General features: G+C 66.1%; 50 protein-coding genes and 2 pseudogenes. 25 read left to right on the top strand and 27 right to left on the bottom strand.

The window, feature by feature from the left end; genetic code table 11:
• Window positions 1–270, bottom strand: a 270-nt coding sequence (locus AC1DRP_RS10445; RefSeq protein ID WP_476768449.1) for a S26 family signal peptidase, incomplete at its 3' end; no start/stop codon positions are given.
• A 335-nt stretch (window positions 271–605) separates the two neighbouring features.
• On the opposite strand from AC1DRP_RS10445, the gene aqpZ reads away from it, so the two are divergent.
• The gene (aqpZ, locus tag AC1DRP_RS10450; RefSeq protein WP_441488723.1) at window positions 606–1,304 is read left to right on the top strand and encodes an aquaporin Z; all 699 of its coding nucleotides are present in this window, start codon (window positions 606–608) and stop codon (window positions 1,302–1,304) included.
• A 207-nt stretch (window positions 1,305–1,511) separates the two neighbouring features.
• Here the strand turns inward: aqpZ and AC1DRP_RS10455 are convergent, their stop codons facing one another.
• The 3 genes from AC1DRP_RS10455 to AC1DRP_RS10465 are packed head-to-tail and all read right to left on the bottom strand — an operon-like array spanning window position 1,512 to window position 3,757.
• Window positions 1,512–2,576, bottom strand: a complete 1,065-nt coding sequence (locus AC1DRP_RS10455) for a DUF2332 domain-containing protein (RefSeq protein ID WP_476768450.1) — start codon at window positions 2,574–2,576, stop codon at window positions 1,512–1,514.
• Window positions 2,577–2,590: 14 nt separating this feature from the next.
• Window positions 2,591–2,995, bottom strand: coding sequence for a holo-ACP synthase (gene acpS, locus AC1DRP_RS10460; RefSeq protein ID WP_113518170.1), 405 nt, complete (start codon window positions 2,993–2,995; stop codon window positions 2,591–2,593).
• 9 nt (window positions 2,996–3,004) lie between these two features.
• On the bottom strand, window positions 3,005–3,757 hold the full coding sequence (locus AC1DRP_RS10465; RefSeq protein WP_441504770.1) for a pyridoxine 5'-phosphate synthase: 753 nt from the start codon (window positions 3,755–3,757) through the stop codon (window positions 3,005–3,007).
• Between the two features lie 193 nt (window positions 3,758–3,950).
• Between AC1DRP_RS10465 and AC1DRP_RS10470 the strand changes: the two genes are divergently transcribed.
• The 6 genes from AC1DRP_RS10470 (at window position 3,951) to AC1DRP_RS10495 (ending at window position 11,003) form a co-directional block, all read left to right on the top strand.
• A complete protein-coding gene (locus AC1DRP_RS10470) occupies window positions 3,951–5,702 on the top strand; it encodes an ATP-binding protein (RefSeq protein ID WP_441504771.1) in 1,752 nt (583 codons plus the stop codon).
• 97 nt (window positions 5,703–5,799) lie between these two features.
• Window positions 5,800–6,192, top strand: coding sequence for a DNA-directed RNA polymerase subunit omega (gene rpoZ, locus AC1DRP_RS10475; RefSeq protein ID WP_069877018.1), 393 nt, complete (start codon window positions 5,800–5,802; stop codon window positions 6,190–6,192).
• Between the two features lie 148 nt (window positions 6,193–6,340).
• Complete coding sequence (locus AC1DRP_RS10480; protein WP_476768463.1) at window positions 6,341–8,548, top strand: RelA/SpoT family protein; 2,208 nt, start codon at window positions 6,341–6,343, stop codon at window positions 8,546–8,548.
• Between the two features lie 217 nt (window positions 8,549–8,765).
• Window positions 8,766–9,350 carry an orotate phosphoribosyltransferase gene (pyrE, locus tag AC1DRP_RS10485; RefSeq protein WP_441504772.1) on the top strand — a complete coding sequence of 195 codons (585 nt, stop codon included), beginning with the start codon at window positions 8,766–8,768 and terminating at the stop codon, window positions 9,348–9,350.
• A gap of 177 nt (window positions 9,351–9,527) precedes the next feature.
• Entirely contained in the window at window positions 9,528–10,148 is a 621-nt protein-coding gene (locus tag AC1DRP_RS10490; protein ID WP_441488727.1) for a LabA-like NYN domain-containing protein, read from the top strand.
• 120 nt (window positions 10,149–10,268) lie between these two features.
• Window positions 10,269–11,003, top strand: a complete 735-nt coding sequence (locus AC1DRP_RS10495; RefSeq protein WP_441488728.1) for a superoxide dismutase — start codon at window positions 10,269–10,271, stop codon at window positions 11,001–11,003.
• A 95-nt stretch (window positions 11,004–11,098) separates the two neighbouring features.
• On the opposite strand, the gene smpB is transcribed toward AC1DRP_RS10495, so the two are convergent.
• The 3 genes from smpB to dapA are packed head-to-tail and all read right to left on the bottom strand — an operon-like array spanning window position 11,099 to window position 12,832.
• A complete protein-coding gene (gene smpB, locus AC1DRP_RS10500) occupies window positions 11,099–11,572 on the bottom strand; it encodes an SsrA-binding protein SmpB (RefSeq protein WP_441488729.1) in 474 nt (157 codons plus the stop codon).
• On the bottom strand, window positions 11,569–11,886 hold the full coding sequence (locus tag AC1DRP_RS10505; protein WP_441504773.1) for an FMN-binding negative transcriptional regulator: 318 nt from the start codon (window positions 11,884–11,886) through the stop codon (window positions 11,569–11,571). Before AC1DRP_RS10505 ends, smpB begins: the two co-directional genes overlap by 4 nt.
• Before the next feature lie 52 nt (window positions 11,887–11,938).
• Window positions 11,939–12,832 carry a 4-hydroxy-tetrahydrodipicolinate synthase gene (gene dapA, locus AC1DRP_RS10510; protein WP_476768451.1) on the bottom strand — a complete coding sequence of 298 codons (894 nt, stop codon included), beginning with the start codon at window positions 12,830–12,832 and terminating at the stop codon, window positions 11,939–11,941.
• A gap of 172 nt (window positions 12,833–13,004) precedes the next feature.
• Here dapA and AC1DRP_RS10515 point away from each other — a divergent pair, with 172 nt between their 5' ends.
• Together AC1DRP_RS10515 and AC1DRP_RS10520 are read left to right on the top strand one after the other, a co-directional pair.
• A complete protein-coding gene (locus tag AC1DRP_RS10515) occupies window positions 13,005–15,086 on the top strand; it encodes a lytic transglycosylase domain-containing protein (RefSeq protein ID WP_441504774.1) in 2,082 nt (693 codons plus the stop codon).
• A gap of 133 nt (window positions 15,087–15,219) precedes the next feature.
• Window positions 15,220–16,113: an alpha/beta fold hydrolase gene (locus tag AC1DRP_RS10520; protein ID WP_441504775.1), complete on the top strand. Its 894-nt coding sequence runs from the start codon at window positions 15,220–15,222 to the stop codon at window positions 16,111–16,113.
• 57 nt (window positions 16,114–16,170) lie between these two features.
• Here AC1DRP_RS10520 and AC1DRP_RS10525 read toward each other — a convergent pair whose 3' ends face one another.
• The 6 genes from AC1DRP_RS10525 to AC1DRP_RS10550 all read right to left on the bottom strand — a co-directional run bounded on the left by AC1DRP_RS10525 (window position 16,171) and on the right by AC1DRP_RS10550 (window position 28,546).
• Entirely contained in the window at window positions 16,171–16,953 is a 783-nt protein-coding gene (locus AC1DRP_RS10525; RefSeq protein WP_441504776.1) for a hypothetical protein, read from the bottom strand.
• An 11-nt stretch (window positions 16,954–16,964) separates the two neighbouring features.
• The gene (locus AC1DRP_RS10530; protein ID WP_441504777.1) at window positions 16,965–19,310 is read right to left on the bottom strand and encodes an OmpA family protein; all 2,346 of its coding nucleotides are present in this window, start codon (window positions 19,308–19,310) and stop codon (window positions 16,965–16,967) included.
• A gap of 178 nt (window positions 19,311–19,488) precedes the next feature.
• A complete protein-coding gene (locus AC1DRP_RS10535) occupies window positions 19,489–20,862 on the bottom strand; it encodes a porin (protein ID WP_441504778.1) in 1,374 nt (457 codons plus the stop codon).
• A gap of 407 nt (window positions 20,863–21,269) precedes the next feature.
• Complete coding sequence (locus tag AC1DRP_RS10540) at window positions 21,270–25,589, bottom strand: translocation/assembly module TamB domain-containing protein (protein WP_441504779.1); 4,320 nt, start codon at window positions 25,587–25,589, stop codon at window positions 21,270–21,272.
• A complete protein-coding gene (locus AC1DRP_RS10545; protein ID WP_441504780.1) occupies window positions 25,589–27,538 on the bottom strand; it encodes an autotransporter assembly complex protein TamA in 1,950 nt (649 codons plus the stop codon). Before AC1DRP_RS10545 ends, AC1DRP_RS10540 begins: the two co-directional genes overlap by 1 nt.
• A 252-nt stretch (window positions 27,539–27,790) precedes the next feature.
• On the bottom strand, window positions 27,791–28,546 hold the full coding sequence (locus AC1DRP_RS10550) for a fumarylacetoacetate hydrolase family protein (RefSeq protein WP_476768452.1): 756 nt from the start codon (window positions 28,544–28,546) through the stop codon (window positions 27,791–27,793).
• Between the two features lie 197 nt (window positions 28,547–28,743).
• Here AC1DRP_RS10550 and AC1DRP_RS10555 point away from each other — a divergent pair, with 197 nt between their 5' ends.
• Both AC1DRP_RS10555 and AC1DRP_RS10560 read left to right on the top strand, forming a co-directional pair.
• Complete coding sequence (locus AC1DRP_RS10555; RefSeq protein ID WP_441504782.1) at window positions 28,744–29,097, top strand: VOC family protein; 354 nt, start codon at window positions 28,744–28,746, stop codon at window positions 29,095–29,097.
• A 75-nt stretch (window positions 29,098–29,172) separates the two neighbouring features.
• The gene (locus tag AC1DRP_RS10560) at window positions 29,173–29,307 is read left to right on the top strand and encodes a hypothetical protein (protein WP_441478378.1); all 135 of its coding nucleotides are present in this window, start codon (window positions 29,173–29,175) and stop codon (window positions 29,305–29,307) included.
• 47 nt (window positions 29,308–29,354) lie between these two features.
• On the opposite strand, the gene AC1DRP_RS10565 is transcribed toward AC1DRP_RS10560, so the two are convergent.
• The 5 genes from AC1DRP_RS10565 to AC1DRP_RS10585 all read right to left on the bottom strand — a co-directional run bounded on the left by AC1DRP_RS10565 (window position 29,355) and on the right by AC1DRP_RS10585 (window position 34,574).
• Window positions 29,355–30,272 carry a dihydrodipicolinate synthase family protein gene (locus AC1DRP_RS10565; RefSeq protein WP_441488741.1) on the bottom strand — a complete coding sequence of 306 codons (918 nt, stop codon included), beginning with the start codon at window positions 30,270–30,272 and terminating at the stop codon, window positions 29,355–29,357.
• A gap of 45 nt (window positions 30,273–30,317) precedes the next feature.
• Window positions 30,318–31,829: a tripartite tricarboxylate transporter permease gene (locus AC1DRP_RS10570; protein WP_441504783.1), complete on the bottom strand. Its 1,512-nt coding sequence runs from the start codon at window positions 31,827–31,829 to the stop codon at window positions 30,318–30,320.
• A 30-nt stretch (window positions 31,830–31,859) separates the two neighbouring features.
• Window positions 31,860–32,348, bottom strand: coding sequence for a tripartite tricarboxylate transporter TctB family protein (locus AC1DRP_RS10575; protein ID WP_441504784.1), 489 nt, complete (start codon window positions 32,346–32,348; stop codon window positions 31,860–31,862).
• A gap of 137 nt (window positions 32,349–32,485) precedes the next feature.
• Entirely contained in the window at window positions 32,486–33,481 is a 996-nt protein-coding gene (locus AC1DRP_RS10580; RefSeq protein WP_441488744.1) for a Bug family tripartite tricarboxylate transporter substrate binding protein, read from the bottom strand.
• 64 nt (window positions 33,482–33,545) lie between these two features.
• Window positions 33,546–34,574 carry a 4-hydroxythreonine-4-phosphate dehydrogenase PdxA gene (locus tag AC1DRP_RS10585; protein ID WP_441488745.1) on the bottom strand — a complete coding sequence of 343 codons (1,029 nt, stop codon included), beginning with the start codon at window positions 34,572–34,574 and terminating at the stop codon, window positions 33,546–33,548.
• Window positions 34,575–34,754: 180 nt separating this feature from the next.
• Between AC1DRP_RS10585 and AC1DRP_RS10590 the strand changes: the two genes are divergently transcribed.
• From AC1DRP_RS10590 to AC1DRP_RS10600, 3 genes are all read left to right on the top strand, one after another.
• The gene (locus AC1DRP_RS10590) at window positions 34,755–36,173 is read left to right on the top strand and encodes an NAD(P)H-dependent oxidoreductase (RefSeq protein WP_476768453.1); all 1,419 of its coding nucleotides are present in this window, start codon (window positions 34,755–34,757) and stop codon (window positions 36,171–36,173) included.
• Between the two features lie 45 nt (window positions 36,174–36,218).
• Window positions 36,219–36,905 carry a GntR family transcriptional regulator gene (locus AC1DRP_RS10595; RefSeq protein WP_441504786.1) on the top strand — a complete coding sequence of 229 codons (687 nt, stop codon included), beginning with the start codon at window positions 36,219–36,221 and terminating at the stop codon, window positions 36,903–36,905.
• Window positions 36,906–36,978: 73 nt separating this feature from the next.
• Entirely contained in the window at window positions 36,979–37,476 is a 498-nt protein-coding gene (locus AC1DRP_RS10600; protein ID WP_441504787.1) for a DUF4142 domain-containing protein, read from the top strand.
• Window positions 37,477–37,579: 103 nt separating this feature from the next.
• Here AC1DRP_RS10600 and AC1DRP_RS10605 read toward each other — a convergent pair whose 3' ends face one another.
• Together AC1DRP_RS10605 and AC1DRP_RS10610 are read right to left on the bottom strand one after the other, a co-directional pair.
• Complete coding sequence (locus AC1DRP_RS10605) at window positions 37,580–38,113, bottom strand: putative immunity protein (RefSeq protein WP_441504788.1); 534 nt, start codon at window positions 38,111–38,113, stop codon at window positions 37,580–37,582.
• A gap of 72 nt (window positions 38,114–38,185) precedes the next feature.
• Window positions 38,186–38,638, bottom strand: coding sequence for a GNAT family N-acetyltransferase (locus AC1DRP_RS10610; RefSeq protein ID WP_441504789.1), 453 nt, complete (start codon window positions 38,636–38,638; stop codon window positions 38,186–38,188).
• A 53-nt stretch (window positions 38,639–38,691) separates the two neighbouring features.
• Here AC1DRP_RS10610 and AC1DRP_RS10615 point away from each other — a divergent pair, with 53 nt between their 5' ends.
• From AC1DRP_RS10615 to AC1DRP_RS10655, 9 genes and pseudogenes are all read left to right on the top strand, one after another.
• On the top strand, window positions 38,692–39,633 hold the full coding sequence (locus tag AC1DRP_RS10615) for a LysR family transcriptional regulator (RefSeq protein ID WP_441504790.1): 942 nt from the start codon (window positions 38,692–38,694) through the stop codon (window positions 39,631–39,633).
• Window positions 39,634–39,734: 101 nt separating this feature from the next.
• Window positions 39,735–39,959: a hypothetical protein gene (locus AC1DRP_RS10620; protein ID WP_441504791.1), complete on the top strand. Its 225-nt coding sequence runs from the start codon at window positions 39,735–39,737 to the stop codon at window positions 39,957–39,959.
• A 57-nt stretch (window positions 39,960–40,016) separates the two neighbouring features.
• A pseudogene (locus AC1DRP_RS10625) lies at window positions 40,017–40,951 on the top strand (ABC transporter substrate-binding protein).
• A 185-nt stretch (window positions 40,952–41,136) separates the two neighbouring features.
• Complete coding sequence (locus tag AC1DRP_RS10630) at window positions 41,137–42,015, top strand: branched-chain amino acid ABC transporter permease (RefSeq protein WP_441488754.1); 879 nt, start codon at window positions 41,137–41,139, stop codon at window positions 42,013–42,015.
• Entirely contained in the window at window positions 42,012–43,070 is a 1,059-nt protein-coding gene (locus AC1DRP_RS10635; protein ID WP_441504792.1) for a branched-chain amino acid ABC transporter permease, read from the top strand. Before AC1DRP_RS10630 ends, AC1DRP_RS10635 begins: the two co-directional genes overlap by 4 nt.
• On the top strand, window positions 43,067–43,810 hold the full coding sequence (locus AC1DRP_RS10640; RefSeq protein WP_441488756.1) for an ABC transporter ATP-binding protein: 744 nt from the start codon (window positions 43,067–43,069) through the stop codon (window positions 43,808–43,810). The genes AC1DRP_RS10635 and AC1DRP_RS10640 overlap by 4 nt, the downstream gene beginning before the upstream one ends.
• A 12-nt stretch (window positions 43,811–43,822) precedes the next feature.
• A complete protein-coding gene (locus tag AC1DRP_RS10645) occupies window positions 43,823–44,560 on the top strand; it encodes an ABC transporter ATP-binding protein (RefSeq protein ID WP_476768454.1) in 738 nt (245 codons plus the stop codon).
• The gene (locus AC1DRP_RS10650; protein WP_441504794.1) at window positions 44,557–45,627 is read left to right on the top strand and encodes a Gfo/Idh/MocA family protein; all 1,071 of its coding nucleotides are present in this window, start codon (window positions 44,557–44,559) and stop codon (window positions 45,625–45,627) included. Before AC1DRP_RS10645 ends, AC1DRP_RS10650 begins: the two co-directional genes overlap by 4 nt.
• On the top strand, window positions 45,624–47,498 hold the full coding sequence (locus AC1DRP_RS10655) for a bifunctional sugar phosphate isomerase/epimerase/4-hydroxyphenylpyruvate dioxygenase family protein (RefSeq protein ID WP_476768455.1): 1,875 nt from the start codon (window positions 45,624–45,626) through the stop codon (window positions 47,496–47,498). Before AC1DRP_RS10650 ends, AC1DRP_RS10655 begins: the two co-directional genes overlap by 4 nt.
• Before the next feature lie 107 nt (window positions 47,499–47,605).
• Here the strand turns inward: AC1DRP_RS10655 and AC1DRP_RS10660 are convergent, their stop codons facing one another.
• Window positions 47,606–48,604, bottom strand: a complete 999-nt coding sequence (locus tag AC1DRP_RS10660) for an MBL fold metallo-hydrolase (protein WP_441504796.1) — start codon at window positions 48,602–48,604, stop codon at window positions 47,606–47,608.
• Between the two features lie 366 nt (window positions 48,605–48,970).
• Between AC1DRP_RS10660 and AC1DRP_RS10665 the strand changes: the two genes are divergently transcribed.
• Together AC1DRP_RS10665 and AC1DRP_RS10670 are read left to right on the top strand one after the other, a co-directional pair.
• The gene (locus AC1DRP_RS10665; RefSeq protein WP_476768456.1) at window positions 48,971–49,933 is read left to right on the top strand and encodes a LysR family transcriptional regulator; all 963 of its coding nucleotides are present in this window, start codon (window positions 48,971–48,973) and stop codon (window positions 49,931–49,933) included.
• Between the two features lie 82 nt (window positions 49,934–50,015).
• A pseudogene (locus AC1DRP_RS10670) lies at window positions 50,016–50,938 on the top strand (zinc-binding dehydrogenase).
• A 467-nt stretch (window positions 50,939–51,405) separates the two neighbouring features.
• On the opposite strand, the gene AC1DRP_RS10675 reads toward AC1DRP_RS10670, so the two are convergent.
• The 6 genes from AC1DRP_RS10675 to AC1DRP_RS10700 all read right to left on the bottom strand — a co-directional run bounded on the left by AC1DRP_RS10675 (window position 51,406) and on the right by AC1DRP_RS10700 (window position 57,641).
• Entirely contained in the window at window positions 51,406–52,839 is a 1,434-nt protein-coding gene (locus AC1DRP_RS10675) for an aldehyde dehydrogenase family protein (RefSeq protein ID WP_476768457.1), read from the bottom strand.
• Between the two features lie 17 nt (window positions 52,840–52,856).
• Entirely contained in the window at window positions 52,857–53,558 is a 702-nt protein-coding gene (locus tag AC1DRP_RS10680) for an ABC transporter ATP-binding protein (RefSeq protein WP_476768458.1), read from the bottom strand.
• A 2-nt stretch (window positions 53,559–53,560) separates the two neighbouring features.
• On the bottom strand, window positions 53,561–54,310 hold the full coding sequence (locus AC1DRP_RS10685) for an ABC transporter ATP-binding protein (RefSeq protein ID WP_441488765.1): 750 nt from the start codon (window positions 54,308–54,310) through the stop codon (window positions 53,561–53,563).
• Window positions 54,307–55,248: a branched-chain amino acid ABC transporter permease gene (locus tag AC1DRP_RS10690; protein ID WP_476768459.1), complete on the bottom strand. Its 942-nt coding sequence runs from the start codon at window positions 55,246–55,248 to the stop codon at window positions 54,307–54,309. Before AC1DRP_RS10690 ends, AC1DRP_RS10685 begins: the two co-directional genes overlap by 4 nt.
• Entirely contained in the window at window positions 55,248–56,153 is a 906-nt protein-coding gene (locus AC1DRP_RS10695; protein ID WP_441504802.1) for a branched-chain amino acid ABC transporter permease, read from the bottom strand. The genes AC1DRP_RS10690 and AC1DRP_RS10695 overlap by 1 nt, the downstream gene beginning before the upstream one ends.
• A gap of 186 nt (window positions 56,154–56,339) precedes the next feature.
• Window positions 56,340–57,641, bottom strand: a complete 1,302-nt coding sequence (locus tag AC1DRP_RS10700; RefSeq protein ID WP_476768460.1) for an ABC transporter substrate-binding protein — start codon at window positions 57,639–57,641, stop codon at window positions 56,340–56,342.
• Between the last annotated feature and the right edge of the window lie 30 nt (window positions 57,642–57,671).

The following is a 57,671-nucleotide window of genomic DNA, read 5'->3' on the forward strand; positions in this document are numbered from 1 at the left end:
CGGCTCGGCAGCCCAGACCCGGCCCTTGAACAGCGGCGGGCTGAACGGGATCGAGTGCTTGGAATAGCCGTAGGTGTATTTGGAGACGAAGAGATAGTCGCCGATCAGCAATGTCGGGATCAGCGAGCCCGACGGAATGTTGAAGGGCTGGAACAACAGCGTGCGGATGACAAGCGCGATGAGAAGCGCCTGGACGACGACCTTGATCGTCTCAAGGATGCCGCCCTCGTCCTTGGCCGTCTTGCTCTTGATTTCGGCGTCGTTGGCCACCCGGGGCGCTCCTTCATCAGTTCCGAGGCGCGGCATAGCGGAATGTACGGCCGGGGACAACGCGATATCCTCGCACAAGATGGCGCGAACAGGGCCGCCCGGCATCGCAACGCAACATTGGTTCTGTCATCGCGAATTTACCCGGCTGCCCGCAGGTCCGGACCTGCCGCAATTGAGGCGACGCAATCGCGCCGCCCCGACATTGCCCCAGGCCAAGCAGCAGCCGGCGAAGATCGACCCCTGCCGCAGGTGAAGGGCGGCCCCGCAGTAGCGTAATTGACGCATTCCGAGCCCAGGTTCACTGATAGCTGGTCACAACCTCTGGGGGAATCAGTATGAGCTCGAAGAAATATGCGGCTGAAGCCATCGGCACATTCTGGCTAACCTTCGCCGGCTGCGGCAGTGCGGTCATCGCCGCAGGCTTCCCGCAGGTCGGTATCGGGCTGCTCGGCGTCTCACTTGCGTTCGGCCTGACGGTCGTCACCATGGCCTATGCCATCGGCCATATTTCGGGTTGCCATCTCAATCCGGCGGTCACCGTCGGGCTCGCGGCCGGCGGGCGTTTCCCCACCGGACAGGTCCTCCCCTATATCGTCGCGCAGGTGATCGGTGCGATCGCCGGCGCCTTCATTCTCTACATGATCGCCAAGGGCGCGCCTGGCTTCGATCTCGCCAAGGGCTTTGCCTCGAACGGCTATGGCGAACATTCGCCGGGCCAGTACAGCCTGTTCTCAGGCTTCCTGATGGAAGTCGTCATGACGATGATGTTCATCTTCATCATCATGGGCGCGACCCATGGCAAGGCGCCGGCAGGCTTCGCACCGCTCGCCATCGGCCTCGGCCTCGCTCTCATCCACCTGGTCAGCATTCCCGTGACGAATACTTCGGTCAATCCGGCGCGCAGCACCGGCCCTGCCCTGTTCGTCGGCGGCTGGGCGCTGCAGCAGCTCTGGCTGTTCTGGGTCGCTCCGCTGATCGGCGGCGCTCTTGGTGGCGTGCTCTATCGCTGGCTGAAGTCCGACACGGCCGAATAGCCGTCAAGATGGCGCCGGCTCGGTCCGGCGCCTCGTTTCCTGTGGTTCGAACGGGTCGGGTGCGCGCAGCTCCGGCCCGTTTTGCGTTATCGGCCTAGATCATCGGACAGGAAACCGCGTCCGGTCCGATGATCTAACCCTTTGTGTTTGCATCGGCTTTGTCCCGAAAACCGCAATCCACTTTTCGGGCCGATGCCCTAACCCGCCTCAGTGCCACTCGACCCAGCGGCCGTGATAATCGGCGCGCCCGAGTTCACGCTCCACTGCCCCCGGCCATTGCGTCAKGGCGACCGCGGCATGGCCAGGCTTGCCGTCCGGCTCCATGCGCAGCCAGGCCAGCGGGCGCTCGGCGGTCGCGGCAGCGCCCGCCGCAGCCATGGCCGCAACGATGCGCTGCTTGGTCGGCTCGGGCAGATATTGCCACATGATCGTGTGCATCAGCATGCGGGCGCTGCCCGGCGCGGCCGCCTCGGCCAGCCGCGCCTCGACCCAGGCGGCAGCATCGGCTCGCTCAACGCGCCACGAGGCAGCAGACGCCGCATCGAAGGCTGCTTCGGTCGTGTGCAGGCGGTCGGCCTGATCCGGCCAGATATAGGAGAGGACGCGGGCGCGATCGGCCGGTTGCGATGGGTCGAGCGGATTGAGGTCGCAGGCACGCCGCGCCGCCACGCGAAGCGCGGCATCGAGCGGAGGCAGCCTGCCGCGCCATTCGCTGCGAATCGTGGCCGGCGCATCGTCGCGCCCCCAACTGGCGGCACCAAATGCGTAGCGATAACGCTCGAAACCGAGATTGAGCCCGGCGCTCGCGCCGATCTCGATCAGATCAAGCGGCAAGCCGGTATCGCGGGCAACGATCAAGGCGCCCCCGAGCAGCACGGCGCAGCGCTTCACCTCATTGGTCTGCGGGGCGCTGTCGAGATAGGCGGCAAGATCCGCATCATGGGCGTCGATGGCTGCGGCAAGGCCGCTCCACAATGCGTCCGCGCGGGCAACAGCCGGCGGGTAGAGCGCCTGCAGTGACGGCATCGTTCCGGAGCGCGCCAAGGCGTTGAAGGCACCGGCTGCCCGCAAGGGCAGCGCATCGGCAACGGGGTCGCCCGGCCAGCCAAGCGCGCGCCGGCCAAAACCACTGGTTTGATCGAGCCGCTCCGCCATCACCTCGCAGAACAGGGCCGTGAAGGGGGATCCAAGCCTGCGACAGGCCTCAACCTGCCCTCTGAAGCTCGCGCGGGCACGCTCCTCGCGTTCCGCGTCGCCGACACCACCAGACATGCCCGTACTCCCTGTCAGGGAAGAAGCGGTCGCGCCTCGATCACGACGAAAGCCTGCGCCATTGGCGGATCATCGGTCAGCGAGACATGGACGAAGGCTTCATGCCCTGGCGGCAGCATCGCTGCGAGGCGCTCGGCGGCGCCGCCGGTCAACCGCATCGTCGGCTGGCCGCCGGGCAGGTTCACCACCTCCATATCGCGCCAGAACACGCCGCGACTCAGACCGGTGCCAAGCGCCTTGGAGCAGGCCTCCTTGGCGGCGAAGCGGCGGGCATAGGAGGCCGCCCGGGTGGCGCGGCGGTCCGACTTGGCCCGCTCGCCCTCGGTAAAGATGCGATGGGTGAAGCGCTCGCCGAACCGCTCCAGCGATTGCTCGATGCGGCGGATATCGCAGAGGTCGGAGCCGATGCCGAGGATCATGCAGCCGGTCTACTTGGCCGCGCGCCCTTCGTCCATGGCTGCACGCATCTGCACGATCGCCTGCTCCAAGCCGATGAAGAGCGCCTCGCCGACCAGGAAGTGGCCAATATTGAACTCGACGAAATCGGGAACGACCGCCAATTCGCGCGCGGTGTCGTAATCGAGCCCATGGCCGGCATGAACTTCGAGTCCAAGCGAGGCCGCAAGCGCAGCCCCTTCGGCAAGACGGCGGAACTCGGCATCGGCCTTGTCCCGCTTGCCGTCGATGACGGCATGGCACCAGGTTCCGGTATGCAGCTCGACCACCGGAGCGCCGAGCTTGGCCGCCATCCTGATCGGAGCAGCATCCGGCTCGATGAAGAGCGACACCCTGGAGCCCGCCTCGTTGAGCTGCGCGATCGCTGGCGCCAAAGCACGCTCCTGCCCGACGACATCGAGCCCGCCTTCGGTCGTGCGCTCCTCGCGTTTCTCGGGCACGAGGCAGGCCGCATGCGGCTTCAGGCGCTCAGCCAGCGCGATCATCTCCGCCGTGGCTGCCATCTCGAAATTCAGGGGCACGGTGAGTTCGGCCATCAGCCGCTCGATGTCGGCATCGCGGATGTGGCGCCGGTCTTCGCGCAGATGCGCCGTGATGCCGTCGGCTCCGGCCTCGACAGCAAGATGCGCGGCGCGGATCGGATCGGGCAGGGCTCCGCCACGCGCATTGCGCACCGTAGCAACGTGATCGATGTTCACGCCCAGTCGCAACCGGCCATTTGTCATCACAAGTCCCCTCGCCCGTTGCCAGCGTGCATACCGCCTGGCCCGGTCCGGCTCAAGGCACGGAAATTGATCGGCAAGACCACGTTCGCTGATGGATATCGCGAGAGCTTTCCCGGGCTTCTTCGCGATTTGCTAACCGCGCCGCCAAGCTGCCGCGGCTTGGAAACCAATCTTAAGCGCGCACGCTCCTTTCATGCCTGACCCAGATCAGATCGAGAGACCCAGGGCCGTGCAGATTTCCGTCAATCAGGGCCAGTTCGAAAACGATATCATTCCGGACCGTCGCACCGCCGGCCAGGTGGCCGACCGGTCGATCGGCCGCGTTCTGTCATGCAATGGCGCGCGTGCGACGATCGGCACCATCATCCCACGCGCCGGCACGGCAACGCCCGAGGCCTGGACGATCGGGCGGATGATCTCGATCAATCTCGGCCGCAGCCGGATCGTCGGCATGGTCTATGAGATCAAGGCCGTCAGGGAATTCTGGGACGAACTGGCCGACAATCCCGTCCATATCGAAGTGGAACTGCTCGGCGAGGTGCTGGAAGCCGAGGGCGGACGCACTTATTTCCAGACCGGCATCACCACCTATCCGCCAGTCGGCGCGATCGCGCACCGTATCCGGGCCCATGATCTTGCTCTGGTGCATGACCTCGGCGCCAGGGCCGGCGTCGCCATCGGACACCTGACGCAGGATGCCGCCATTCCGGCGACGGTCTGCATCGACGATCTGCTGTCGCGCCATTTCGCGCTGGTCGGCACGACCGGCGTCGGCAAGTCCAGCGCCGTCTCGCTGCTGCTGCGCAAGGCGATTGCCGCCAAGCCGCATCTGCGGGTGCTGATCCTCGATCCGCACAACGAATACGCCCACGCCTTTCCCGACAAGGCCGTGGTCACCGATGCGCAGAGCCTCGACCTGCCCTTCTGGATGTTCCGCCTCGAAGAATTTGCCGATGTCGTCTTTCGCGGCCGTCCCGATCTCGACGAGATCGACATCCTGCGCGAGGTCATCGCCGCGGCCCGCACCCGCTATCGCAAGCCCGCAGCTCAGGACTTCGCCCGCGACCTCGGCGCCTCGCTGCTGAAGCGGCCGCTCGATCCGACGGCGCGGCGGTCGGCGGCCGGTGGCGCTGCCTCCAGCGGCGACGCCCCCCTGCCCTACAGGATGGTCGACGCGCTCGCCGTCCTGGACGAGTTGATGGGGCTCCATGAGATCCGTTATCCGCGTGCCGCGCTGCGATCGCTGAAGGTCCGTCTCGAAGCCCTCTATGGCGACCCGAGCTACCAGTTCATGTTCGCACGCGCGAACATGGTCGAAGGCATGGGCCAGGTGATCGGCCAGATCTTCCGGATTCCGCAGCATGGCCGGCCGATCTGCGTGTTCCAGCTCGCCGGGCTGCCGGCCGATGTCGTCAACGCCGTCGCATCCGTGCTGGCGCGCATCGCCTTCGACCTCGCCATGTTCAGCCATGGCGGCTACGAGGTGCTGCTGCTCTGCGAGGAAGCCCATCGCTATGTGCCGGCGGACCAGTCGCTCGGCTTCACGCCGACCCGGCAAGCCATCGCCCGCATCGCCAAGGAAGGCCGCAAATACGGCGCCTATCTCGGCGTCGTGACCCAGCGCCCGGGCGAGCTCGATCCCACGATCCTGTCGCAATGCTCGACCATCTTTGCGATGCGGCTCGCCAATGACCGCGACCAGCAGATCATCCGCTCGGCCATTGCCGACGCCTCGGCGAGCACGATCGGCTTCCTCTCGGCCATCGGCAATCGCGAGGCGATCGCCTTCGGCGAGGGCGTGGCGACGCCGATGCGCATGCGCTTTGCCGAGCTTGCGCCGCATGAGCTGCCGGCGATGGCGGGGGGATCGATCCTCGACGGCCTGGCCCATCGTGAGCCCAGGCTCGACGAGCTGGTCAGCCGGATGCAGGGCGAGAGCTGGTAAGCGCGCGCAGCAAAATCTTGCATCCGCCCGGCTTTGCCTGTATGGCCGGCTCACATCAATCTTTCCCTGCATCGCCAAGATCAGAAGGAGCCGTTCAATGGCTCGCGTTACCGTTGAGGACTGCATCGACAAGGTCGAGAACCGCTTCGAGCTGGTTCTGCTGGCCAGCCACCGCGCCCGCATGATCGCTTCGGGCACGCAGATTCTGGTTCCCCGCGACAACGACAAGAACCCCGTCGTGGCGCTACGCGAAATCGCCGAAGAGAAGCTCACTCCCGAAGATTTGAAGGAAGAGCTGATCCACTCGCTGCAGAAGCATGTCGAGGTCGACGAGCCTGAGGCCGAGACCGTGCCGCTCCTGACCAGCGGCCCGTCCAGCGCAGCGACGCCCGATTCGGAAGTCCAGTTCGATCGCATGAGCGAGGAAGATCTGCTGCGCGGCCTCGACGGCCTCGTGCCGCCGACCGAGAGCGCCGACGACGAAGACTGATCAAAGCGTTCACCAGTCTACGCTAAAGCCCGGCATTGCCGGGCTTTTTCATGCCTACCCTGCATAGAATCGCCTTGCCCCGCCGGAACGCCGTGCCGATATTGAACCTTTGCAATTCTTGGCAGGCGTTACAGGGGCCCGCATGGGCATGATGCGGCAATACGAGCTCGTTGACCGGGTCAGGAGCTATAATCCGAATACCGACGAAGACCTGCTCAACCGAGCGTATGTCTATGCCATGCGCGCGCATGGCACACAGAAGCGCGCCTCGGGCGACCCCTTCTTCGCGCATCCCCTCGAAGTCGCGGCGATCCTGACCGATCTCAAGCTGGACGATGCGACGATCGTCGCCGCCGTCCTGCACGACACCGTCGAGGATACGGCAGCCACTCTCGAAGAGATCGAGAGCATGTTCGGGCCGGATATCCGCCGGCTCGTCGACGGCTTGACCAAGATCAAGAAACTCGACCTCGTCTCGAAGAAGGCGGCCCAGGGCGAGAATTTCCGCAAGCTGCTGCTGGCCATCGCCGAAGATGTCCGGGTGCTCCTGGTCAAGCTCGCCGACCGGCTGCACAACATGCGCACCCTGCATTTCGTCCCGCCCGAGAAGCGGCTGCGCGTCGCCGAGGAGACGGCCGAGATCTATGCCCCGCTCGCCGGGCGGATGGGCATGCAGGAACTGCGCGAGGAGCTGGAAGAACTGGCCTTCCGCCATATCAAGCCGGAAGCCCACTCCACCATCACCAAGCGCCTGGAAGAGGTGACCGAGCGCGAAGGCTCCGTGATCAGCGCGATCGAGATCGATCTCAAGGAGAAGCTGGCCGCGCGCGGCATCCAGGCGGAGGTCGCCGGACGGCGCAAGCGCCCCTACTCGATCTGGCGCAAGATGGAGCGCAAGTCGGTCTCCTTCGAGCAGCTTTCGGATATTTTCGGCTTCCGGGTCATCGTCGACCAGTTGGAGGATTGCTACCGCGTGCTCGGGATCGTCCACACGACCTGGCCGATGGTTCCGGGGCGCTACAAGGACTACATCTCGACGCCGAAGCAGAACGACTATCGGTCGATCCACACCACGGTGGTCGGCCCGGGCCATAGCCGCGTCGAACTGCAGATTCGCACCGACAAGATGGACCGCATCGCCGAATACGGCATCGCGGCCCATGCCCATTACAAGGACGGACGGACCACCGAGCTCTCCGGTGCCGCCGATGAAAGCCGGGCCTATCAGTGGCTGCGGCGCACCGTCGACCTGCTCGCAGAGGGCGACAATCCGGAAGAGTTCCTGGAGCACACCAAGCTCGAGCTCTTCCACGACCAGGTCTTCTGCTTCACGCCCAAGGGCCGGCTGATCGCCCTGCCGCGCGGGGCGACCCCGATCGACTTCGCCTATGCGGTCCATACCGATGTCGGCAACACCGCGGTCGGTGCCAAGATCAATGGCCGCATCGCGCCGCTGCTCACCGAGCTGCAGAATGGCGACGAGGTCGAAATCACCCGCGCCGACGGGCAGGTGCCCCCCGCGGCCTGGGAATCGCTCGTCGTAACCGGCAAGGCGCGCGCCGCGATCCGAAGGGCGACGCGCGCGGCCGTGCGCAAGCAATATGCCGGCCTTGGCCGCCAGATCCTCGAACGCGCCTTCATGCGCGCCGAGCGTGTCTTCACCGACGAAAAGCTCAAGGCGGCGCTCAAGCGGCTGGCCCGCACCGSCGTTGACGACGTGTTCGCCGCTGTCGGGCGCGGCGAGATGTTCTCGGGCGACGTCGTCAAGGCGGTCTATCCCGATCTCGAGCCGGAGAAGCGGTCCACGCCCGAAGCCCGTGGCGAAAGCAACGGCAAGGGCTGGTTCGAGCTGCGCAAGGGCGACAATCTCAAGTTCAAGCTGCCCGGCGAGACGCCGGGCGCCAATGCCATCCCGATCCGTGGCCTCGGCGGCGATCTGCCGGTGCGCTTCGCGCCGAATGGCGGCGCCGTGCCGGGCGATCGCATCGTCGGAATCCTGACGCCTGGCGAAGGCGTGACGATCTATCCGATCCAGTCGCCTTCGCTGGCGGCCTTCGACAACGAGCCCGATCGCTGGCTCGACGTGCGCTGGGATCTCGACGACAAGACGCCCCAGCGCTTTCCGGCGCGCATCGCCCTCAACTCGATCAACGAACCCGGCTCGCTGGCGCAGATCACCACCACCATCGCCGAGCATGACGGCAATATCGATGCGGTGACGATGGTGCGGCCGACGCCGGACTTCACCGATGTCACCATCGATCTCACGGTCTGGGACCTGAAACATCTCAGCGCCATCATCAGCGAGCTGCGCGAGAAACGGGTGATCAGCCGGGTCGAGCGCGTGGTCGGCTAAAGCATCGGCCCGAAAAACGGATTGCGGCTTTCGGGCAAGCCCATGCAATCACAGGCGGTCAGATCATCGGACCGGATACGATATTCCGGCCGATGCGCTGCCAGCCTTCCACAGCTCCGCTCGGGCCCACGCTTGAAACGCAGGCCATTCCGGCGCAAAAGCACTCGCCTGTGCCCGTCGCAGGCAATGGGATCAACTCCATCTGCGAGGCGCACCGATGACCGACGACGAGGTCCTGGCCGAATTCCGCGATGCCGGCGCATTGCTTGAAGGTCATTTCATCCTGTCTTCCGGCCTGCGTAGCCCGGTCTTCCTGCAGAAGATGTTCATCTTCCAGGACCCGGTCCGCACCGAGCGGCTCTGCAAGGCGCTTGCCGCCAAGATCGAAGCCACATTCGGCAAGGTCGACTATGTCGTCTCGCCCGCGGTCGGCGGCATCGTGCCGGGCTACGAGACAGCACGGCACCTCAAGGCCAAGGCGGTGTTCGTCGAACGCGAGGACGGACAGTTCAAGCTGCGCCGCGGCTTCGCCATCCCCGCCGGTGCGCGCGTGGTGATGGTCGAAGACATCGTCACCACCGGCCTCTCCTCGCGCGAATGCCTGGCCTCGATCGCTGGTGAACCTGGCCAGATTCTCGGCGCCGCTTGCCTGGTCGACCGTTCCGCCAGCAAGGCCGATCTCGGCGTCAGACTGGTCAGCCTCGTCGCTCTCGATATCCCGGCTTATGCTCCTGACGCGCTGCCACCCGAGCTCGCCGCCATCCCGGCGGTCAAGCCCGGCAGCCGGGGGCTCGCCAGCTGAAGGGCCCTGCGGGGCTCAAGGAAACTGACCAGCCTGAGCAAGCGCACTTGCAAGACTCCAGCAAGTGGCCACATAATTAGTGCTTGGCTGATCAGAATTCGCCGATCTTTCGACATTGCCTGACCGCTATCCTTTCGATCTGACGTATTTGATTCGATTTTTACTGGAGTCGTTCCCATGGCGGAGCCGCGCATCGCGCTTTTTATCGATGGGGCAAACCTCTATGCCACATCGAAGCAGCTTGGCTTCGACATGGATTACCGTCGACTGTTGAAGGAATTCCAGGCACGAGGCAACCTCATCCGGGCCTTTTACTTCACTACGTTAGTCGAAAGCGAAGAGTACTCGTCGATCAGACCACTGGTCGACTGGCTCGACTATAACGGCTACCGGGTCATCACCAAGGCGGCCAAAGAATTCACCGATGCGACCGGTCGCCGCCGGGTCAAAGGCAATATGGACATCGAGCTCGCCATTGAAATGCTCGAACTAGCGCCGCATCTTGACCAGATCTACTTGTTCTCGGGCGATGGTGACTTTCGCCCACTGGTTGAAGCCGTGCAACGCAAGGGTGTAAAGGTCTCGGTGGTCTCGACCATCACGACCAATCCCCCCATGGTCTCAGACGAGTTGCGCCGCCAATGCGACGAGTTCCTCGACCTTTCGCATCTCATGGCGAAAATCGGGCGCGACCCCTCGGAGCGCGCGCCGCGCAGTGGCGCTGCGGGCACGCCCGGCCATCCCGGACTGGAACGCCGTTATGGCATCCGCCAGGGCGACGAACCGGTCGAAGGCTGATTTCGGCACGCCACTGACGTGTGGTCAGGGGCTGTGATACGACCGTTGGAGCGAGGCCCCAGGCCGCCATGTGATTCGGCCGGGCCGGCTATGGCAACAACGGGACTGGGAGGCCTCATCATGCATCGCCGTCATTTTCTCGCCGGGCTCGCGGGGAGCTCCGCGGGCGTTTTCGTCATCGCCAAGCCCGCTCTCGTCCTGGCGCAGGCTACGCCTGCTCCCGCCGCACCGGCGGCTGCACCCGCCTTCACGTTGCCGCCGCTCGGCTATGCCTATGAGGCGCTGGAGCCCAATATCGACGCCGCCACCATGCGTATCCATCACACCGCCCATCATCAGGCCTATGTGAACAACGCCAACGCGCTGGCCAATCAATGGGCGGACCTGAGGACGACGCCAATCGAGACCGTGCTGGCCGATCTCAGCGCGGTTCCCGAGAACGTTCGCACCGGCGTCCGCAACAATGTCGGCGGCCACTGGAACCACACGTTCTTCTGGGAACTGATGACGCCGGGCGGCGCGGAGCAGCCCTCACCCGAACTCAAGAGCGCGGTCGAGGCCTCGCTCGGTTCGGTGAGCGATATGGCGACCAAGCTCAACGCCGCCGCCCTGGGCCGCTTCGGCTCCGGCTGGGCCTGGCTGGTCGTCGGCAAGGACAAGAAGCTCGCGATCGTCAGCACCGCCAATCAGGACACCCCGCTCGAACTCGGCGCCAAGGCGGTCGTCGGTGTCGATGTCTGGGAACACGCCTATTATCTCAAGCACCAGAGCCGCCGCGCCGACTATCTGGCGGCGTGGTGGAAGACGGTGAACTGGGACAAGGCCAACGCCAATTTCAAGAAGGCGATGATCTAACCTTCTGTTTTTGGATGGACGCCCTGAGAAGGAAAAAGGGCCGCTCGCGCGGCCCTTTTTCCGTGACGATCGCCCTTTCGGAAAGCCCTGTCGGTTCAGCCGCCGGTTTTCATGATCCGCGCCTTGTCGCGGTTCCAGTCGCGGGTCTTTTCGGTCTCGCGCTTGTCATGCAGCTTCTTGCCGCGGCCAAGCCCGAGTTCGACCTTCGCGCGGCCCTTGTCGTTGAAATAGACCTTGAGCGGGATCACCGTGAAGCCGTCGCGCTGGATCGCGCCCATCAGCTTGTTGATCTGACGACGATGCAGCAGCAGCTTCCGCGGCCGGCGGACATCATGGTTGAAGCGGTTGGCTTCGAGATATTCCGGGATATGGGCGTTGAACAGATAGAGTTCGGTCCCCATCGGCCCGGCATAGCTCTCCCCGATCGTCGCCTTGCCACCGCGCAGGGACTTGATCTCCGTGCCCTGCAACGCGATGCCGGCCTCGAGCGTCTCGATGATCTCGTAATTGTAACGCGCCTTGCGGTTATCGGCCGCGAGGCGATAGCGCTCGGGATCAGGCTTGCTCATGCCGGGTGACCAAATCCATAGGTCTTCACGAGACCCGCCATGGCCTGCGACTCCGTTTCGGAGTCAGCACTCAGGCCGTTGAGAACTCCCAGCCTGTCGGCGTCCTGCCGGTTCTGGCTGAGTTTGAACTTGCCGATGATCGAGGCGATCTCGATTTCGATGCCGACAATGCCGCGGGCCTGCGCCGCAATGAACGGCTCGGGGTCGGCGAGAAGGCCGTCGGCGCCGGCCGCCACTATGGCGAGCGGATACGCGCGAATGACGCCGTGCAACGCGTCCCGGTCTTCAACCTTGAAATGGCTCGGTTCGTACATCAGCGGCTCCGGGGCGGTTCGCCGAGCACCCCGGGCGAACGCAACTCTCTATCTAGGCATTCAACAGCCCGGCGTGAACCATGGCCTCGCGGATAACCTTGCCGGTCGGGGGCGTCACCGGCATCAGCGGCAGGCGAACCTCCTCCTCGATCCGGCCGAGCAGCTTGAGCCCATGCTTGGCGCCGGCAAGGCCCGGCTCCTTGAACACCGCGTCGTGCAGCGGCACGAGCCGGTCCTGGACCTTCAGCGCACCAGCGAAATCGCCCTTGAGCGCGGCCACCATCAATTCGGAGCAGAGGCGCGGCGCAACATTGGCGACAACCGAGATGCAGCCATGGCCGCCGGCCGCCATATAGGCCAGCGCCGTCATGTCCTCGCCCGAGAGCTGGATGAACTCCGGCCCCATGGCGTGGCGCTGCTGCGAGACGCGGGCGAGATTGGCGGTCGCGTCCTTGACGCCCGCGATGTTCTTCAGCTCGTAGAGCCGCGCCATGGTCTCGACCGACATGTCGACCACCGAGCGCGGCGGGATGTTGTAGATGATGATCGRGATGCCGACCGCGTCGTTCACCGCCTTGAAGTGCTGGTACATGCCCTCCTGGGTCGGCTTGTTGTAATAGGGCGTGACCACCAGCAGCGCCGGCGCACCGGCCTTCTCGGCATGGATCGCGAGGTCGATCGCCTCGGCCGTGTTGTTCGAGCCGGCTCCGGCGATGACGGGAACGCGACCCTTTACCGCATCGAGGCAGATCTCGATGACTCGCTTGTGCTCGTCATGGCTGAGCGTCGGGCTCTCGCCGGTGGTGCCCACGGGCACGAAGCCATGGCTGCCGCTTTCAATCTGCCAGGCGATCAGCGCGCGCAGGCCATCCTCGTCGATCCTGCCGCCCTTGAACGGGGTCACCAAGGCTGTGAGCGAGCCGGTGATAGGCGCATGCTTGGTCATGATCGAGCCGTCCTAAGAACAAAATCCGTGTGTAGCGGGCGACAGACATACCGCCTCCCACCGCATGCGCAAAGGCGAAAGCCCGTCAAAAATCGCTTGCACGTTAGTTAACGGTCCATCAAGACCCTTCGCCGACCATCGAAGTCCAAGCGCCATCCCGGGGAAATCCACCATGGTACGGCTGCCTGCCTCTCGACGGCTCCTTTCATGGGCCGTGCCTGCACTCCTTGTGACTGCGAGTGCCCAAGCGACCAACGACGCCGACCACGTCCTGCAGAAGGACCGTGTTGCGGCCATTGCCGATCCTGCGACGACGGCGGCGCTCCTGCGCTCGCCCGACGAGCAGTTGCGCGCCGACGCGCCAGCCGATCAGGGCGCCCTCAAGACGGCGGTCGAGGCCTATCGCCGTGGTACGGTGACCGAGGGCGATGCCTTCGCCTCGGCCTTCGACGACCGCGCGACGCGCGCCATGCTCGAATGGGCCGCGATCCGCTTCGGCGGCAGCACGGTGGGCTTTGCCCGCATCAACGCCTTTCTCGAGACCTATCCGAACTATCCGGCAACGACATTGTTCCGCCGCCGCGCCGAGGCCGCGCTGATTGCCGAGAAGAAAAGCGTGGCCGTGATCCGGGCCTTCTTCCATGCGCAGCGCCCGATCAGCCCGGTCGGCCGCGTGGCGCTGGCCATGGCCCTGAAGGCTGACGGCAAGCCCGACGATGCGATGGTGCTGATCCGCGAAACCTGGCGGCGCGACCATCTCGGCGCGCCGCTGGAAGCGATCGTCCTGAACAGCTTCGGCGACCGGCTCACAGTGACCGACCATCGCCTGCGCACGGAACGCTATCTCTTTGAGGAGAACAATGCGGCGGCGCTGCGCAATGCCGCGCGTGTCTCCACCGATTATGTCCTGCTCGCCAAGGCGCGGCTCGCCAGCGCGCAGTCTAAGGGCACGATCGCGCCCGCACTGATAGCGGCCGTGCCGGCGTCGCTCCGCAACGATCTCTCCTTCACCTTTCTGCAGGTGCAGCAGGCCCGGCGCGCCAACAAGGCCGGCGAAGCCGCGCAGATTCTCGCCAAGGTGCCGCGCGACCCGGCCCTGCTCGGCGATGGCGACGAATGGTGGACGGAGCGGCGCCTGATCGCGCGCAAGCTTCTCGACGAGGGCGATGCCGCCAAGGCCTATGAGGTCGCAGCCGGTCATGGCGCCGAAGGCGCCGCCGAGCGCATCGACGCGGAATGGCACGCAGGCTGGATCGCGCTGCGGTTTCGGGATCAGCCCGGCCTGGCTCTCGCCCATTTCGACGAGGCAGCCAAATGGGCGGAAACGCCGGTCTCGGTCGCGCGCGTCGCCTATTGGCAAGGCCGCGCGGCCGAAGCGATCGGGCTGACCGAGCGCGCCCAGGAGGCCTATGAGCGCGCGGCGGCTCATTCCGTCGCCTATTACGGTCAGCTTGCCCGGGCCAAGCTCGGCCTACCGGACCTGCCGATCCGCACGACGGAATCGGCGGCGCTCGAACATTTGCCCGGTCATCAGGGTGTGCGCCTCCTCTACCAGATCGGCGCGCGCGATCTTGCAGCCACCATGCTGGTCGATCTGTCGCAGCGCCTGCATACGACGACCGCGCTGGAAGCCGTGGCCGCGATCGCCAGCCGTGAAGGCGATGTCAGGACCCTGCTGACGATCGGCAAGACCGCCCTGCAGCGCGGCTTCCCGCTCGACACCGCCGCGTTCCCCACCTCCGGCGTGCCGGACTTCCCCGTGCTGGGCGACCCGATGGAGCGGGCGATCGTCCACGCCATCGCCCGGCAGGAAAGCGCCTTCGATCCCAATGCGGTCTCGCATGCCGGCGCACGCGGGCTGATGCAGATGATGCCGGCGACGGCCCGGGAAACGGCCCGACGGGCCAATATGCCGTTCGACCTTCCGCGGCTCGGCAGCGATGCGCTTTATTCGGCGCAGATGGGCGCGGCCCATCTCAACGACCTGATCCGGGAATGGCGCGGCTCCTATATCCTGAGCTTCGCGGCCTATAATGCCGGCTCCGGSAATGTGAAGCGCTGGATCGACGCCTATGGCGACCCTCGCAAAAGCGATGTCGATGCCGTCGACTGGGTCGAGCGCATCTCGATCTACGAGACGCGCAACTACGTCCAGCGTGTGATGGAGAACCTGCAGGTCTACCGGCAGAGGCTGAACCAGCGTACCGCCTATCTGATCGATTACGACCTGAAGCGGACCTGGACGCGGGATTAGGCGGGATCTCCGGCCCTTCACGGCCGGAGCCCCCTCGCCTGCTCCGTTCCGGCGGATTTTCTTGACTGGGACCAGTGCCCATTTCGCCTGAAGATGCTTTAGTCCAGCCTCTTGCAGCGCCGCCGGAGGGCGAATGGATTCTGATAGCGGTTTCCGCTCCTTCTTTATCAGTGCCCGCGACGGCCTGAAGCTCCACGCCCGCGATTACGGTCCCCTCGCCTCGCACGCCCTGCCGGTGGTCTGCCTGCCGGGGCTGGCGCGAACGGCCGCCGACTTCCACGAACTGGCGATGGCGCTGGCAGGGGACGAGGCCAAACCACGGCGCGTCCTGGCGCTCGATTACCGCGGGCGCGGGCGCTCCGCCTATGACAGGAACTGGGCCAATTACGATATTCGGGTCGAGCTCGACGACATGATGCAGCTGCTCACGGCGGCCGGCATCGAGGCCGCCGTGTTCGTCGGAACCTCGCGCGGCGGCCTGCTGACGATGGCGCTGGCGGCGGCGCGCCCGGCCATGATCAAGGGCGTCGTCCTGAACGATGTCGGCCCGGTAATCGATGCGCGCGGATTGCTGCGGATCCGCGGCTATGTCGGCAAGCTGCCAAGCCCGCGCAGCTTTGTCGAAGGCGCCGAAATCCTCAAGCGCTTGTCTGACCAGCAATTCCCGGCTTTCGGCGAACGGGAATGGGAGATAATGGCGCGTCGGACCTGGACCGAGCGCGATGGACATCTCGTCACCGATTACGACCCTAATCTGATGAAGATCCTGGAGGAACTCGACCTCGAGGCGCCGCTGCCCGTGCTCTGGACCTATTTCGCCGGGCTGAACGCCGTGCCGATTCTGGCGATCCGTGGCGCCAATTCCGATCTTCTCTCGGAGGAGACGCTGCGCGAGATGGGGGAGCGCCATCCCGATTGCGAGATCTTCGTCGCACCGGGACAGGGCCATGCGCCCCTGCTCGGATCGAAGGACATGGTGCGGCGCATTGGCAAGCTGATCGGCAAGGCGGAGAAGCGCGCCGCCTGAGTCTTGGGCCGCCCCCCCCGGCGGTCGCAACACGCCGGGCTCACTGAAATCGAGGATTTACCGCCGCTTGCCGTCGGCTCCGTCTTCGGGGACGCCGGCGACATTGCCCTGCCCCTGCGTACCATCGTCACGCGAGGCCTCGACCTCACCGGCGCGGGCCCGTGTCGAAAACGCGGTCTCGATGCCGGCTGCGAGCGAATACGCCTGGGCGACCCAGTCCTCACGCTCGATCCGGCCGGGAAAGGCGAGATAATGGCCGACCCACTCGATGTTCTCGGGGGTCCAGGCGGCGATCTGCTCGAAATGCCAGATCCCGAGGCTGTGCAGCCTGCCTTCGTTCTGCTGGCCGATGCCCTTGATCAGTTTGAGATCGTCGGCCTTCCCGCTGCGCGCCGCGACAAGGCCGGATGGCCGCCTGCCGGAGATCAGGTCCTCGCCCTCGACCTTGTCCAGCAGCGGGGCCGATTGCACCAAGACCGGCTTCAACGCAGCGACAGCAGGCCCGGCCGGGGTCTCAGGGATCGAACCGGCATTGGCGCCGGCTATGGCGAGAACTGAATCGCGGTGAGCGAAGATCGTGCGGACAAAGCAGGCGAGACAACAGCCCGCCAGATAGGCCGCGACATAAAGGAGCGCGGTCTCCAGCCAGAGCGCGGCAACACCATTCACCACCTGCAGCCAGGTGAGCGCGGCGACCACGGCCCAGACGCCCACGAGCAGGGTGATCGGACTGGTCCAGAAACGGACCTTCCCTCCTGTGCAGGTGATCCAGCCCATGGCTAGGCCGATGCCGAAGGCCGCGAGCAGGAACCATGCGAACTGGGTGGCCAGGTAGAGCATGCCAGCGATCCCTACTTCTCGACCGTGAACTGGACGCGACGGTTCATGGCCTTCGCCTCCGGCTCGTCATGGGGAACGAGCGGTCGCTGCGCGCCAAAGCCCTTCGGCTCGAGCCGGGCAGCGCTGATGCCGCGTATGACCAACTCATCAAGCACGCGCCGAGCGCGCCGGTTCGAAAGATCGACATTGTCGAACCCGCGCCGCTCGCCATCGAGATTGGCATGCCCCTCGACCGTGACGCGCACATCCGGGCATTGCTTGAGGATCGCGGATGCTTCCGCCATGGCCCGTTCCGTGGTCGCATCGAGCACGACCACAGCTGTGCCCTGGCCGAACAGCACGGACTGGCGCTTGGTCAAGGCATCGAGGTCGTTCTGGCAGGTGTTGGGCGGTTCCGTGACGCAACCCGTCTGGCGCAAGCCGATCTCCGCCTGGCCTGAAAAGCCGGCAGGCAGCCCGCTCGCGGCGCTGGTCTCGACCTCGCCCTTGATCAGCTCGCGGCAGGTCAACCCCTGCAGCTCGACCTTGCCATCGACCAGGCGCGCGGTGCCGAGATCCAGCCTGAGCAGATCGGTCACGGCGACGCGAGCTGCGCCGCCGAAACCGGCAGGCGCTCCGGGCACGATGCGCGTCTCGTCCACGATCTTGCCCTGCAAGGGTGAGCCGTCCAGCAACGCCAGAAGCGCCGAGCGCGTCTGCTCATCAGGCAAATAGCCGGACAGGCCGACGCCCGAGCGATCCGCCGAAATCGTCAGACCGAAGGGGCGCAGGCCAAGGCCCGCCAGATCCGGCGCGCCCGTGAGGCCTCCCGGCAAAGGCTGCTGCCGGAGCGCGGCCTCGATTTCGCGCCAGGCCCCTTCGTCGGCAACGGCCCCCGAGAGCGAAGCCTGCGTGCCCTCGATGGAAACCACGCCGTTGCTCATCCTGCCGAGCAGATCCAGCAGGAAGCTGGTCGCCGTGCCGAAATCCGGAGCTTCACGCAGCTTCGGTTCACCCGTCATGCGATCAGCGATGCGACCCGCATCCGCCCCGCGGTCGGCCGATTGCAGCACGCCCTGTCTCGCCGCCTCGTCGGGAACGAGGCCGCTCAGCACGACGCCCTGCTCGGTCTTCTCCGCCCGCCATTGCAGCGGAACCGTGCGCTCGGGCACAGCGCGTACCGGGATGGGCGCCTTCGCCTCACCGGCACTGGCGTGGGAGCTGCCGGGCGATGGCACCTCACCGCGCTGAGGCGCAGGAGGTGTTGCAGGCTCCGAAGGCGCAGGAGGTTCGGCCGGAACAAAGAGCGGTGGAATCTCCGGCAGGGCTGGCATAGGAGGGGGCGCCGGCGGGCAGATGATGTTGGCCTGCACAACCGAATCCGGCCCGTCCGTCTGCGCGATCAGCAGTTGCAAGGCCTGGCAGGATTCGAAATCCTCGGGCCCGTCGCCGGACAGCCTGTAGCTGCCGGCATCGAGCTCGGCCTTGCCGCGGCGGAGCCGGGCAAGATCGCCAATGGCGCGCGTGACCTTKACCAGGAAAGCGCCCGGCTCGCCAAGGGCCGGCTTGCTTTGATCGTCGATCCGAGTGGGCTCGGGAAAGCTGCGCCGCAGGGCCGCGGAAATCTGCTGCCTCGCCTCATCCGACGGGTAGAAGCCGGTGACGCTCAGCCCGCCATCCGCGCTCTTCTCCACAGACCAGCGATAAGGCGCCATCGTCGGCGGCTCGAGGCTGCACTCGACTGCGGTGAACCCACCCTGCCCCAGGGATGCAGTGCGCTCGCGCAACGCAAGGAAGCGCTCCGGCGTCGTCGCCTTGCCCTCGATGCAGAAGCGCGTGTCGTCCAGCGCCACCTTGCCGCTCGAGAGTCCGGCCAGCTCACCGAGCATTTTCTGCGTTACGGCGGCAAAACCGGCAGGCGCGCCAAAAGCGAGCATCTGGCGATCGTCGACGCGCAATCCCGGGACGGCCGCACTCGCCGCGGCAATGTTGGCGGTTGCCGTCGCCTCATCGGGAACGAAGCCGCTCAGCGTCACCGCATCGCGCTCGCGCGTCGCCGACCAGCTATAGGGTTTCTGCGCGACGACCTGGGACAGGCCCCCGAGCGCCCGGCGTATGCCGAATTCGCCGCGCAACTGCACCATGGCCTTGGCAGCGCCATCGGCCGAGAGCGCCTCGCCCACGATCAGCACATCGCGTCCGGCAACGAGCGCCATGACCGGCCTTGCGCCGGGCGCCTCGCCGGCGACCTGCGTCGCCACCGCGATGGCACGGCGACTGACATCGTCCTGAATCGCATCATCCAGATAGAGGTTGCTGGCGCTCCAGAGCAGCGCCAGCGGCACGAGCCCCCATAACCAGTTTGCCGGCTGCGCCATTCCCGCTCCCCGCGTCGGCACAGACTTGTCAGGCCCTTACCGATCACCGTCCCCAGGGCGCCAAGTCAGGACGGTTCGCCCGCCCCTGTCAAGTGAGTGAACAGGCCTAACCCTCGATATCCAAACGAAAAAAGCCCCGGGTTTCCCCGGGGCTTTCCGACTAGGATCGGAGAACCGATCAGAAGTCGCGCTGGATGCGCAGACGGCCGGTGAGGGCGTCGTCCGACTTGATCAGCAGGTTGTTGTTGCGAACGCCGAAGTTGTTGACCTGACCGATGCGGTTCTTCAGCTCAACCTTGGAGTAGAGAACTTCCACGCCGATATCCAGGCCCGAAACTGGGGTCCAGACGAGGTTGGTGCCGATGATGAACTCCTTCGGGTCAAGCTTGACCGGACCGCTCTGGAGCGTGCCGAGGCCGTTCTGGACCGCAGCGCCCATGTCGAGCTCGGAGTACGAACCATAGACTTCCGAACGGATGGTCGGGGTCCAGTAGTGCTTCAGGCCAGCAGTGATGGCGAAGCCCTTGGTCAGCTTCGAGCGACCGGTGGTCTGGTCGATGACGATGTCCGCAGCGGCGAGCGAGCCGAGGCGGCCGTAGCCATAGGTGCCGCCGTAGCCGAGGTAGGAGCCCATGCCCTCAGCGTAAGCTGCCTGCAACCACAGGACGTCGCCAGCGGCGAGCATCGGCAGGTTGAACTTCAGACCGCCCTGGATGGCCCAAGCGGTCTCGTCGCCGCCACGGATGATCGTGGTGTTGCCGATAGCGCCAACCGGGAAGCTGGCAACGTTACGCTGACCGATGGCACCCGACAGCTGAGCGGAGCCCCAGCCCTGGGTCACGTTCAACGCACCGACGAGGTCCGGATACTGGCTGCCCTCGAGGACCGGAGCAGCGCCGTTGAAGAGGACGGCGTTGCGGACGACCGCGTTACGGCCGGCCAGGCGGTCTTCGAGCGAGATCGTGGCCGAGAAGCCCGAGCCGAAGGTCGCGGTGTAGGCCAACAGGTTCGGGCTGTTGTCCGAGCCGCGGAGCGAGCTGAAGCCGAGGTCGTTGGCGTAGAAGTCGAAGAACGACTGCGCGCGACCAGCGGTGATCGGTCCGAACTGAATGAAGCCCTTATCGAGGCTGATGCCAGTCGTGTTGCTGTTGGCGCCAGCAGCGCCGTTGGCGAAGATCGCGCCGCCGTTCAGCGCGCCGTAGCCGTACGGGCCGGTCGAAACCGTGACGTCATAACGGATGAAGGTGCGCAGGGTGCCGTAAGCGGTGGCGGTGCGCAGGTCGATGTTCAGACGACCACGAGCGCGGGTGCCGTACGAGTCCTGCAGGTCGCCCCAACGCTCGCCGAAGGTGTACTCAGCGCGGAGACGGCCGCCGATGCGCAGGCAGCTATCGGTGCCGGGGATGTAGAAGAAGCCGCTGCCATAGGCGGTGCAGACGCGAACGTATTCGACCGGAGCGGCCTTCCGCGAGGGAAGATCGGCGGCCTGAGCCCCGGCGACCGCGGCGAAGCCGGCGGCAGAACCGAGGAGGAGGCTCTTAACGAGCTTCATTGGTAACCTCCAAAAGAGTTTCGAGACCCTCGGGCTTCGGCGTGTTCTTGACGATCGGCCCCAGGAGACCAAACCGGCGAACCCGCCTATCCCGGTCTTTCGCCCACGTCCCTGAACCATTCAGAGGCGAAGACGAAAAACAGCGACCGGGAACGTCCCGACGCACCTTCACCATACGAATGCCGGGTGGCCGATCAACCGAGATCACGCCGCCGCGAGGTCCGAGGGGGTGCTTTGAAACCCGGTGTTGCAGGCGCGCCACGCTTTGAGGGTCGAAATTTACCCGCCGTTAACCGCGCGCGCCGGCTGGGCATGTCCTGCAGGCAAAAGGCGGCAGAATCACGGCCTGTTCGAATCGGGATGGGCGACTCAAGCCACAGCCATCCGGAACGGCGCGCTGGCGCCAGTCAGTATTCCCACTCGGCGCCGACGCCGACGGCAGCGCTGCCATCCGCGCCGGTTTCGGCCTGGATGCGAAGCCGCTTCGTTACATCGATGCCGATCGAGACGCCGCTATCCTCGGGCTTGGCGCCGGCCTTGATTCCGATCGAGACGTTGTCGCCGATATAGCGGGAGACACCGACGGTGGGTCCGCCGGCACCCATCTGGATGTCGAGATTGTCGACGCCGAGCGACTTGCGCAGCTTCTCGAAGGCATCGTCGCCACCGGTCCCCGCGAATTGCGCGGCCGTCTGCGCCAGCTGAAGGGCCTGGAAGGGCGAGAGCGAGCCGGAGGCACGGGCAAAGAGCAGACGCGACAGCACCTCGTCCTGCGGCAGCTCGGGCTGAGAGGTGAAGGCGAAGGCGGGCTGGTCCGCCGGCCCGGTGACGAGGATTCGCGCGGTCACGTCCGAGGCGCGGGTCTCGGCGACGAAATCGAGCTCCGGAATCACGCCACCCGTGAAGGTCAGGCGGCCGCGACTGAAATCGAGCCGCTGGCTCGCGACCGACAAGCGGCCGCGCCTGAGATCGAAGCCGCCATCGAGCACGGGGGCCGAAAGCGTGCCGCCGACGCGCAACTCGCCGCCAAGCTCAGCGTCGATCCCGCGTCCACGGATGAAGACGCGGTTCGGCGCAGAGATGGTGACGGCGAGTGCGGCATCGAAGGCAGGCGCCGCGCGTCCGCCTTTGCCGGCGCTGCGCGCCGCCTTGCGTTGCGCGGCAATCCGCACCGCCGCAGCGCCCTTCGCATTGACGTGACGAATTCCGTCGACGGGACGCAAGGAAGCCGGCAACCGATCCGGCACCGCGACGTCAAGCGAGATGATATCGACATGCCCATCGACGCGCGGGCGCTGCGCCAGGGGACCGCCGATCGCGAGATTGAGGTCGGCGACCGATGTCACGATGCCGTTCGAGACAAGCTGGGCACGGCGTCCCTCGATTTTGATCTCTCCCGGGAAACCGGCGGCGGGGTCGACGCGGACCTGGCCTGACGCCGACAACGTGCCGCCATTGGCCGCGCGGGCAACCGCGCGTTCAATCCGCAGATTGTCGCCATTGGCAGCAATGCGCGCCTCGATCCCGGTCACCCGCACGCCCTGGAGAGCGTCGGTGAAACTGCCATTGGCGAGGGTCGCAACGCCGTTCAGTTCGGGCGCTGCCGCCGTGCCACCGGCCCGCAGGTCGAGCGTCACTGTGCCGGTCAGCCGCTGCCCCTGCGCCGCGAGCAGCGCATTGGCGAGAGCAGCGTCGAGCTTGCCCTGAATGGTGAGAGCGAGCGCGCCGCTTGCGCTCAGGGGCGCCGTGCCGCGAACCGCGAGATTCGCGCCGCGGCCGGCCGTCAGCGTCGCTTCGACGCTGGTCTGCCGGCCGGAGAATTGACCGTTGCCGCTGATCTCGACCGGAGGCAGGCCGGCGCTCCGGGTTTCGGGAGTCACCAGCCGCGCGATCCGGATCTGCCAGGGACCGGCGAGATCATCCGGCTTGCCGGACATCTGCGCCTCGGCGTTCAAGGTGCCGGACAGATCGAGCTTCGGGGCCACCAGCTTGACCGCCGAAAGCGGGATGTCCTTCGCATTCACGCGCAGATCGAGCGTCTCGCCCGCCCGGCCATCAAGGCTGAGCCGGCCGGCGTCGATGGCGAGCACCAGCTTCGAGATCTCGACACCGCCAGTGGGGAAACTCAGCGAAGCGGGGTTGGCCAGCGTGATGCGTTTGCCCTCGCGCCGGGCATCGAAGGAGGCGATGTCGAGCCGCAGCGGATCGCCGGGAACAAGCTGGCCAGCGCCATTGAGCGTGAAGCCCCGGGCATTGGCGCTGAGGGTGAAGGCGCTCGCATCCGGCCCGCCCTTCGAATCGAAGCGGATCGCGTTGATCGCCTCGCCAGAGATCACCGCGCGATCGATGGCGATCGCAGCGTCGATCGCCGGGCGGCCATGGAGATCCGTGGCACCGACGCTGGCATCGAGCTTGTCGAGCGAAACCCCGGCGGCATTGATGCGCGTGCCCTTGGCTTTCAGGTCCAGGTTCTGCCGCCCCTCGACAAGAGCGAGCGTGAGGTCCGCATCGAGCTGTCCGCCGAGCCTGGTGAGGGCCAGAGCCGAGAGATCGTCGAGATTGCGCGCGGCGAGCGTCAGCCGACCGGCTGCGCGCCTGGCCTGGTCGAGCGTAACCGCGCCGGTCAGCTTCACCGAGCCGATGGCGAGATCGAGCTTCGACAGGTCCCAGGCATCATCGGGCAGGCGTGCAAATTGCAGCGTGCCGGTCGCGGGCTTGCCCTCGATCTCACCCGCGAGCGTCGCCCGCGTCTCGAGCGCGCCCTGCAGGTCGCGGATCACGGCATCGATCGACAGCCGCGGGATCGGACGACCGAGCGCGCTCGCATTCGTCACCGCGATCCGTGCCGAGGCATCGAGCTTGTCCTGCGGTCCGGTCAGTTGTGCCGTGACCTCGCCCTTGCCGGAGAGGCGTGGATCGGCCCGCTTCAGGTCAGGCAGGGTGATGGCAGCCCGCAGATCCGAGCGCTCGCGGCCGATGCCGCCATCGGCCGTGAGGGCGACATGCTGCCCGGCGAGACGAAGACCACTGACATTCACGCCGCCGTCAGCGAGTGTCCCGACGCGCCCGGCCAGCGTCAGATTGCCGGCGAGCAGCCGGTCGAGCGCCGCCTCCCCGGTCCCGATCTGATCGCCACGGCCATCGAGGCTCGCGGAATAGATGTTCTGGCGCGGCACCGCATCGAGATCGGCGCCGAGCTGTGCCTTGCCTGAAAGCTTGCGGCCGGCAAGCCCGCTGAGGCGCGAGAGATCGGGCAGGACTGCGCGAGCCTGCCCCAGGATGCGGGCCTTGCCGAGCTGCCCCTTGTAGTCGAGTTCCACGCCGGACATCGCGAGCCGCAACGTCTCGAAATCGGCACTCCCCTCGCCCCGCCCTGTCCCGCGCAGCGTGAAGACGATGCGGTCGCCGACGACGCGGGCGAACCTGGGATCGGCTAGCGCCACGCCCGTCGCCTCGCCGTCCGAGACTAGCGCGATGCGCGTGTCGGCATTGCCGATCGATCCGTTCGGCGTCGCGGTGAACCGCGCCACGAGCTTGCCAAGACGACCGGTCGGCAGGCGCAGATCCTGAGCGTCGAGCGAGGCGACGACGCGCGGCCCGTTCACCGGGCCATTGACGGTGGCATCCAGGGCGAGCTTGCCGATCTCGGTGCCGGCGGCAACAGTGCGGCCATTGGCATTGGGCACGGCTGCGGCCGTGACGCGAATATCGAGATTCTTGTCGGCCCCGTAGCGGCCGACGACATCGAGGCGCGCCAGCGCCGAAACGAGCGCGATGTTGCGCAGGTCGACGGCACCGTCATCGACGAAGCCGACCGTGCCGTCGAGACGGGTCGAGCCGGCAAAGACCGGTGCGGCCGGCGCCGGCATCAGCCCTTCGATACGGGCATCGAGGGCCAGGGCCAGGTCACGGCCAGTACCGACGCGCGAGAGATTGGCCGAGCCCTGCGCCCCAATGGTCGGGCCGGCCGTGAAGGTCAGGGTCGAGCGGAAGGCGTCGAGCGGGCCATCGCCATTGAGGTCGAGCTTGACCGGCGGCTGGTCCGGGAGATTGGCGACACGCGCGATCAGGCCGCCCTGCGGCTCGTCGACCTTGGCGGCGATCTGCAGGCGCGTAGTCTGCGGCACGAAACCGAGCCTGAGCGTGAACTCGCCCGGCGCGTCGAGCCGGCGCGCCTCGAGACGCAGCGAAAGCCCCTCGGATGGAGCGCCGAGCGATGCTGCGCCGGTCGCACCCAACCGGGCCGGCACGCCGACGATCGGGGCGCCCAGCGACAACTCGCCCAGCTGGAAGGCGGTGATGTTCACCTTGACCGGCAGCTCCGGAAGGAGCGGCTGGTCGCTGGTCGGCGCTGCGGCCGGATCGGCAATCGGCTTGCGCAAGATCTCGAGCGTGCCGATCTCGAGCCGGTCGACCTCGAGCCTGCCGAGCAGCAGGGCCGTGCGGGTCCAGATCAGCCGTACGCGGTCGACCCTCAGCCAGGCGCCGTCGCGATCGGAGAGAACCACATCACGGATCGTCGCGTCGGAGGACAGCGCGCCATCGACCGCCCCAATCGAGACCTGGCTGTTCGGTGTCGACAGGGCGCGCGAGATCAGGTCGGCCAGAACCCCGCGATCATTCTGCGCGTTCTGAGCGAAACCGCCGAAGCGGGCCGAGACGACCAGCCCCACCACCAGCAGCAGGGCCAGAAGCGCCAGGCGCGAAAGGGTGAGCCGGTTGCCCATCAGAAGGCCTGCCCGATGCTGATATAGACCGCGACCGGCTTGTCGCCCTTGCGCGGATTGAGCGGCGCAGCGACGTCGAAGCGGATCGGGCCGATCGGCGTATAATAGCGCAACCCGAGACCAGCCGACATCCGCAGCGTCTGATTGAAGGCCGGGAAACTCTCTTCGAAGGCCGTGCCGACATCGAAGAACGGCACGATGCCGATGGTGTTGGTGATCTTGATCCGCGCCTCGACCGAGGCTTCGAACAGGCTGCGTCCGCCGATCAGCTGGTTGTAGGGGCCAAGCGGTGACAGCGTGCGATAGGCGTAGCCGCGCACCGAACCGCCACCGCCGGCATAGAAGCGCCGCGTCGACGGGATCTCGTCGAGCGCTGCGCCGGCCACGGAGCCGAAGCCGATGCGCCCAGCCAGCACATAACGGGCCTCCTCATCGAGCGCGTAATAGCCGGAGATCGCGCCCTTGGTCTGGACGATGCCGACCGTCGATCCCATGAAGGTCGGATATGCCGCCACGGAGGCGGTGAGGCGGACACCGCGCGTCGGATCGAGCAGGCTGTCGGTCGTGTCGTATCGGACAGAAAGCGGGATTCCGACAAGGGTGTAGGTGATCTGACCCAGCACATCGCTGGTCTGGCCGCGCTCGACCTCCAGGCCGGCCTGGACCGAGAAGGTGTCGCTGAAACGCCGGCGAATGCTGCTGGTGACATTGGCGTAGCGGGCGGTATAGCCGCCATAGCGATTGGTGCCGACGCGCTCGCGCGTCGCGACGCCGTCGACCAGCAGGTCGTAACGGGTTCCGTTCAGCGCCGGCTTCATGAAGCTGAACGCAAAGCGCCCGCCAAGGTCGGACTGCTCGAAATCGCCAAATCTCTGGATCGTGGTGCCGTTGATCCGCGGTGCGAGAAAGAGATCGCCCTCGAGCCTGAGCCGCTCGGCACCGCCGAGCAGATTGCGGTGCTCCCAATAGGTCCTGACCGCCGGACCATCGATGGTGGAAAAGCGGCTGGAAAAGCCGATCAGCCGCTTCGGCCGCTCCGTGATGTCGACAAAGATCGGCAGGTTGCCATTGGCGTCGAGCCGGTCGGCCTCGCGGATACGGGCGGAGCCGATGGCCGGAATTGAGGTGATCGATTTGCGCGTGTCGGCCAGCGCCTTGGGCGAATAGGGGTCGCCCGGCTCCAGATAGATGAAGGAGCGAACGACATGCGGCGGGACATCGACCGTGCCCTCGATCCCGACATCGCCGAAACCGGCGACCGGCCCGGGCTCGACGACATAGGTCACATCCATGATCTTCGCCGCATGATCGACGACCGGGCGTAGCGCGACCACCCTGGCGAGCGGGCGCGACTGGTTGCGCAGGTGATCGACCAGAGATGACTGCGCCGAACGCAAGGCGGCCGAAGTCGCGGGGTCGCCCGATTTCAGGCGCGCGACCTTGTGGGGATCGGCAATGGCACCGCCCCCGCCCTTGCCCTGCTCGACGACCTCGACATTGCGCAGGCTGAAGAGCGGGCCGGTCACAACCCGCACGGTGACCGGCGCCGGGGCCCGGTTGCGATAGGCTTCAAGCGCGCGCACCAGCGCCGGGCCGGGCTCGTTGCCGAGGCGCAGACCGTTACCGTCGACCGCGATCGTCACATCCGCATTGAAATAGCCCTGCGACCAGAGGGCATCGATCAGCGGGTTGAGATCGGCGACCATGCGCCGGGCCAGGGTCTCGCCATCGGGCGGCGCATCCTGCCTGAGCCGGTAAAGCAGCGAGGCGTCGCGCAGCGTCAGCGTCAGGGCCTTGGCATCGGTGGCCCCGCTGACGTCGAACTCGAGCTGATAGGGCAGCGTCGTGCTGCTGACCGCAGGCGGCTTATCCGAGGAGCCGAACAAGCCGAATATGTCGAGCGAGGAGAGGTCGAAAGCCTCGGCGGGTACCGGCTGGATGGCAAGCATAGCGGCGAAAGCGTAACCGCCTCCGCCTGCAACCCCGCGCACCCTACGCCGCAAACCCCGCATCATTCCTCCAACGCAACACTATCAAGACCAATAGAATGAGATGATTTTGTGGTCATGCCTCGTCATGACCACAATTCTGCTCGTCAAAGCTGTCCGTGGCACGCCTGCAGCCCGCGATAATTGCCTCGGGCCGCGCGGCGAAAGCGGGCTCGATTGCAAGCTGCCTCGTCCTGCCCGGCGGTCCCGACGTCAGGCGAGCGCGAAAGAAATCGCGGCCAGCGGATCGAGCCTGACGATGACCGGGCCGAGATTGGGCGCCAGAACGCCGCCGCAAAGGCTGCCGGTGGTGATGATCTGGCCGGCCACGAGGCCGCCAAGCGCGCTCTCGGTCTCACGATTGGCCCAGGCCAGCACCGGGGTCAGCGGGTCGCCATTGGCGTGGTGAGCAGGCTTGTCATAGAGCACGTCGCCGTCGAGTTCGACCGTGCAGGTGAGATCGGCGATCTCGTCGAAGACCTCGAAGGGAACGTCCTGGCCGATCAGATAGCCGCCATGGCCCATCGCATCGGCCAACCAGAGCGGGAATGGAACATGGGTCCAGTCGGCGATACGGCTTTCGATGATCTCGATGCCGACGAAGGCGCTGTGGCAATGCTCCAGAAGTTCGGCCCGGCTATAGGGTTTGCCAGGACGGCGCGGCATGTCGCGCCCGAGTCGGATCGCGAGCTCGACCTCGAGCCGCAGCTCGGCTCCGGGCACCGAGCGATAGGTATCGCCAGGCTTCAGGAACGGCCCGGGCATCAGTCCGACGAGCCCGCGCCCATCCGTGATCGAGACCTTCCAGCCGAGATGCGCATAGCCCATGTCGCTGCTGACATCGGCCTGCACGGCCAGAGCCGCTTCGAGATCGGCCGGAACGGGAAGCGTCTCGATGTCGACGAGGCTGCGGCTGCGGCGCKCCCGGACGAAGGCTTCACGCAAGGAGGTTTCGGTCGTCGTCGGCATGCGTCTCGCCCCTATCAGTCTGAGCCTGTGGATGTGCATGGTGCACAGGAGGCCCGGTGATTGCCAAGCTGCTACAGCAGCACGGCGCCCTTGAACAAGATGCGCCTCAGCAGCGCCCCTGATCCTTCACCTCCTGCCGGATCATGACCGGAGGCTGCTCCATCAGATCAGACGAACATGAATCGAAGGAGAACGTCATGAGCCCATCGTCCAATGACCGGCGCATCGACTATGTCGAGTTCGTCGTTTCCGATCTCGGCCGGGCGCGCGCCTTCTACGAGAAGGCCTTCGGCTGGACGATGACCGATTACGGGCCGGAATATTGCGCCTTCACTGACGGCCGTCTCGAAGGCGGGTTCACCACCCAGGGCACGCCGCAACCGGGCGGCCCACTGATCATCCTCTATGCCGATGATCTTCCCGCGTCACAGGCGCAGGTCGAAGCCGCAGGCGGACGCATCGTCAAGCCGGCCTTCGATTTCCCCGGCGGGCGGCGTTTTCACTTCGCCGATCCCGACGGCTACGAGCTCGCGGTMTGGACGAAGGCATAGGCGCCTTCGTCCAAAATCCCGGGCAAGACGCCGCGTTTCATGCTAGGGTTGCTCCTGCATATGTGGAGGCAACCCATGCGTGCCATCGAGCAGTTGCTGTCGGCCTATATCACCTGGCTGTCCCGGGCGTTCCAGGTGACGCCGGAATTCATCACGAGAGACCGTCGCGGCAACCTGCCGCCGCCGTCCGGCGGCATCGGGTCCTATTGACCCGACGCTGATCCTCTCCCGGCGGGCGCCAGCCGCGGCGCGCCGCCTCATTTCCCCCAGCGCAGCGCCAGCGGGTCGAGTTCGCGCGCCAACTCGATCAGGCCCTCGCGGGTCTTCGGGTGCAGCGGGGTCAGCGGGTGGCGGACGGCTTCGCTCCTGATCACGCCGCCCTCCTTCATCACCGCCTTGGCCGAGCGCAGGCCGCATTGGCGGTTCTCGTAATTGATGATCGGCAGCACGTCGCGATAGAGCGCCGCCGCCGTCTTGCGATCGCCCGAGGCATGCGCGGTCAGGATCGGCTTGATCAGGTCGGGGATCATGGCACTGGTCATCGTGCCGGTCGCGCCGGCATCGAGATCGGCCATCAGCGTGATCGCCTCCTCGCCATCGAACGGGCCGACGACGGCCTCGCCGCCCGCCTCGATCAGGGCCCGCAGCTTGTTCGCCGTGCCGGGAACCTCGATCTTGAAATAGCGGACGAGCGGGACCTCCTTCGCCAGCCGCACCATGAAGGGAACCGTCATGGTGACGCCGGAGAGYGGCGCGTCCTGCAGGATGACCGGAAGGCCGCAGGCATCGGTGACATGCTTGAAATGCTCGATCATGCCCTGCTCGTCGGCCTTGAGCAGCGCGCCGTGATAGGGCGGCATCATCATCAGCATCTTCGCGCCGGCATCCGCCGCGGCCTTGGCGCGCTGAGCCGCGATCCGGGTCGAGAAATGCGAGGTCGTGACGATCACCGGCACGCGGCCGGCGACCTGCTCGATCGAGAGGCGCATGACCTGGTCGCGCTCCTCGTCGGTGAGCAGGAACTGCTCGGAGAAATTGGCCAGGATACAGATACCGTCGACGCCCTGATCGACCATCAGGTCCATGACACGCCTGTTGCCCTCGATGTCGAGGTCGCCGTTGTCGTGGAAGATCGTCGGAGCGATCGGCAGAATGCCCTTATAGGGTTCGGTCATGGTCGGACTCTGTTTTCGCGGAGATACGGAGGATCGAGGCAACGGTCAGGCCGGGCGCGTGGCGCGGCCGCCCTTGAGACGACGCAGGCCTGAGCCGAGCAGCGGCATGACCAGGAGCAGGACACCGATCGACATCAGGGTCGAGACCAGCGGGTTCGACCAGAAGATCGAGAGCGACCCTTGCGAGAAGATCATCGATTGCCGGAAGGCATCCTCGGCCTTGTCGCCGATGACCATGGCGAGCACCAGCGGCGCGATCGGATAATCGAGCTTCTTGAAGAGGTAGCCGACGATCCCGAAGATCAGCGCCAGCCAGATGTCGAATTCCTTGCTGGCAACGGTGAAGGCACCGATGAAGCAGATGATCACGATCAGCGGCCCGACGATCGAGAACGGGATGCGCAGGATCGAGGCGAAGAGCGGCACGGTCGCCAGCACGACGATGACCGCGACGACATTGCCGAGATACATCGAGGCGATCAGGCCCCAGACGAAATCCGGGCGCTCGACGAAGAGCATCGGGCCGGGATTGAGCCCCCAGATCATCAAGCCGCCCATCATCACGGCGGCCGTCGCCGAGCCGGGAATGCCAAGCGCGAGCATTGGCAGCATCGCGGCCGAACCGGCCGCGTGGTCGGCGGTCTCGGGCGCGATCACGCCCTCGGGCTCGCCCTTGCCGAACTTCTCGGGATTGCGCGAGGAGCGCTTGGCCATGGCATAGCTCATGAAGGAGGCCGCGGTCGGGCCTCCAGGCGTGATCCCCATCCAGATGCCGATKACGCTGGAGCGCAGCAGCGCCAGCCAGTAGCGCGGCAGCTTGGCTGCGGTCTTCAGAACGTCGGTCATCCTGACCTTGGCGTGGACACCGTCGAACTTCAGCCCCTCCTCCATGGTCAGCAGCAATTCGCCGATGCCGAACAGCCCGATGACCGCGATGAGGAAGCTGACGCCGGCGAGCAGCACGTCGAGATCATAGGTCAACCGGACGCTGCCGGAGACCGAGTCCATACCGACCGAGGCGAGCGCAAAGCCGACACCCATCGAGACGATGGCCTTCAAGGGGGTGGCGCCACCAAGGCCGATGAAGCTCGCAAAGGTCATGAAATAGACCGCGAAATACTCGGGCGAGGAGAATTTCAGCGCGAATTTGGCAACCCAGCCGGAGAGCAGCGTGATCAGGATGACGCCCGCCATCGCGCCGAAGCCGGCGGAGAGGAACGCGAAGGACAAGGCTTCGGTCGCCCTGCCCTGCTTGGCCATCGGGTGACCGTCGAATGTGGTTGCGACGGAGGACGGTTCGCCCGGGATGTTGAACAGGATCGAGGTGGTCGAGCCACCGAAAAGCGCGCCCCAGTAGAGCGAGGTCAGCAGGATGATCGCGGAGACCGGATCCATCGAGAAGGTCAGCGGCAGCATCAGCGACACGCCGTTAGGCGCGCCGAGGCCGGGCAGGACACCAACCAGTATGCCGAGCAGGACGCCCGCCATCATCAGCAGGATGTGGTGAGTGGTGAGCGCGACCGAGAAGCCGTGCATCAGGGAGGCGACATTATCCATGAGGCGGCACCGATCCGGAAAGGGAGATGATCACAGGCCGAGGAAAGACTCGAGCGGCCCCTTGAGCAGGCCGATCTGGAAGAACTTTTCGAGCGCGAGATAGAACAGCACGGCCGTCACGAAGGCGGTGCCGAGCGAGGCGAACCAGCTGTAGCGACCCTGGAAGCGCATGGTGAAGACGAGATAGAGAATGGTCGCGACATACATGCCGAGCGTGACGCTCAGCACGGCGAAGGCCAGCATCGGCAGGAAGAAGGCGGCAACGCGCTTGCCCTGCTCGCGATCGAGAAAGACGTCCTGCAGATTGCCGCTTCCGGTAAAGCGCTTGCTCAGCGTCAGCACCAAGGTGCCGAGGCTCGCGGCGGCAACAAGCAGACCGGTATAGAAGGGGAAGGCGCCCGGCTGTGGCCCGGACGAATCCCAGCCGACGCCGAAGTCCAGTGCACCATAGACGATGCCGAGCCCGAAGATCATCGTGACCACGGCCATGGCGGATTCAGCCCAGAAGCGGGTGATCATCGCAGCCTCCTCCAGCGAACGGCTTCAGGCCGTCTCTTCACATTCAACGCGCCTGTCCCGGTCCTGTCGAAGGCGCCGGGTCAGGAAACGACCTGCCGCCGGCCGGCCCGTGGGCCGGCCGGCGGCAGGGAACCGTCTTACTTGACGACCCAGCCTTCGGCTTCGAAGGTCTTCTTGTTCGCGGCTTCGTCCTTGGCGACGAAATCGGCGAATTCCTTGCCCTTCATGAAGCGGCCGGTCTGCGAGGTGCGGGTGATGAATTCCTGCCACTCCGGCGTCTTGCTGACCTTTTCCATGATGTCGGCGTAGTAAGCGACCGCATCGGCGGGAACTTCGGCCGGCAGCCAGACGGTGCGCGGCATCTGGAATGTCTCGAGCGGGAGGCCAGCCTCCTTGCAGGTCGGGATATCGCCCCAGCCCTTGCCCTCGAAGACCGCCTCGCCCTTGGCGAGACGCACCGGGCTGAACACGCAGAGCGGCTTCACCTGGCCGGCCTTCCACTGGCCGATATTCTCGTTGGGGTTGTTGACGTTGGAGTCGATGTGACCACCGGCGAGCTGCACGGCGGCTGCGCTGCCGCCCTGGAACGGCACGTAGATCCACTTCACGCCAGCGGCTTCCTGGATCATCGAGGTCAGCGTCTGGTCGGTGTCCTTCGACTGGCTGCCGCCCATCTTGAGCGAGCCGGGCTTGGCCTTGACCGCATCGATATAGCTCTTGGCATCGGCATAGGGAGCCTGGCCGTTGACCCAGAGGATGAACTCGTCCAGCGCCAGCGCCGAGACCGGCGTCAGATCCGAGAGCTTGTAGCCGAGCTTGGCGACGTAAGGCAGCAGATAGGCGTTATTGGTGCCGAAGATGACGCGATGGGGGTCGCCCTTGCCGGCGCGGCCATGGATGTAGCCTTCAGCGCCGCTGCCGCCACCCTTGTTCACCACCACGATCGGCTGGTCGAAGAGCTTGTGCTTGGTGATGATCGACTGGATGACGCGGGCAAAATTGTCGGTGCCGCCGCCGGCGCCCGAGGTGACCACGAATTCCACCGGCTTGGTGGGCTGCCAGGCCTGCGCGGCGGTTGCACCGGCCAGGCTGAACGCGACCGCAATACCAACCGCAATGCTCGTCTTTTTCATTCGTTTCTCCCTTCGTGATTAGATGCCGGGCGGCTCATGAAACGGCTGCCCGGCCGCGGTGAACTCAAGCCGCCTTGCGTGCGGCCCTTCCTTCATTCGCCATCTTGATGGCGAGGCTGAGCGCCGCACGGGTCGCGCCGAGATTGGCGATGCCCTTGCCTGCGATCTCATAGGCGGTGCCGTGCGCCGGCGTGCAGATCGGGAACGGGAAGCCGCCGATCAGCGTGACGCCACGGTCGAAGCCGATCAGCTTCATCGCGATCTGGCCCTGGTCGTGATACATCGTCAGCACGGCATCGAAATCACCGTTCCTGGCGCGCAGGAAGACGGTGTCGGAGGGGAAAGGCCCCTCGACGGTGAAGCCCCGGGCCTTGGCCTGCTTCACGGCAGGCTCGATCGTCTCGATCTCGTCACGGCCGAAATTGCCGCCATCGCCGGCATGCGGATTGATGCCGGCCACGGCAATGCGCGGCGGGTTGAAGCCGGCAGCGCGCAGATTGCCGTCGGCCAGCGTCAGCGCCTTGAGGATGCGCTCCTGGCTGATCGCAGCCGCGACCTCGGACAGCGGGATATGCGAGGTGACACGGGCGTTCCACAGCCCGTCGAGAATGTTGAACTCGCTGGCATCGCCCTCATAGCCGATGGCATCGCGCACGAAGCGGATCTCGTCGTCATAGCCCGGATAGGCGAAGCGCATCGCAGCCTTGTTGAAGGGCGTGAAGAACACGGCATCGGCCTTGCCTTCCCCAGCGAAGCGGAGCGCCCGACGGAAATTATCGGTCGCCGCCTGGCCGCCGGCGAGCGTCGCCTTGCCACGCTCGAGGGCGGCCGGATCGTGATTGGCGAGATCGATGAAGACCGGCTTCGCCGACTGTGCCGGAATCTCTTCGCCCTCGCGAATGACCAGCACGTCCGGATCGACCTTGGCGTCCGCAGCGCCGAGATCGAGCAGGCGCTTGTCGCCGAAGACGACATAGCGGGCAGACGAGCGCAGATCGGGCTCGAGCAGGATGCGCGCCAGCAATTCGGGGCTGATGCCGGACGGATCCCCCATCGCGACGGCTATCGTCGGCAGTGATCCGTTTGCGCGCATGTCCATCGCTCTCATTCTCCCACATGGCCGGATGTGATCAGGGCCAGACTTGGCCATCGACCTAGCATAGCCCTCTAAACGCTACAAGTATGCTGTATGCAGCATATCCATCTTGCTATAGGCTGAGCGCAAAGTGGCGGCCGGTTCAGAGTCGCGACGCGGCGCCCGGAGGATCTGCCCATGAACTTTCATTCGCTCTACAGCGGCATCAAGACCCCGATCGAGACCTGTCTGGTCGGCAGCGGCGGCTTCGGCCAGAGCTTCCTGGGCCAGGCAAGGCGGATCAGGCTGGTCAATGCGCGCATCGCGGTGGACATGACACCTGAGGGCGCAGCCCGTGCCATGGCGGCCGCCGGCATCCCCGCCTCCGAAATCGTCGCCTGCGAAACACCGGCGGAAGCCAAGGCGGCCTGGGAGGCCGGTCGCCATATTGCCGCCGGGCGTCTGGAGACCGTCATCGACCTGCCCTTCCACCTGCTGATCGAGGCGACCGGCAGCCCGGAAGCCGCAACCCGCCACAGCCTGGCGGCGATCGAGGCCGGGCGCCATGTCGCGCTCGTTTCCAAGGAAGCAGACAGCGTCGTCGGCCCCGGTCTCGCCCGCATGGCGCAGGACAAGGGCGTCGTCGTCACGCCGGTGGACGGCGACCAGCCGAGCCTGCTGATTGCCCTCGTCACCTGGGCCGAGGTGCTCGGGCTGGAGATCATCGCCGCCGGCAAGTCGAGCGAATATGATTTCGTTCTCGATGCCGCGACCGGTGCGGTGACCTGCAACGGGGTGACGCATTCGCTCCCTAAGTTGCGCGAGCATTGGCTGCCCGGTTCGCGTTCGACCGTCCGCAATGCCGCCGAGCGTGCCCGCATCCTGGGCAGCGCCTTCCCGCTCAGGGCCGTTCCTGATCTCTGCGAAATGACGCTTGTCGCCAATGCGACCGGGCTTGGCCCCGATACGCCCGGCTTCCATGCCCCGCCGGCCCGCATTCCCGAAATCGCCGACCTCTTCGCCGAACGCCGCCAGGGTGGCCTGAGCGCCGGCACACGCCGCGTCGATGTCTTCCATCATCTCCGTCTGGCGGAGGAAGCGAGCTTCGCCGGCGGCGTCTTCATCGTCGTGCGCTGCGAGGACGATGCCACCTGGGACATGCTTGCCGGCAAGGGCCATGTGGTCAGCCGCACTGCCAAGACCGCGATGCTTTACCTGCCGCGACACCTGCTCGGCATCGAGGCCGCGACCAGCATTCTCGATGCGGCCGGGCTCGGCCGGTCCGGCTATGGCGAGGATTATCGTCCGCGCTGGGACCTGGTTGCCGTTGCGGAGCGGGACCTGCCGGCCGGCACCGTGCTCACCATGGGCGGCCATCACCACAGCATCGACAGCGTCGGCGCCGAAATGCGTCCGGCCGCGGCGCTCGCCGATRACCGCCCTGCCCCGTTCTACCTGGTTGCCAACCGCAAGCTGGTTCGCCCCGTGGCGGCCGGAGCCGCGATCAAACTCGGCGATGTCGAGATCGATCAGGGCTCGGCCCTCCTCCAGACCCGGCGCAGGCAGGACGAGATCTTCGCCGAAAGCCCGGTGGAGCGCGCAGCTGCGGCGCGTTGACAGGCTGACGACCCCATGCCGTAACGATGAAAACGAGGGACGGCGATGACAAACGAAGCCGACATCACCCGGGCCGCGCCGGATATCTATCCGCGCATCACCCGGCGCACCTTGCATGACGAGGTCCTGGAGCGCCTGCGCGACATGATCATCGAAGGCCGGCTCGCGCCTGGCCAGCGGATCAACGAAGGGCAGGTCGGCGCCCAGCTCGGCGTCTCGCGCACTCCACTGCGCGAGGCGATCAAGACGCTGGCAAGCGAAGGTCTGGTCGAGATCCTGCCCGCCAAGGGCGCGATCGTGCGCCGCTTCACCGACAAGGATCTCGCCCAGATCCTGCAGGTGCTGAAGACGCTCGAGCAACTCGGAGGCCGGATGGCCTGTCAGCTGGCCAGCGACGAGACGATCGAGGCGATCCACGCACTGCACAGGCAGATGCTGGAGCTATATGAGACCAAGAACCGGCTCGAATATTTCAAGCTCAACCAGGCGATCCACAGCGCCATCGTGGCCGCTTCCGGCAATGCCGTGCTGATGGAGATGCACGAGACCCTGCAGGCGCGGATCAAACGGCTGCGCTTCATCGGCAATGAGGGCCCGGTGAAATGGGCCGGGGCCGTGGCGGAGCATGAGGAGATGATCGTCGCGCTGAAGAAGCGCGACGCGGACGCACTGGCGGACGTCATCGGCCGGCACATGGACTCGACACGGCTGCGTGTCAGCGACGTCCTCTAACCCCGATATCCGGAACCTCGGCGCGGATTGCAGGTTATCCCTCATTGGGGGGCCGCACAGCTGCGAGGAATTGATGAGAGCAGTCCTGCTTGCCCTGGTGGCACTGGCGTTTTGCGTTTCCCGTGCTCCTGCACAGGAAGCGCTCCAGGCCGATGAATTCGTCAGACGAGCCGCAGTCTCGAACATGATGGCCGTCGAGCTCGGCACGCTCGCCTTGCAGAAGAGTTCCTCGCCCGAGATCAAGGCCTTTGCGCATCAGGCCGTGAACGACCGCACGATCGCAGGCACCGGCTTGCGCCAGATCGTGGCGAAGCGCTCTGGCATCGCCCTGCCGGAACGGCCCGACCAGGCGCATCAGGACATCCTGCGCGAGCTCGGCGACAAGCAGGGGCCTGAGTTCGACCGCGCCTATGTCGGCGCGCAGAAGCAAGCCCAGGACGAGGCGATGGCGCTGTTTTCCGGCTACGCCCAGGCTGGCACGGATACCGAACTGAAGGGTTTTGCCAGCAAGACCTTGCCGCTCCTGCAAACCCAGGCCGAACTGACCCGAAAACTGCCGGGCGCAGACTGAAGCGCGCTCCCCGGCACGGCGTCGTCTCGAGCGCCCCGGCCCGGGTTCCGACCCCTGAAGACCGGGGTGCGACCCTTGCGCGAATTCGCAGAAGAGCCGGCCACTAGCCCCGAAGGCCGGTGTCGAGCTCACGGAGGAAATCTCCCATGCGGCTTCGACCGGCAGGCACGTTGGGCATGCGCCGCAAGACGTCGCGAACGGCCGGAGGCGCGTGTTTCAGAGCCCAGCGAAGCTGCTCTTCGCCGACGGTCTCGTCATCTCCCGCTGCGATTTCCAGGGCCTGTGCCTGATGAGCCGCTGCGCCGAGGATGTGCCTGACCTGGTGCGGAGTGGCCTTGGGGTGCAGATACGCGGCCGCGGCCGCGAGACTGGCGGCTCGGGCGGCATCAGTGGCGGCAGGATCCTGCGCCTCGCGAGCGGCGGCATGCGCCGCCCAGGCCTGCGAGCGTAACAGAGCGGTCCGCCTGCCTCCATGCCCGAACGCCTCCGCACCCTCGATCGCGTCTCGCGGACGATGATCGGCAGGGTATCTGGATTCGAAAAGCGGCAGCGCCTGCCTGGCACAGCTTGCGGCATAGAGCGCGATCGCGCGCAGTTCGTCCTCGCCGAGTTGCATCGCGGTCTCGTCGTCAGCCATCGTCGTCCCTGGCGAGGCACCGAAAGCCCGATTGCGGTGCCAGAGCGATAGCGCGAGTGACAGGCCCCAAGCCTAGAGCACGCAGGCATACATGACGAAGACGCCGCCCGATCCGAACGGCCGTTCGTAAAGCGCGCGCGCCGGCTCGTTGTCCAGCTCGGTTCCGACCCAGACCTCCTCGCAACCGAGTTCGCGGCCCCAGGCGAACATGTCGTCAAGCATCCGCCGCGCCAACCCCTGGCGCTGCAGCGCGGGGGCAACGGCGACCTCATCGATATAGAGTTCCGTCTTCTTGTCGGGATGGCGATGGATCACGGCAGCGACCTGCGCCACCACCACGTCCTGGCGAAGCCCGACAAGCATGAGATGGCCCGGCGAGGCGAGATAAGCGCTGAGCCTTGCCGGATCGACCGGCTCGTCGAAGACATCCTCGTCGACGCGGTCGAACAGGGCCATGTCCGCCGCGGTTACCCGCCTGATCTCGACTTCCACGATCTGCTCCCGTCCGGCCCGCTTGACAGTCATCCGGCCCTCGCCTCCGCTTGTCGCAAAACTGGATGGGGAAGGATACGCCGGTCATGCTGACCCTCCGCCAGATCGAGGTGATCCGCGCCATCATGATCACCGGCACGATTGCCGGGGCGGCCAAGCTGCTCAGCGTCTCGGCGCCGGGCATCAGCCGCCTGATGAAGCATACCGAGCGTACGCTGCGGCTGAAACTGTTCGAGCGCCGGCATGGGCGCTACATTCCAACCCCTGAGGCCAACGACATCTTCGAGCAGATCAACGGGGTCTACAAGAAGGTCGACGACCTGCATTACACGCTCGCCCGCATCGAGCGCGGCGGCGAGATCGAGCTCAAGCTCGGCTCCGTGCCGAGCATCTGCCATGTCATGGTGCCTCGTGCGATCGAGCGGCTGCGGCGCAAGCATCCGGACCTGCGCATCGACATCAACATCCTGAAGATCGAGGAGGCGCTCGACTATCTCCTGCTCGGCAAGGGCGAGATCGCGGCGATGAGCTACAAGCTCGACCATCCCGGTATCGATTTCGTCCCCCTGGCGGTGGGCGAACTGCTCTGCATCGTCCCCGACAGCCATGAGCTTGCCGGCCGCGCCTGCCTGTCGGCGCGCGAGATCGTGCAGCACGAACTGATCGGCATCGATCCCAACGATCCCTATGGCCGGGTCATGAGCGAGATCTTCAGCCGGCAGGGCCTGGCCTATGACATGCGGATCAAGGCCCGCTTCGGCACCACGGTCTGCTCGCTCGTGCGGGCCGGGCTCGGCATCGCCATCATCGACCAGTTCACCGTCGCGCATGGCTCGATGCAGGGCATCACCGCGATCCCGATCGAGGAGCCGACCCGCTTCCAGACCTATGTTGCGATCAAGAACGACAAGGCGCCCTCGCTCTATGCCGAAACCTTCGTCACCCTGCTGCGCGAGGAGATGAACGCGGTGGTCTCATCCCGCCTGCGCGCCCCAGTCAAGGCGGTGGAAAAGATAACATCAGGTTAGGTAATGCGATTGAATTGGTTATCGCGTTACTAGCCTAAATCGGTTTATCTGACGTATGGCAACGCCTGCGACCATGACGGGCGAGCCAAGAGGGATCGGACATGCCGGCAATCGCCGTCGCCAACAGGACCACGCGTGTGCTGCTCGGCTCGCCGATCGCGCATTCTGTGTCACTGGCGATGCACGCGGCGGCCGCACGGGCCGCCCGTTTCGAAGCGCGGTGCCACCTGATCGAGATCATCGGCGCAGAGCCTTCGGATAACGCGAAGGCCGAGGCCTTCGACAGGGTCATGGCGGCGCGCGCGACGATCGATCGCGCTGCCTGAGCGACGCCCCGGCGAGACCGGGCGGAGACAAGAAACCGGACAACTGGAGGAAACATCATGACATTCAAATGGATCATCGCCGCGGCCCTCGGCGCAGGGCTCGCGACGCCGGCGCTGGCGCAGGACAAGGTCAAGCTCGTCGACGTCGTCGAGCTCTCGGGTGCGGGCGCGACCGCCGGCACCAACTGGAAGAACGGCATCGATCTCGCCGTCGCCGACATCAATGCCAAGGGCTGACCAAGCAGGGCAACCAGTACCTGTTCCGCACCTCGCTCAGCCAGGCGGCGGCGATGCCGAAGATCGCGAACTATCTGAAGAACACGGTCAAGGCGGGTTCGGTCGCCGTCGTCTGGGTCAATAACGACTTCGGCAAGGGCGGGCGCGACGCCATCCTGCCCGAACTCGAGAAGGCCGGCATCAAGGTGGCGGCCGATGTCGCGACCGAACAGGGCCAGGCCGATTTCGCCGCCGACGCCATCAAGATCAAGAACTCGAATGCCGACGCCATCTTCGTCTATCTCAACGAGGAAGAGAGCGCCCGCTTCCTGCGCGCCGCCAAGCAGCAGGGCATCAGCAAGCCAATGGTCGGCGAGACGACGCTGCTCGGCGCCAAGGTCATCGAGCTCGCGGGCGACGCTGCCAACGGCGTCAAGGGCCATGTCGGCCTCTCGATCGACGCGCCGATCCCGGCCTTCCAGGAATTCGGCAAGAAGTACCAGGCCAAGTACAACTATGCCTCCGACCATAACGGCCTGAAGGGCTACATGGCCGTCTACATGATCAAGTGGGCGACCGAGAAGCAGAACAAGTTCGACAAGAAGGGCCTCGCCGATACGCTGCGCGGCGCGACGATCAAGCCTTCGGACGAGCCGGGAATCCTGATGGAAACCACCATCGAGAGCAATGGCGACCTCGACCGCGAGAGCTTCCTCGCCGAGGTGATCAACGGCAAGCAGGTGATCAACGCGACCCTGCCCAAGATCAAGCCGTAAGACCCAGCCTCACGACGACGACACCTCGTCACGTCATCCCGGGCGACCGCACGGACGCCCGGGATCCAGAAGCGGACGCAACGCGCCGGAACTGGCTTGCGGCTCCATGCGGCCTGCGGCCGCCAGCGCCGGGGGGACGACGGCAGGTCGGAACACAGGCAGCGCCAACAGGACAAGGACGCGCCATGGCTGAATTCATCGCCTATCTCATCGCCGGCATCGCCACCGGCGCGATCTACGCGCTGGCCGCGATCGGCTTCACGCTGGTCTGGCAGACCTCTCAGACGATCAATTTCGCCCAGGGCGAGTTCGTCATGCTGCCGGCGGTGCTGGTCCTGCTCGCCATCAAGCTGTTCGGCGCGCCGATCTGGTTGGGCGCACTGATCGGCATCGCCGCCTTCATCCTGATCTTCGGCGTCGGGTTCAAGGTCGCGGTGGTCGATCCGATGATCCGGCACGGCGTCCTGCCGCTTGCCATCGCCACGATGGCGCTCTCGATCATCATGAAGGAAGGCGCCAAGGACGGCTTCTCGGCGGAGGCACAGAACTTCCCCTCGTTCGTGCCGACCCAGACGATCTCGGTCTTCGGCGCCTCGATCTCGCTGCAGCATGTCGCCATCATCGTCGTTGCATTCGCGGTGATCGGCCTGCTGCAATGGTTCGTCGGCGGCACGCGGCTTGGCCGACAGATGCAGGCCACGGCCCAGAACCCGACCGTCGCGCGCATTCTCGGCATCCCGGTCGAGCGCATGGTCCTGCTGACCTTCGTGATCAACGCCGCGCTCGCCGTCGTCGCCTCGGTGCTGATCTCACCGATCTATCTGGCAAAATTCTCGAACGGCGAGGTCATCGGCCTGTTCGCCTTCATCGCCGCCATCGTCGGAGGCTTCAACCAGGTGCGCGGCGCGCTGGTCGGCGGACTCGTGGTCGGCATCGTCGACAGCATGGCGGCGGCCTATATCTCATCCTCCTATCGCCTGGCCGTGCCGCTCGTTCTTCTCGTCGTCATCATCCTGCTCAAGCCGGAAGGCCTGATGGGCCGCAAAGAGGAGCGCCGCGTATGACCGCGCCCGCGACCGAGGCAAGCCTGCCGCAGCAGCGCGGCCGCCTTTCAAGAGTGCCGTCCCTTGCCGCCTTCGCCGACGGCACCCTGATCACGCTGATGCTCGGCGCCGTCATCCTCTGGTTCGCCCCGGCCGGCATGGGCCGCTATGGTACCTATGTGCTCTCGCTCTGGCTGGTGATGAGCATTGCCGTGATGGGCCTCAACCTGACGCTCGGCTATGCCGGCCTGAAGTCTTTGGCACAGGCCGCCTTCATGGGGCTCGGCGCCTATGCGACGGCGCTGCTGACCACCAAGGCCGGGCTGAACTGGTACGCCTCCTTTGCGATCTCGGGCCTGCTGACCTTCGCGGTCGGGCTAGTGCTCGGTTTCCCGGCGCTGCGGGTCAAGGCGCATTACCTCGCCTTCGTCACGCTCGCCTTCTCCACGCTGATCTGGCTGATCCTGCGCAACGAGCAATGGCTGACCGGCGGCGTCTTCGGGCTCTCGAACATCCCGCGCCCCAGCTTTTTCGGGCTCAAGCTCGACGGCGCGCTCGCCTTCCACCGTTTCGTCGTCATCGTCACCCTGATCCTGGCGATCGCGCTATGGTGGATGATCCGCTCGCCCTGGGGCCGCGCCTTCACGGCGCTGCGCGAGAACCCGATCCGGGCCGCCAGCCTCGGCATCGACACGCGCATGTACACGCTGCTCGCCTTCGCCATCGGCTCGGCCTATGCCGGCTTTGCCGGCGCGCTCTACGCTCCGCTGGTCGAATTCATCGACCCCTCGCCCTTCTCGCTGTCGCAGAGCTTCTTCTTGCTGCTGATGGTGGTCGCGGGCGGCGCCGGCTACCTGCTCGGCCCGTTCATCGGCGCGCTGCTCGGCGTGGTGCTGCCGGAATGGCTGCGCGTCGTCGGGTCGCTCTACCTGATCATCTTCGCGACCATCGTCATGCTGCTGCTGATCGCCTGCCCGCAGGGCGTGAGCGGCCTGCTCGAACGCGGCTGGGCGAAGCTCACCGGCAAGGGCAAGATCGGCAAGAGCGTGGCCGCCAACACCGGAGGCCGCTCATGAGCCCGGTCCTCGAAGTCTCGAACATCCACAAGGCCTTCGGCGGCATCAAGGCGGTGAACGGTGTCTCCTTCTCCGTCAAGGAGGGCGAGATCCTCGGCATCATCGGGCCGAATGGCTGCGGCAARTCKACCCTGTTCAACTGCATCCTGGGCCAGCTCGACCCGACCGAGGGCACGGTGAAACTCGACGGCAAGGAGGTCACCGGCATGCGCCCCTCCGACCTCAACCGCCTCGGCGTCAGCCGCACATTCCAACTGCTCCAGGTCTTCCCCGAGCTCTCGGTGCGCGAGAACCTGATCCTCGCCGGCCAGGAACATGAGGGCACGATGCTCACGCGCTTCTTCGGGCGGCGCGATGCCGGGCTGACGGAGAAGGCCGACCGGATGATCGGTTTCTTCAAACTCGGCCATCTCGTCGACGCCAAGGCGGGCGGGCTCTCCTATGGCCAGCAGAAGCTGCTCGATGCCGCGATGGCCTTCATGGCGGGGCCCCGCCTCGTGCTGCTCGATGAGCCGGCGGGCGGCGTCAACCTGACCATGCTCGGCGACCTCAAGGAGCGCCTGCGCGCCATCAATGCCGAGCAGGGCGCGACCTTCGTGGTGATCGAGCACAACATGGACTTCGTCATGTCGCTCTGCACCCGCGTGCTCGTGCTGGCGGAAGGCAAGGTCCTGGCCGAGGGAACGCCTGCCGAAGTCAGGGCCAATCCACAGGTCATCGAAGCCTATCTCGGCCATTGAGGAGCGACTGGAATGGACGCCCATATCCTCGAACTCGACGGCGTGGTCGGCGGCTATGGCGCCATGACCATCCTGAACGGCACGAGCTTCAAGGTCCGGCGCGCCGCCATCACCACGGTGATCGGCCCCAACGGCGCCGGCAAGTCGACCGTCTTCAAGGCGATCTTCGGCCTGCTCAAGGTCCGCGAGGGCCATATCCGGCTGGACGGCACCGAAATCACCCACTGGAACCAGCGCAAGCTCCTGGAGGCCGGCATCTGCTATGTGCCGCAGGGGCGCAACATCTTCCCCGAGCTCTCCGTGCGCCATAATATCGAGCTCGGCGCAGTCGCGGCGGGCTCGCGCATCACCGATATGCCGAAGCGGCTGGAAGCCGCGCTCGATCGCTTTCCGGCGCTGCGCCGCAAGGCCGACCAGCAGGCGTCCACCCTCTCGGGCGGCGAGCAGAAACAGCTCGAGATCGTGCGCGGATTGCTGCTCGACCCCAAGCTCGTGCTGATCGACGAGCCCTCGATCGGGCTGTCGCCGATGATGGTGCAGGAGACTTTCGGCATTCTGCAGAATCTGCGCACGCGCGGCGTCACCATCCTGATGGTCKAGCAGAATGCCCGCTCGGCGCTGGAGATCTCCGATGAGGGGCTTGTGCTGGAGCTGGGCCAGACCAGGATGCAGGGACCGGCTGCCGATATCCTCGCCGATCCGCGCGTCGGCCAGCTTTTCCTCGGCGGCGCAATGACGGAGGCCGCATGAGCAAACCTCTCCAGATCGCGCTCGTCGGCGCCGGCCTGATCGGCCGCGCCCATCTCCTGCGCATCGAGGCCTCGCCGGATTGCTCACTGGCCGCCATCTGCGACCCGACCGAGGCGGCAAAGGCCATCGCGGCCGAGCGGAATCTGCGCTGGTTCCCGTCGCAGCAGGAGATGCTGGCAGCGATGAAGCCGGACGGCGCCATCATCGCGACGCCCAATGCGCTGCATGTCCCGGGCGCGATCGACTGCCTCGAGGCCGGCGTGCCGGTGCTGGTCGAGAAGCCGCTCGCCGAGAGCGTCGCTGCGGCGCAACAGCTCGTCGATGCCCAGGCGCGCACGGGCGTCGCCGTGCTTGCCGGCCATCACCGCCGCCACAACCCGATCGTCAAGGCGGCGCGAAGGATCGTCGGCGAAGGCGGCATCGGCCGACTGGTCGCCGTCAATGCGCTGTTCCTGATCAAGAAGCCGGACGACTATTTCGACGTCGCCTGGCGGCGCGAGCCGGGCGGCGGGCCAGTGCTGATCAACCTGATCCACGATATCGACAATCTCCGCTTCATCTGCGGCGAGATCGACAGCGTGCAGGCCATCACCTCCAACGCGACACGCGGCTTTGCCGTCGAGGACAGCGCCGCCCTGATCTTCCGCTTCAGCAATGGTGCACTCGGGACCGCGACCGTCTCGGACGTAACGCCCTCGCCCTGGAGCTGGGAGCTCAGTTCGGGCGAGAACAAGGCCTATCCGCAGCGCGAGGGCCATTGTTACCTGATCGCCGGCAGCGAAGGCTCGCTGGCCTTGCCGAAGCTCGATTTCTGGCACTACGGGGACAAGGCCGGCTGGTGGGAGCCGCTCCAGCACGAGAGCCGTGGCGTCGAGCCTGTCGAACCGCTGGCCGAACAACTCAGGCACTTCTGCGCCGTCATCCGCGGCAGCGAAGCGCCGCTGACCGGCGCAGCCGATGCCGCCCGCACGCTGGCGGTCGTCGAGGCCGTTGCAGAGGCAGCCCGAACCGGGGCAACCGTCAAGCCCGCTCCGCTGCGGGTCTTGTCCGGGACAGGTGCAGCATGAAACCGACCTCGATCGCCACCGTCTCGCTCAGCGGCGATCTTGCCGAGAAGCTGCAAGCCATCGCCGGCGCCGGGTTCGATGCGGTTGAGGTCTTCGAGAATGACTTCCTGACCTTCGACGGCAGCCCGCGCGATGTCGGCCGGATGATCGCCGATCTCGGCCTGGGCATCGCCGCCTTCCAGCCCTTCCGCGATTTCGAGGGCATGCCGGAGCCGCAGCGCGCCCGCGCCTTCGCCCGGGCCGAGCGCAAATTCGCGATCATGAACGAGCTYGGCGCCGAGCTGATGCTGATCTGCTCCAATGTCTCGCCGCCGGCCGAGGCCGGCATCGACCGTGCAGCGGCCGATCTGCGAGAGCTCGGAGCCCTGGCGGAGAAACATGGCGTCAAGGTCGGGTTCGAGGCGCTGGCCTGGGGCCGGCATATCAACGACTACCGCGACGCCTGGGAGATCGTGCGCCGGGCCGACCATCCGCGCATCGGCCTGATCCTCGACTCGTTCCACACGCTTGCGCGGCGCTCGCCCCTGGGGCCGATCACGACGATCCCCGGAGACCGCATCTTCCTCGTCCAGCTCGCCGATGCGCCCGCGCTGGACATGGATGTGCTGAGCTGGAGCCGGCATTTCCGCTGCTTCCCCGGACAGGGCGATCTGCCGGTGGCGAATTTCGTCAGGGCCGTCGAGGCGACGGGCTATTCCGGGCCGCTCTCACTCGAGGTCTTCAACGACCAGTTTCGCGCCGGCTCGGCCCGGCGGCTCGCGACCGACGGCGTGCGCTCGCTGATCCAGCTCGCCGACCAGGTCGCGCCGGAGCTGCCACCGCGCGCGCCCTGCCTTGCCGTCGAGTTCATCGAGTTCGCGCTCGACGAGGAGACGGCCCACAGCCTGGCGGAACTCTTCACCGCGCTCGGCTTCCGGCAGACCGGGCACCATGTCAGCAAAGCGGTAACGCGCTGGAGCCAGGGCGGCATCAATCTCGTGCTCAACACCGAGAAGGACGGCTTTGCCCAGTCGCATGCGATCATGCACGGGCCCGGCGTCTGTGCGATCGGCCTGCGGGTGGCGGATGTGGCGCAGGCCATGGCGCGGGCGAAGCAGCTCAAAATCGCAGCCTTCGAGCAGCCGATCGCGCCGGGCGAGATGCATATTCCGGCGATCCGTGGAGTCGGCGGCGCGCTGATCTACTTCACCGAGCCCAAGGGCGAGCTCGGCCATGTCTGGGAGAAGGAGTTCATCGCAACGGTAGATGAGCGCGCGCCCTCACCTGCCCTCCTGGACAGCGTCGACCATATCTCGCAGTCGATGGACTACGAGGAGATGCTGTCCTGGCTGCTGTTCTATACCTCGCTCTTCGAACTGGAGCGCATCCAGCAAACCGATGTCGCGGATCCCGCCGGACTGGTCGCGAGCCGGCCGATCATCAGCAGAGACGGTGCCGTCCGCTTCGTGCTCAACGGTTCGCAGGCGACACGGACGCTCTCCTCGCGCTTCGTCTCCGAGCATTTCGGCTCTGGCGTGCAACATATCGCCTTCAGCGCACCCGACATCTTTGCCGCCGTCACGGCGATGCGCGCGGCAGGGCTGTCCTTCCTCGACATCCCCGCGAACTATTACGACGACCTGGAGGCCCGGCACGGACTGGAGCCCGACGTCATCGACCGGCTGCGCGAGCACMACATCCTCTACGACCGCGACGGCGAGGCCGAGTTCCTGCAGGTCTACAGTCACGTCTTCGCCCAGCGCTTCTTCTTCGAGATCGTCGAGCGTCGCGGCGGCTATTCCGGTTTTGGCGCGGTCAATGCACCGATGCGCCTTGCCGCCCAGGCCCGCGAGGCACGCCCGGTGACGGTGCCCCGCCCCCTGCGAGACTGAAAGGCCCGGCAAGGGAAGGCCGGAGCCTGCGCGAAGGCCGAAGCATTCGTGCAGACCCCGGCCCCGGTGAKGCGCCGCAGGGGGAGGAGCACCGCAGCGCAGCTCACTCACCCACGCAGCATGTCCATAGGTGCGGCAAAATAACGGTAGCCATCGCCCGCCTTGGCCAGATTACCGAAACCCGGCCAGGCAAAGTGATAGGACATTACGGGTGTCTTGTTGGCCGCCAGCATGCCGAGCAGCTTCACGCGCGACTGTGCGGCCTGTTTGGGGTCGCTGTCATAGGCGAATTCCATCAGCGGCTTCTCGAGCAGCAGCACCGCGTGGTGGGTCAGATCGCCAAGGAATGCGAAGGTCTTTCCGCCCGAGGACACCATGAAGATGTGATGGCCGGCGGTGTGGCCCGGCGCCGCGATCGCCTGGATGCCCGGCAGGAATTCCTGACCATCCCGGAAGAAGACGATGCGGTCGCGCACCGGCAGAAGATTGGCGCGCGCGTGTTCGACGAAGGCCTTGAGAGGCGAGCCGAGCTTGCTTTCATCCGTCCAGAAATCGAAATCGATCTGGCTGATATAGATCTGCGCATTGGGGAAATTGGCCTTGCCGTCCGCCGTGCAGATGCCGCCGATATGGTCGATATGGGCATGGCTGCAGACGATGGCGTCGATATCCCCGGGCTTGATGCCGGCCTCCTGCAGGCTCTTCTGCAGGCGCCCGGTCGTCGGGCCGAAGGCCTTCGAAAAGCCCATGCCGGTGTCGAACATCACCAGCCGATCGCCAAAATTCACCACCGGAACGTTCTGCTCGAGGACGACATTGTCCTTCGGCAGGAAGTTCGTCTCCAGCATCCTGTAGACCTCGTCCTTGGCGACGCCGACGAAATTCGTGCCGGGGTCCCCGAGCGGCAGCGGCCCGTCGGAGATGACCGTCACCTCGGAAGGGCCGAGCATGAAGCGGTAGAAATAGGGCGCCTGATTGTTGGAGAGCGGCGCCTTGGCGAAGGACATGGCGCCGATCGGCATGGTCGCCCCCGCCGCAAGCGCGACAGCGCCGCTGAGGAAGCCGCGACGGCTGGCACGGCTCGGCAAGATCAGATCCCTGGACATGGCATTCCTCCTGAACGTGACCATCCGGCGTCTTGCGCCGGTTGCTGCTGCTGGGCGTTTCGGATGAGGCGCTCCTTGAAGAGGGCCTCCCGTCCTCACGCCACCTGCGAGGATGCACGTGCCGTTGCGTGACGGCCAATAAGCCTTCGCTCTGGCGCGCATAACCGAAAGCTTGGGCGCCCCCCGGCAAGAGTGTTTCAGGGAGCGCGCGACACGACGCTGATTTCACGTCGTTTCGCTGCGCCCCGCAGCGCGTTGCCGTTCAGCCGTTGCATCGCCGTGCCGGGGGTCTCTGGCCTTCGCACGCCGCGGACGCTACCACCATGCGGCGATCATTCATGGGCCGCCGGGAGAGATGAAGCCGCGATGGATCTGCGCCAGCTCCGCTATTTCACCGCGATCGTCGAACAGGGCTCGTTCTCGAAGGCTGCAACCAAGCTGCGCGTCGCCCAGCCGGCGCTCAGCCAGCATCTGCGCCATATGGAGGATGAGCTCGGCGTGCCGCTCCTGCATCGCGGCACGCGCGGCGTCATCCCGACCGAAGCAGGCGAGCGCCTGCTCGCGCGGGCCCGCTCCATCCTCGCCGAATTCGCCGAACTGCGCGACTCCGTGCGCGGCGTATCGGCCGCGCCCGGCGGCGAGGTCCGCATCGGCCTGCCAGGCACCGTCAGCGAACAGTTCAGCGTGCCGCTGATCGAGGCGGCGCGGGACCGCTACCCCGCGGTGCGCATCCGTATCGCCGAGGCGATGAGCGGCTTCGTGCTCGACTGGCTCCGCCGCGGCGAGGTCGACCTCGCGGTGATCTACTCGACCTCCGACCCCAAGGGCCTCGGCATCCACCATGTCCTGACCGAGGAGCTCTGCCTGTTCGGAGCGCCTTCGCTGAATGCTGTCGCGGCGCCGGCCGGGGGCACCGTCAGCCTGACCGAGGCGGCCAAACTCGATCTGATCCTGCCGGGCCAGGGGCACGGGTTGCGCGACCAGRTCGACGAGGCCGCGCTTGGCGTCCACGCCGCCATCAACCCGGCGATCGAGATCGAATCCTACTCGCAGATCAAGCGGCTGGCGGAGCGTGGGCTGGGCTACGGCATCCTGCCCCGCATGGCCGTCAGCGCGCAGGCCAGGGCCGGCATCTTCCAGACCTGGCGGATCGACCGGCCCGCACTCCATCGTAAGGTCTATCTCGCCTACTCGACCGAGCGCCCGATGCCGGCTGCGGCGCGCGCCATCGGCCAGCTTTCCTGGGAGATCCTGCGCGGGCTGGTGGCCGACGAAACCTGGACGGCGACGCTCGGTGAGGACGGTGATCGCCCGGCCTTATACGGCTGATCGCGATTTCCTCTTTGACAGGGCTCGCATCGCGCCCGACCTTCGGCCGGCCATAGAACTCAGCCTGCCCAAGGAAACGCCCGTGAAGATCCGCGCCGCCGTCCTGAATGCCAGCCCAGTCGCCGCGCCCTATGCGCGTTCCAGGCCGCTTGCGATCGAAGAGGTCGAGCTTGCGCCGCCCGGCCCGGGCGAGGTCCTGGTCCGCGTGCGGGCCACCGGGCTCTGCCATTCCGACCTCTCGGTGATCGACGGCAACCGGCCCCGTCCGGTGCCGATGGGGCCCATGGCCGGGCGGTGAACCACCATGTCGGCGTCTCGGCCTTTGCCGAGCATGCGGTGATCTCGCGCTACTCGCTGGTGAAGATCGAGGCCGATATCCCGCACGAGATCGCGGCGCTGTTCGGTTGCGCGGTGCTGACCGGGGTTGGCGCCGCGGTGAACACGGCAAAGGTCCGCGCCGGCGAGAGCGTCGCCGTCGTCGGCCTCGGCGGCGTCGGGCTGAGCGCGCTGCTCGGCGCTGTCGCCTGCGGCGCCGCCCGCGTGATCGCGGTCGATCTCTCCGAGGACAAGCTCCGGATCGCCCGCGAGTTGGGCGCTACCGACACCTTCAATGCCGGCGATCCCGGCGTCGTCGAGGCGATCCGCGCGGCGACCAAAGGCGGCGTCGACCACGGTCTGGAGATGGCAGGCTCGGTCAAGGCACTCGAGCTCGCCTATCAGATCACCAGGCGCGGCGGCACGACGACCACGGCCGGCCTTGCCAACCCGGCGCACACGCTCGCGCTCGCTCCGGTCAAGCTGGTCGGCGAGGAGCGGACCCTGAAGGGCTCCTATGTCGGGAGCTGCATCCCCGGCCGCGACATCCCGCGCTTCATCGACCTCTACCTGCGCGGCAAGCTGCCGGTCGACAAGCTGCTGACCAGCACGAGCGGGCTCGACGAGATCAACGAGGGTTTTGACGCGCTGGCCGAAGGCCGCACGATCCGCCATGTGATCCTGATGTAGGCATCCGCCTCGAGGCTCATGCCTTGGAGGGCGTCGGCGCGCGCCGCGCCAGCGCAGCCGCAAGCGTGGCCGCGAGCATCAAGGCGGCAGCGACCACTGCCAGCGCCGCGAACCCGGCATGATCGTAGAGCGGCCCGCGTGGTTGGCGAGCCCCAGGCGAAGGCGATGCCGAACAGGCCGTAGCGCATGCTCGATGCCGCCACCATCGCAAGATAGATGGCAGCGACCGAGGCGGGATTCGGCGCGATCTGCCCCCTCTCCCCTTGCGGGAGAGGGTTGGGGTGAGGGGTCGCGCGACGTTGGAAGGTTTGAGGCTTGCGGGGCGATAACCGGCAAGGGCACCGCGCCCCCTCATCCGGCCCTTCGGGCCACCTCCTCCCGCAAGGGGAGAAGGTGGGGCGCAATTCCCTCCCGATAACTATCGGAGAGGGTTTTCGGCGAGGTTCCGGCGCTTCACCGTGAAAGAGTCAGCCGTGCTTGTGGACGATCGTCTTGGTCACCGCGAACTCTTCCAGCGCCATGAAGCCCTTCTCGCGGCCATGACCGCTCTTGCCGGTGCCGCCGAAGGGCAGCTCGATGCCGCCGCCGGCGCCATAGCCATTGATGAAGACCTGGCCGGCGCGGACGCCCTTCGCCACGCGCTGCTGACGCCCGCCATTGCCGGTCCAGATGCCGGCCACGAGTCCATAGGCGGTCGAATTGGCAAGCCGGATGGCGTCGCTCTCGTCCTCGAACGGGAACGCCGAGAGCACCGGCCCGAAGACCTCCTCCTGCTCCAGCCGGTTGCCCCGGGGCACCGGGCCGAACAGGGTCGGCGTGACGTAGAAGCCGCCATTCGGCACGCCCTGCGCGATCTGCCCTTCGGCGAGGACCGGGATGCCCTGCTCGCGGGCCTGGTCAATGAAGCTCTGCACCCGGCCCTGCTGCCTGGCGTTGATCACCGGCCCGCAATCGAGATCCATCTCCGGCGTTCCGGCCCGCAGCGTGGAGAACTGCCTGGCGACGGCGCCGACGAAGGCGTCATAGACGTTTTTCTGGACCAGCACGCGGCTGCCGGCGGAGCAGGTCTGCCCGGTATTCTGCACGATGGCCTTGCAGACGATCGGAACCGCCGCGTCGAAATCGGCATCGTCGAAGACGATCTGCGGGGATTTGCCGCCGAGTTCCAGCGTGCAGCCGATCAGGTTCTCGGCGCAGGCCTTCTGCACCATCTTGCCGACCTCGGGCGAGCCGGTGAACGACATGAAGCCGATGCCGGGATGGGCCGAGAGCGCAGCGCCCGCCTCATGGCCGCGCCCGGTGACGATATTGATCGCGCCATCGGGAAAGCCGACTTCGGAAGCCAGGACGGCCAGCCTGAGCGCCGTCTGGCAGGCCTCCTCCGCGGGTTTGAGCACCACCGCATTGCCCATGGCGAGCGACGCCGTCAGCGAGCGGCCGAACATCTGCGCCGGATAGTTCCAGGGCAGGATATGGCCGGTGACGCCGTGCGGCTCGTGCACGACGCTGACGCTGTAGCCGTTCATGAAGGGGATGACATGGCCATGCACCTTGTCCGCCGCGCCGCCATAGAATTCGAAATAGCGCGCCGTCGCCTCGATATCGGCCCTGGCCTGCGCCATCGGCTTGCCGGTATCCTGCGCCTCGATCCTGGCCAGTTCGTCGAAATGTTCCTGCACCTTGAGCGCAAGCTTCGCAATCAGCCGGCCCCGCTCTGCGGCCGTCAGCTTGCCCCAGGCGCCCTCATAGGCGGCTTGAGCCGCCTTCACCGCATCGTCGATATCCTCGGCCGTGCCGCAGGCGATGCGGGTGAATTCCTCGCCGGTCGCGGGCGCAAGGACCGCCATGGTTTCGCCGGTCCGGCCGTCGACATGGCGGCCATTGATGAAATGCTGCGTCATAGGGTGTCCTTCCGAAGTCAATGCAGGCCTGCGGCTTCCAGCGAACTCGCCGCCAGACCGCCGGCAATCTCGGTCACCTCGCCGCGCTCGATCGCATAGCTGCGCTCGGCGAAGGTCCGGAGCAGGCTGGGATTGGATTCGGTGATGAGCAAGGCGATGTCGGGATGGCTGTCGCGCAGGGCGCGCAAGGCAGCCGCATAACGATTGGCGAGCACGGGGGCGAGCCCCTGGAACGGCTCATCCAGCAGAATGATGCGCGTGCCGACCATCAGTGCGCGCGCCAGCGCAGCCATCTTGCCCTGCCCGYCGGAGAGGCCGGCGGCCGGCCGGTGGCGCAGATCGGCGAGTTCCGGCAGCACCTGGTAGACGCCTTCCAGGCGCCTGGCGATCTCGGCCTCGCGCACCCTCATCACCTCGGCCGGCAGGCGGATATTCTCCTGGATGGTGAATGTCGAGAACAGGCGGCGGTCTTCCGGGGCGTAGCCGATGCCAAGGCGCGGGCGCTCATGCGGCTTGACCTGCAGCAACGGCCTGCCGTCGAAGGAGATCTCCCCGGCAGTCACCTTCAAGAAGCCCATGATGGCACGCAGCAGGCTGGTCTTGCCCGCGCCATTGCGGCCGATCAGCGCCACCGTCGCGCCCTCGGCCAGGGACAGATCGACCTTGCGCAGCACCTGCACGCCCTCGATCTCGGCAGTCAGGCCCTTGATCTCCAGCATGATCAGACTCCCACGCCGATGACGGTCTCGCGGACCTCGGGATGGTTCAGGATCTCGTCGGGCGTGCCCTCATGGGCAATGCGCCCGCCGGCCCAGACGGCGACGCGGCTGGCGTAGCGCGCGACCACATCCATGTCGTGCTCGACGAAGATGGCGGTGGTGGCGCGGGCATCGAGCGCGCGGGTGAGCGTATCCATCACCTGGAACTTCTCGTGGCTGGAGACGCCGCTGGTCGGCTCGTCCATGAAGATCAGCTTCGGTTCGAGCGCGAGCGCGACCGCGATGTCGATGAGCTTGCGCATGCCCTCCGGCAGCTCGCGCACGATGCGGCGGCCGGCCTCCTTCAACCCGACGATGTCGAGCAGCGCCCACATCTCCTCGGTCTTCGGATGACGGTCGAGCCTGAGGAAGGGCGACCATGTCCCCTCCCGGGCGCTGAGCGCCAGCAAGAGGTTCTCGATCACCGTGTTCTCGAGGAAGAGCTGCGGGATCTGGAAGGAACGACCGACGCCGAGCCGGGTGATGGCGCGCGGCGAGAGCGCCGTGATGTCGCTTCCCGCGAAGAACACCCACCCCGCCTGCGGCTTGAGATAGCCGGTGCAGAGATTGATGAAGGTGGTCTTGCCGGCGCCGTTGGGTCCGATGATCGCGATGCGTTCATTGGCGTGGACCTTGAGGCTCGCGCCATTCGCGGCCTGCACGCCGCCGAAGCGCAGCTCGAGGTCCCGGGCTTCGAGGATGAGTGCGCTCATTGGCCCGTCCCCGCCGGCTTGCGGCCCGTCATCAGGCCATAGAGCCCGTTCGGCGCGAAGAAGATGATGACGAGAAGCATCACGCCGAGCACCGCATGCCAGGTCTCGGGCGCGTAGACCGCCGCATAGCCCCGGATGATCTGGAACATCAACGCCCCGAGGAAGGGGCCGACGACGCCGCCTACCCCGCCCAGGATGGCGATGAAGACGAACTCGCCCGAACGGACCCAATAGGCCAGTTCCGGCGTGACATGGCCGGAGACGAGCGCGATGACCGCCCCGCCGAGGCCGGCCAGCAGGCCCGACAGCACATAGGCGCCGAAGAGCACCTTGCGGCTGGAGACGCCGAGATATTCGAGCCGCGTCTCGTTCGACTTGATCGCCTCCAACGCCTTGCCGCCGGGCGAAAGGAGATAGCGCGCGACGCCGAGCGCTGCGAGAACCGCCAGGCCCAGCGTGATGTAGAAGATCCAGAGCTCGAACTCGGCGCGCTCGAGGCTGATGCCGGCGAGCGTGGGGCGCGGGACGCGCTTGCCGTCGGCACCGCCCGTGATCGAGAACAGCTTCTCCAGCAGCGAGAAGAACACCATCGAGATGGCAAGGTTCAGCATGCCGAAGAAGATCGCCCGGTAGCGCACGACGAAGAGCCCGACCAGGGCCGCAAGCAGCCCGGAGGCCGCGGTTGCGACCGGCACGAGGATCAGCACCTCATGGYCGAAGCGGGCCGCCGCCATGAAGGCCACGACATAGGCGCTGAAGGCGAAATAGAGCCCATGGCCGAAGGAGACCTGCCCGGCCCGCAGCAGCACGAGGATGCCGAGCGCCGCCAACCCCTCGCACAGCGCGACGGTCAGGATGACCGTCGACCAGGGCGAGAGCAGCGGGAAGATGATGAGCGCAGCGAGCAGGCCCGCGCCGATGATGAGCTGGCGGGCCATCACACCTTCCTCGTCTGTACGGTGGTGAACAGGCCCTCGGGCTTGATCAGCAGCACCGCGACCATGATCAGATAGGGGATCAGCACGTCGAATTCTGGCGCGAAATAGACGGCGACCGAGCGGCCGAGCCCGATCAGCAGGGCCGCGACCGCCGCGCCCTCGATGCGGCCGAGCCCGGCGGTGGCCGCGACCGCGAAGGAGAGCACGATCATGCCCGAGCCGATGCCGGGGGTGAGCGAGGTCGTGGCCGAGGAGAGCGCGCCGCCAAGCGCGGCAAGCGAGGCCCCGATGATGAAGGTGATCAGGTAGACCCGCGTCGCGTCGATCCCCATCGCGGTTGCCGCTTCGCGATCCTGCGTCACGGCCACGATGGCACGGCCGAAGGCGGTGCGGCGCAGGAAGAGGCGCAAGCCCACCAGCACGAGAAGCGCCACGACCGGGATCAGGATGAGCTGGTACTGGGTGTAGAAGATGCCAAAGACCTCAATGGTGCCGAGCCAGTTCATCGGCGCATTGGCGAAATAGGGCTGCACCCCGAAGACGACCTTCTGCGCATCCTCGAGGATCATGAAGACGGCGAAGGTGACGAGGAGCTGCAGCACCTCCTCCTTGCCGTAGATCCGCCGCAGCAGCAGGGTCTCGACCAGCCCGCCGACGACGACGCCAACCAGCACGGCTGCGACGATGAAGAAGGGAAAGGCCAGCCAGACCGGCAAGCCCCTGCCTGTCATCGCCAGCACGCCGGCGGCCGCGACATAGGCGCCGATCGCGTAGAAGCTGCCATGTGCCACGTTGAGCACGCCGAGCACGCCGAAGATCAGCGACAGCCCGACCGCGACCAGGAAGATCAGCGAGCCATAGGCGAGGCCGTCGAGCGCCGCGAGAAGGAGCATTTCAGGAGGCATGAACTGGCTTTTCGTCCTTGCGCCACAGGGTTGAAGCGTCATCCCGGCTGCGGCGAAGCGCCAAGGCCGGCATCCATCGCGGGGTCAGTGATCGACGATGGTTCCGGCCCGCCCGGAGTGACGGCAGCAGTTTGGAAGGGGTGAACGGGCTGATCCGGCTTGAACCGGGACAGCCCGCCATCCACCTCATTTCGCGTAGTCGAAGGTCTCGATCGACTTATCCCTCACCAGATCCGGCTTGACCTTGGCGAACCATTCCAGCGACTTCTCGCCGAGCGGCGTCGTCACCAGCTTGCCGGGATAGAGCGCCATCTTGTCGTAGACGGCGAAGGGATAGTCCGGCACGCGCTTGGTGGTGCCGAGCAACTGGTCCTCGAGCCCCTGATGGTCCGAACGGATCGAGATCGTCCCGGTCAGGCTCTTGAACTCGAGCCCTTCGAAGGCCGCGATCACCTGCTCCTTGCTCGGCCATTTTGCGCCCGCGGCCTGGCCTGCCTTCTCATAGGCCTTGGCGAGCCCGATCACGGCCTGCGCCATGTGGAAGGTCGGATAGATCGGGTAGACACCGGTCTTGTCCTTGTACTTCTTCACGAAGGACAGCATCTCCGGCGAGTTCTTGTGCTTGGGGTGCAGCCAGTAATGGTCGCYGCGCCCGCCGATGATCACGCCCTCGGGCAGGACATTGCCGAGGCGCTCCAGCGAGCTCTCCGCGAGCGGCAGCACGAAGGTCGACTGCTTGAGCAGGCCGCGCGCCGCCGCCTGCTGGACGAAGGTGTCGAGATCGCCGCCCCAGGAGGTCGAGAGCACGACATCGGGCCGCAGGGCGGAGAGGCGCGTGATCTCGGTCGAGAAGTCGGGAGCCCCGAATTTCGGGAAGAGTTCGGCAGCGACCTTCACATCGGGCTTCAGCGCCTTCAGCCCGGCCTGGAACAGGGCCCAGGATTCGCGCCCCCAGGCATAGTCCTGGTTGACCACCGCAATCGTCTTGAAGTCCGGCTTGACCTTCATCAGGTAGAGCAGGGTCGACATCATCTCGGCGCCGGCATGAGCCTGCGTGCGCACCGAGTACTTCCACTTGCCCTCCTCGAAGATGGTCTGCGTGCCGCAATCCCACATCACGTTGACGACCTTGAGGTCCTCCGCAACGGGAGCGAGCGCATTGCAACTGCCACTCGAAATCGCGCCGAACATCACCTGCGCGCCCTGTTCCTGCACGACGCGGCGGTATTCCGAGAGCAGCTGGTTCGTGCCGGCGCCCTCGTCGACATAGACCGGCTTCACCGGCACGCCGAGAACGCCGCCGTTGGCGTTGAGCTCCTCGATCAAGAGATCGGCCGCGTTCTTGCCCGGCACACCGAAGACGGAGGCCGGGCCGGAGAGGAAGGTCGCGATGCCGACCACGAGCTCCTTCGGCTTGTCCTGCGCCAGCGCCGGCGCGCCCAGCATCGCAGCAGCGGCAAGCGCCGCCGCCCATTTCATCCTCACCATGGTGCATCTCCCTCATTGCACTGGGGCGCG

Source organism: Allobosea sp. 01N443, from assembly GCF_056399325.1.

Bases quoted from the DNA above. Each gene is read 5' to 3' on its own strand.
- AC1DRP_RS10490 (WP_441488727.1), top strand. From the start codon at position 9,528: ATGGCGGAGCCGCGCATCGCGCTTTTTATCGATGGGGCAAACCTCTAT.
- AC1DRP_RS10560 (WP_441478378.1), top strand. From the start codon at position 29,173: ATGCGTGCCATCGAGCAGTTGCTGTCGGCCTATATCACCTGGCTGTCC.
- smpB (WP_441488729.1), bottom strand. From the start codon at position 11,572: ATGAGCAAGCCTGATCCCGAGCGCTATCGCCTCGCGGCCGATAACCGC.
- AC1DRP_RS10595 (WP_441504786.1), top strand. From the start codon at position 36,219: ATGACAAACGAAGCCGACATCACCCGGGCCGCGCCGGATATCTATCCG.
- AC1DRP_RS10610 (WP_441504789.1), bottom strand. From the start codon at position 38,638: ATGACTGTCAAGCGGGCCGGACGGGAGCAGATCGTGGAAGTCGAGATC.
- AC1DRP_RS10535 (WP_441504778.1), bottom strand. From the start codon at position 20,862: ATGAAGCTCGTTAAGAGCCTCCTCCTCGGTTCTGCCGCCGGCTTCGCC.
- AC1DRP_RS10505 (WP_441504773.1), bottom strand. From the start codon at position 11,886: ATGTACGAACCGAGCCATTTCAAGGTTGAAGACCGGGACGCGTTGCAC.
- AC1DRP_RS10695 (WP_441504802.1), bottom strand. From the start codon at position 56,153: ATGCCTCCTGAAATGCTCCTTCTCGCGGCGCTCGACGGCCTCGCCTAT.
- AC1DRP_RS10465 (WP_441504770.1), bottom strand. From the start codon at position 3,757: ATGACAAATGGCCGGTTGCGACTGGGCGTGAACATCGATCACGTTGCT.
- AC1DRP_RS10620 (WP_441504791.1), top strand. From the start codon at position 39,735: ATGCCGGCAATCGCCGTCGCCAACAGGACCACGCGTGTGCTGCTCGGC.
- aqpZ (WP_441488723.1), top strand. From the start codon at position 606: ATGAGCTCGAAGAAATATGCGGCTGAAGCCATCGGCACATTCTGGCTA.
- AC1DRP_RS10685 (WP_441488765.1), bottom strand. From the start codon at position 54,310: ATGAGCGCACTCATCCTCGAAGCCCGGGACCTCGAGCTGCGCTTCGGC.
- AC1DRP_RS10495 (WP_441488728.1), top strand. From the start codon at position 10,269: ATGCATCGCCGTCATTTTCTCGCCGGGCTCGCGGGGAGCTCCGCGGGC.
- AC1DRP_RS10615 (WP_441504790.1), top strand. From the start codon at position 38,692: ATGCTGACCCTCCGCCAGATCGAGGTGATCCGCGCCATCATGATCACC.
- AC1DRP_RS10600 (WP_441504787.1), top strand. From the start codon at position 36,979: ATGAGAGCAGTCCTGCTTGCCCTGGTGGCACTGGCGTTTTGCGTTTCC.
- rpoZ (WP_069877018.1), top strand. From the start codon at position 5,800: ATGGCTCGCGTTACCGTTGAGGACTGCATCGACAAGGTCGAGAACCGC.
- AC1DRP_RS10575 (WP_441504784.1), bottom strand. From the start codon at position 32,348: ATGATCACCCGCTTCTGGGCTGAATCCGCCATGGCCGTGGTCACGATG.
- pyrE (WP_441504772.1), top strand. From the start codon at position 8,766: ATGACCGACGACGAGGTCCTGGCCGAATTCCGCGATGCCGGCGCATTG.
- AC1DRP_RS10525 (WP_441504776.1), bottom strand. From the start codon at position 16,953: ATGCTCTACCTGGCCACCCAGTTCGCATGGTTCCTGCTCGCGGCCTTC.
- AC1DRP_RS10660 (WP_441504796.1), bottom strand. From the start codon at position 48,604: ATGTCCAGGGATCTGATCTTGCCGAGCCGTGCCAGCCGTCGCGGCTTC.
- AC1DRP_RS10580 (WP_441488744.1), bottom strand. From the start codon at position 33,481: ATGAAAAAGACGAGCATTGCGGTTGGTATTGCGGTCGCGTTCAGCCTG.
- acpS (WP_113518170.1), bottom strand. From the start codon at position 2,995: ATGATCCTCGGCATCGGCTCCGACCTCTGCGATATCCGCCGCATCGAG.
- AC1DRP_RS10675 (WP_476768457.1), bottom strand. From the start codon at position 52,839: ATGACGCAGCATTTCATCAATGGCCGCCATGTCGACGGCCGGACCGGC.
- AC1DRP_RS10635 (WP_441504792.1), top strand. From the start codon at position 42,012: ATGACCGCGCCCGCGACCGAGGCAAGCCTGCCGCAGCAGCGCGGCCGC.
- AC1DRP_RS10630 (WP_441488754.1), top strand. From the start codon at position 41,137: ATGGCTGAATTCATCGCCTATCTCATCGCCGGCATCGCCACCGGCGCG.
- AC1DRP_RS10470 (WP_441504771.1), top strand. From the start codon at position 3,951: ATGCCTGACCCAGATCAGATCGAGAGACCCAGGGCCGTGCAGATTTCC.
- AC1DRP_RS10540 (WP_441504779.1), bottom strand. From the start codon at position 25,589: ATGGGCAACCGGCTCACCCTTTCGCGCCTGGCGCTTCTGGCCCTGCTG.
- AC1DRP_RS10605 (WP_441504788.1), bottom strand. From the start codon at position 38,113: ATGGCTGACGACGAGACCGCGATGCAACTCGGCGAGGACGAACTGCGC.
- AC1DRP_RS10585 (WP_441488745.1), bottom strand. From the start codon at position 34,574: ATGCGCGCAAACGGATCACTGCCGACGATAGCCGTCGCGATGGGGGAT.
- AC1DRP_RS10650 (WP_441504794.1), top strand. From the start codon at position 44,557: ATGAGCAAACCTCTCCAGATCGCGCTCGTCGGCGCCGGCCTGATCGGC.
- AC1DRP_RS10520 (WP_441504775.1), top strand. From the start codon at position 15,220: ATGGATTCTGATAGCGGTTTCCGCTCCTTCTTTATCAGTGCCCGCGAC.
- AC1DRP_RS10545 (WP_441504780.1), bottom strand. From the start codon at position 27,538: ATGCTTGCCATCCAGCCGGTACCCGCCGAGGCTTTCGACCTCTCCTCG.